Source organism: Polaribacter sp. NJDZ03 (assembly GCF_019263805.1).
Taxonomy (GTDB): Bacteria; Bacteroidota; Bacteroidia; order Flavobacteriales; family Flavobacteriaceae; genus Polaribacter.
The window spans coordinates 2,358,874-2,400,000 of record NZ_CP079195.1 but is presented as its reverse complement, the minus strand read 5'-3'; the positions used below and the strand labels follow the sequence as shown (position 1 = coordinate 2,400,000).

29 protein-coding genes and 1 tRNA gene (2 of these 30 cut by a window edge) are annotated in these 41,127 nt (G+C 30.9%); 23 read left to right on the top strand and 7 right to left on the bottom strand.

The window, feature by feature from the left end; all coding sequences use genetic code 11:
- A protein-coding gene (locus KV700_RS10130; protein ID WP_218597824.1) for a nitrilase family protein crosses the window boundary here: on the bottom strand, window positions 1–757 show its 5' portion. Its footprint begins 26 nt before the window's first position; the window shows 757 of its 783 coding nt (coding positions 1–757); its start codon is at window positions 755–757; its stop codon lies off the left edge, out of view.
- Between the two features lie 148 nt (window positions 758–905).
- Here KV700_RS10130 and KV700_RS10125 point away from each other — a divergent pair, with 148 nt between their 5' ends.
- From KV700_RS10125 to KV700_RS10110, 4 genes are all read left to right on the top strand, one after another.
- Complete coding sequence (locus KV700_RS10125) at window positions 906–3,644, top strand: PD-(D/E)XK nuclease family protein (protein WP_218597823.1); 2,739 nt, start codon at window positions 906–908, stop codon at window positions 3,642–3,644.
- 148 nt (window positions 3,645–3,792) lie between these two features.
- Window positions 3,793–5,127: an MATE family efflux transporter gene (locus KV700_RS10120; protein WP_218597822.1), complete on the top strand. Its 1,335-nt coding sequence runs from the start codon at window positions 3,793–3,795 to the stop codon at window positions 5,125–5,127.
- Between the two features lie 148 nt (window positions 5,128–5,275).
- The gene (locus KV700_RS10115; RefSeq protein WP_218597821.1) at window positions 5,276–6,043 is read left to right on the top strand and encodes an enoyl-CoA hydratase/isomerase family protein; all 768 of its coding nucleotides are present in this window, start codon (window positions 5,276–5,278) and stop codon (window positions 6,041–6,043) included.
- A gap of 44 nt (window positions 6,044–6,087) precedes the next feature.
- Window positions 6,088–6,648, top strand: a complete 561-nt coding sequence (locus KV700_RS10110) for an MOSC domain-containing protein (protein WP_218597820.1) — start codon at window positions 6,088–6,090, stop codon at window positions 6,646–6,648.
- 339 nt (window positions 6,649–6,987) lie between these two features.
- On the opposite strand, the gene KV700_RS10105 is transcribed toward KV700_RS10110, so the two are convergent.
- Window positions 6,988–8,130, bottom strand: coding sequence for a DNA polymerase III subunit delta' (locus tag KV700_RS10105; protein WP_218597819.1), 1,143 nt, complete (start codon window positions 8,128–8,130; stop codon window positions 6,988–6,990).
- 178 nt (window positions 8,131–8,308) lie between these two features.
- Here KV700_RS10105 and pgk point away from each other — a divergent pair, with 178 nt between their 5' ends.
- Window positions 8,309–9,496, top strand: a complete 1,188-nt coding sequence (pgk, locus tag KV700_RS10100) for a phosphoglycerate kinase (RefSeq protein ID WP_218597818.1) — start codon at window positions 8,309–8,311, stop codon at window positions 9,494–9,496.
- A 278-nt stretch (window positions 9,497–9,774) separates the two neighbouring features.
- Complete coding sequence (locus KV700_RS10095; protein WP_218597817.1) at window positions 9,775–10,815, top strand: aldo/keto reductase; 1,041 nt, start codon at window positions 9,775–9,777, stop codon at window positions 10,813–10,815.
- Window positions 10,816–11,023: 208 nt separating this feature from the next.
- Here KV700_RS10095 and KV700_RS10090 read toward each other — a convergent pair whose 3' ends face one another.
- The 4 genes from KV700_RS10090 to KV700_RS10075 all read right to left on the bottom strand — a co-directional run bounded on the left by KV700_RS10090 (window position 11,024) and on the right by KV700_RS10075 (window position 13,845).
- A complete protein-coding gene (locus KV700_RS10090) occupies window positions 11,024–11,290 on the bottom strand; it encodes a type II toxin-antitoxin system RelE/ParE family toxin (RefSeq protein WP_218597816.1) in 267 nt (88 codons plus the stop codon).
- 1 nt (window position 11,291) lies between these two features.
- Complete coding sequence (locus tag KV700_RS10085) at window positions 11,292–11,540, bottom strand: hypothetical protein (RefSeq protein ID WP_218597815.1); 249 nt, start codon at window positions 11,538–11,540, stop codon at window positions 11,292–11,294.
- Between the two features lie 180 nt (window positions 11,541–11,720).
- Window positions 11,721–12,023, bottom strand: a complete 303-nt coding sequence (locus KV700_RS10080; RefSeq protein WP_218597814.1) for a DUF6370 family protein — start codon at window positions 12,021–12,023, stop codon at window positions 11,721–11,723.
- A gap of 136 nt (window positions 12,024–12,159) precedes the next feature.
- Window positions 12,160–13,845: a glutamine--tRNA ligase/YqeY domain fusion protein gene (locus KV700_RS10075; RefSeq protein WP_218597813.1), complete on the bottom strand. Its 1,686-nt coding sequence runs from the start codon at window positions 13,843–13,845 to the stop codon at window positions 12,160–12,162.
- A gap of 218 nt (window positions 13,846–14,063) precedes the next feature.
- On the opposite strand from KV700_RS10075, the gene folB reads away from it, so the two are divergent.
- Window positions 14,064–14,420 carry a dihydroneopterin aldolase gene (folB, locus tag KV700_RS10070; RefSeq protein WP_218597812.1) on the top strand — a complete coding sequence of 119 codons (357 nt, stop codon included), beginning with the start codon at window positions 14,064–14,066 and terminating at the stop codon, window positions 14,418–14,420.
- 163 nt (window positions 14,421–14,583) lie between these two features.
- Window positions 14,584–14,657, top strand: a tRNA-Cys gene (locus KV700_RS10065).
- An 89-nt stretch (window positions 14,658–14,746) separates the two neighbouring features.
- Here KV700_RS10065 and KV700_RS10060 read toward each other — a convergent pair.
- Window positions 14,747–14,971 carry a helix-turn-helix transcriptional regulator gene (locus KV700_RS10060; RefSeq protein ID WP_218597811.1) on the bottom strand — a complete coding sequence of 75 codons (225 nt, stop codon included), beginning with the start codon at window positions 14,969–14,971 and terminating at the stop codon, window positions 14,747–14,749.
- Window positions 14,972–15,224: 253 nt separating this feature from the next.
- On the opposite strand from KV700_RS10060, the gene KV700_RS10055 reads away from it, so the two are divergent.
- The 15 genes from KV700_RS10055 to KV700_RS09985 all read left to right on the top strand — a co-directional run.
- Window positions 15,225–15,704 (top strand): TM2 domain-containing protein, encoded by a 480-nt coding sequence (locus tag KV700_RS10055; RefSeq protein ID WP_218597810.1) that lies wholly within the window; start codon window positions 15,225–15,227, stop codon window positions 15,702–15,704.
- Window positions 15,697–16,536, top strand: a complete 840-nt coding sequence (locus KV700_RS10050; RefSeq protein ID WP_218597809.1) for a tetratricopeptide repeat protein — start codon at window positions 15,697–15,699, stop codon at window positions 16,534–16,536. The genes KV700_RS10055 and KV700_RS10050 overlap by 8 nt, the downstream gene beginning before the upstream one ends.
- A 4-nt stretch (window positions 16,537–16,540) precedes the next feature.
- Window positions 16,541–16,876, top strand: a complete 336-nt coding sequence (locus KV700_RS10045) for a hypothetical protein (RefSeq protein WP_218597808.1) — start codon at window positions 16,541–16,543, stop codon at window positions 16,874–16,876.
- A gap of 226 nt (window positions 16,877–17,102) precedes the next feature.
- On the top strand, window positions 17,103–22,652 hold the full coding sequence (locus tag KV700_RS10040) for an alpha-2-macroglobulin (RefSeq protein ID WP_218597807.1): 5,550 nt from the start codon (window positions 17,103–17,105) through the stop codon (window positions 22,650–22,652).
- 172 nt (window positions 22,653–22,824) lie between these two features.
- A complete protein-coding gene (gene pbpC, locus KV700_RS10035) occupies window positions 22,825–25,173 on the top strand; it encodes a penicillin-binding protein 1C (RefSeq protein WP_218597806.1) in 2,349 nt (782 codons plus the stop codon).
- A gap of 117 nt (window positions 25,174–25,290) precedes the next feature.
- On the top strand, window positions 25,291–25,452 hold the full coding sequence (locus KV700_RS10030; RefSeq protein WP_166386782.1) for a hypothetical protein: 162 nt from the start codon (window positions 25,291–25,293) through the stop codon (window positions 25,450–25,452).
- A gap of 225 nt (window positions 25,453–25,677) precedes the next feature.
- Entirely contained in the window at window positions 25,678–26,523 is an 846-nt protein-coding gene (locus KV700_RS10025; RefSeq protein WP_218597805.1) for an MBL fold metallo-hydrolase, read from the top strand.
- 4 nt (window positions 26,524–26,527) lie between these two features.
- Entirely contained in the window at window positions 26,528–28,159 is a 1,632-nt protein-coding gene (locus KV700_RS10020) for a S8 family peptidase (RefSeq protein ID WP_166386779.1), read from the top strand.
- A 67-nt stretch (window positions 28,160–28,226) separates the two neighbouring features.
- On the top strand, window positions 28,227–30,053 hold the full coding sequence (locus tag KV700_RS10015) for a M1 family metallopeptidase (protein WP_218597804.1): 1,827 nt from the start codon (window positions 28,227–28,229) through the stop codon (window positions 30,051–30,053).
- Between the two features lie 304 nt (window positions 30,054–30,357).
- The gene (locus KV700_RS10010) at window positions 30,358–34,503 is read left to right on the top strand and encodes a T9SS type A sorting domain-containing protein (protein ID WP_218597803.1); all 4,146 of its coding nucleotides are present in this window, start codon (window positions 30,358–30,360) and stop codon (window positions 34,501–34,503) included.
- A 106-nt stretch (window positions 34,504–34,609) separates the two neighbouring features.
- Entirely contained in the window at window positions 34,610–35,632 is a 1,023-nt protein-coding gene (ruvB, locus tag KV700_RS10005) for a Holliday junction branch migration DNA helicase RuvB (RefSeq protein WP_166386773.1), read from the top strand.
- A 69-nt stretch (window positions 35,633–35,701) separates the two neighbouring features.
- Complete coding sequence (locus KV700_RS10000; RefSeq protein WP_166386771.1) at window positions 35,702–37,429, top strand: SulP family inorganic anion transporter; 1,728 nt, start codon at window positions 35,702–35,704, stop codon at window positions 37,427–37,429.
- Between the two features lie 109 nt (window positions 37,430–37,538).
- A complete protein-coding gene (locus KV700_RS09995) occupies window positions 37,539–38,945 on the top strand; it encodes a rhodanese-like domain-containing protein (protein ID WP_166386769.1) in 1,407 nt (468 codons plus the stop codon).
- A gap of 5 nt (window positions 38,946–38,950) precedes the next feature.
- The gene (locus KV700_RS09990) at window positions 38,951–39,316 is read left to right on the top strand and encodes a rhodanese-like domain-containing protein (RefSeq protein WP_240914624.1); all 366 of its coding nucleotides are present in this window, start codon (window positions 38,951–38,953) and stop codon (window positions 39,314–39,316) included.
- Between the two features lie 196 nt (window positions 39,317–39,512).
- Window positions 39,513–41,127, top strand: the 5' portion of a protein-coding gene (locus tag KV700_RS09985) for a DUF3857 domain-containing protein (protein WP_254712900.1). It continues 311 nt past the right edge of the window; only the first 1,615 of its 1,926 coding nucleotides appear in the window; it begins with the start codon at window positions 39,513–39,515; the stop codon falls past the right edge of the window.

Sequence of the window (41,127 nt, the reverse complement as noted above, 5' to 3'; positions counted from 1 at the left end):
TATCATTTAAAAAACCCATTTTTTTCCTATTGTAATCTTGATCTGTTTTAACTAAACTTGACTTTATAATTCCTACTTCATTATTTTTAAGCTTAGAAGTTTCTTCACCAAAAAAATTAACAATTAGTGAGTTTCCAGTATATTCATAATTATTAGCGTCTTTTCCGGTTCTATTTATTCCAATAACATAAGTCATGTTTTCTATTGCACGTGCTTTTAATAGCGTATACCATGCTTTTATTCTAATAGTAGGCCAATTTGCCACAAATATTAATAGATCGTAATTTTCTGTATTTCTAGCCCATATAGGGAAACGTAGATCATAACATATCAAAGGACAAATTTTCCATCCTTTGTAATTTACAATTAGTTTTTCTGTTCCTGAAGTGTATACTTTATCCTCTGCTGCTAAAGTAAAAGAATGTCGTTTATTATAGGTTTCTATTTTGCCTGATGGATGTATAAAGACCAAACGATTGTAGAAATTCCCTTGCTCAGAAATCACTAAACTTCCACAAATCGCAAAATTATTTTCTGTAGCCATTTTAAGCATCCAAGAAATGGATTTACCATCCATTTTCTCTGCTACTTTTTTTGGATTCATGGTAAAACCAGAAGTAAACATTTCTGGTAACACTACTAAATCTGTATTTTTAGACAGTGTATTTATTTTTTGTTCAAAAAAAGTAAGATTCTTGGCTGGATTTTCCCAAGCTAAATCTGACTGAATACCAACTATGTTTAATTCATTTTGCATTTTTTTATTCTTAAAATTAAAAATTTGATTACTCAAAAATAGGATAAAAATTGTAATTTGGTATTTCATATGAACCTCTCAATTTCGCTTTTTGTAGACAGTTTTTTCTAAATGTCTGTTTTAACGGAGTTGAGACCTACTTTAAACTATGCAATCTTTTATTTCTACTACAATAGAGACTATTTTAAAAACAACAAAATCTTTTGAAGATGTCATTTTTGTACTTCCTTCTCAAAGAGCAAAAGTGTTTGTAAAACAAACCTTTAAAGATAAAATTACCGTTGGTTTTTTACCGGAAATTATAAATGTAGAGCAGTTTATCAACAAAATTTCTGGAATTGAAAAGGCTGATAGCATTCAGTTATTATTTTATTTTTATACTATTTATAAGGGTATTGAGAAAGAACCTGTAACTTTTGATGTGTTTGCTTCTTGGGCTTTTACGGTTATTCAAGATTTTAACGAAATAGATCAGCACTTAATAGCAACTAAAGACATTTTTCATTATTTGAGAGATATTCAGCGTTTAAAGAAATGGTCTGTAGAAGGAGAGTTTAAAGAAACCGAATTAATGAAAGATCATTATTTGTTTCTTGAAAAACTAAATACTTATTACAATGCTTTTTATCAATTTTTAAAAGAAAATAATATTGGGTATCAAGGTTTAATTTATAGAGAGTCTTGTAAAAAAATAGATTCTTTTTTAGAAAAAAACAGCGATAAAAAATTCTTCTTCATTGGATTTAATGCCTTAAATGCAGCAGAAGAATTATTATTTCAAAAAGTTTTAGAAATTGGAAATTCAGAAATTTATTGGGATATTGATGAATCTTTTTTTAAATCTAATCATCAAGCAGGTAAATTTATAAGAAGATATAAAAAGGAGTGGAGATATTATGAGAAAAATGATATAAAAACCTTAGGTGACACATTTTCTGCACCTAAAAATATAGAGGTTATTGGAGCTTCTAAAAATACCACTCAAATTAAATATGCAGGTGAAATTTTAGAGAAAATTACAGATTTTAAAAATACGGCTTTGGTTTTAGCAGATGAAACATTGTTGCCAATTACGTTAAATTCTTTGCCCAAAAATATTAATGCGATTAACATTACTATGGGGTACCCATTAAAAGATGTACCTACAACCAACTTATTGTTTTCTATATTTCAATTGTTTATTTCTCAAGATAAATTGCAAAAATCAATTGTAAATGAGTTTTATTATAAAGACGTTATTCGGTTTTTAAAACATCAATCTATTTATAGATTGATTCCAGAAATAGATACATTTTCAGATAATATTGCAAAGCATAATCAGACCTTTATCAATCAGAATGATATTCATAAATTATTAGAAAATTCAGAAGTAGCATTAAAACAGGTGTTGGTTTCAATATTTAGCTCTTATGCTTCCGTAGATGAATTTATAGACAGAATTTTAAACTTAATAAACTATTTAAAAGAAGATGTTAGCGATTTAGAAAAAGAATATTTATTCAGATTTTACACCACATTTACGCAGTTAAAAACATTGCAAAATGAGTTTAAATATTTCCCTGATTTAAAAACATTAGCTCTTTTTTTTAGACAATTAATTTCTTCTGAAAGTTTATCCTTTCAAGGAGAACCATTAAGAGGTTTGCAATTAATGGGAATGTTAGAAACCCGTGTTTTAGATTTTGAAAATATTATTTTAGTTTCTACCAACGAAGGAGTTTTACCAGCTAGTAGTCAGCAAAATTCTTTTATTCCTTTTGATGTAAAAGTAGAATTTGGTTTGCCAACCTATAGAGAAAAAGATGCTATTTTTTCGTATCACTTTTTTAGATTAATGCAAAGAGCAAAAAACGTTTTTATCATTTATAATACAGAACACGACGTTTTAGGAAGTGGAGAGAAAAGTAGGTTTGTTACGCAATTAGAAATGATGCGAACAGATGTAATTCAGAAAACTGTTGCTCCTAAAGTTGTGAATCAAAAAGTTGAATTAAAAGAAATTAAGAAGGATGAAACCGTTTTAGAAAAATTGAAGGAATTGGCTGAAAAAGGAATTTCTCCTTCTGCATTAACCAATTATTTATACAATCCGATTTCGTTTTATAAGCAAAAAATAATCAAATTAAAAGAGTTTGAAGATGTAGAGGAAACCGTTGCTTATAATACTTTAGGTACAGTTGTTCATGAAGCTTTAGATGAATTATATGTGCCTTTTGTGGGGAAGTTTTTACAAACAGAAGACATCGATTTAATGCGTACAAAATCGAAAGATTTAGTAGTGAAACATTTTAAGAAAGCTTTTAAAAATGGAGATATTTCTACAGGAAGAAATCGCTTAATTTTTGAAGTTGCAAATAGATTCGTTAATAATTTTTTATCACAAGAGAAGGACTTGTTAAAAGACAAGAACAATCAATTAAAGATTATTGCTACAGAAGAAAATTTATCAACAGAAATAGAAATTGAAGGAATTGATTTTCCTATAAAAATTCACGGTCTGGTAGATAGAGTAGATCAGTTAAATGGTGTTTTGCGTATTATCGATTATAAAACTGGTATGGTAAGCGGTGCAGATTTACGTGTGGTAGAATTCGAAAGGTTAAGAGAAAAAGAGCAACATAAAGCCATTCAAGTACTATTATACGCTTATTTGTACACAAAAAGTAAAAAGTATGATTTTAAGAAACCTTTAGAAGGTGGTATTTATTCTTTTAAGAACTTAAATAATGGTTTTTTATCGATTAACTTTTCATCAAATTATAGAAAACCCGATGTAGAAATTACCGAAGAAAAATTAGAAGAATTTATTGTTGAGATAAAAACCTATATTAAAGAGATGTACACGCTAGAGGTTGATTTTATTGAACCGGCAGATTTAAGGTATTAAAACTTTTTTTTGCTGTTACCACCAGATACAGGTTTTCTTTTATAAGTTCTCGTTCATTACTCATAATGGAATTGGATTTTATCTTGAACGTATTATAAAGGCTACAATCTTTAACGCAAATGTAATTACCTTTGCAAAAAATAATTTTTTGAGCACAACTATTACTTTAAAGAATATTAATAAGTTAGCAATTCCTGCTTTAATTGCAGGTATTGCAGAACCATTATTATCTATTACAGACACAGCAATTATTGGTAACATTTCTGAAAACGCAACAGAAAGTTTGGCAGCTGTTGGCATTGTAGGCGCATTTATTTCTATGTTAATTTGGGTTTTCGGACAAATTAGAAGTGCTATTTCTTCTATTGTTTCTCAATATGTAGGCGCTAATAAATTAGAGGAAGTAAAAGGTTTACCAGCGCAGGCTATTGCCATTATAGTTTTTGGAAGTTTAGTAATATTGGCAATTTCGTATCCATTTTCAAAAGAAATTTTTCAATTTTATAATGCATCCGGAACCGTTTTAGAATATTGTGTTACCTATTTTAAAATACGAATATTTGGATTTCCATTTTCACTTTTCGTATTTGCTGTTTTTGGCATTTTTAGAGGTTTACAAAATACTTATTACCCAATGATTATTGCAATTATAGGGGCTTTGTTAAATGTTTTTTTAGACATTATTTTAGTATACGGAATTGAGGGCTATATACCAGCCATGAATATTGAAGGTGCTGCATATGCAAGTATTATTGCGCAAATTACAATGGCTATTATTGCTCTTGTTTTGTTGCTGAAAAAAACGGCTATTTCATTGAGGATTTCGTTTGAAGTTCATTCAGAAATTCCACGATTATTAGGGATGATTGGCAATCTTTTTGTAAGAACTATTGCCTTAAATACCGCTTTGTACCTTGCAACTTCTTATGCCACAGATTATGGTAAAGAATATATTGCCGCCTACACTATTGGTATTAATATTTGGTTGTTAGGTGCTTTTATGGTAGACGGATATGCTAGTGCAGGAAATATATTATCCGGAAAATTTTTAGGAGCAAAAGATTATACTTCTTTGGTAGAACTAAGTAATAAACTTTTAAAATATGGATTGGCAATAGGAGTACTTATTGGTATGGTTGGTTTTATTTTTTATAATTTCATCGGACAAATTTTTACAAAAGAGCCCGCTGTTTTAGAGCAGTTTTACAATGTTTTTTGGATTGTTTTATTAATGCAACCTATAAATGCCATCTCTTTTATTTTTGATGGAATGTTTAAAGGAATGGGAGAAATGAAATATTTAAGAAACCTCTTACTTCTTTCTACTGCATTGGTATTTATACCGACATTATTGATTTTTGATTATTTCGATTTAAAATTAATTGCAATTTGGATTGCCTTTACACTTTGGATGATTGCAAGAGGTTTACCGTTAATTATTAGATTTAGAAAGAAGTTTATACCTTTAGTAGTCAACGAATAATTTTTACGTGTCATTCCGAAATGAGCTTTTTAGCGATTGAGGAATCTTATTTTTTAATTTCTTTAATTGATTTTCTAAAGATTAAAAAGTCTCATTCAAAAAAGACATTCAAAATAAAATCCACTATTTTTACAAAAAGATACATTCTATGAGCACTACAAGACAAAACGGAAGTTTATATACGAGTATTCAAAATAATATTGCAACGATTGAATTTGGACATCCTGCAAGTAATTCTTTTCCGAGTGAATTATTAGGAAGATTGAGTAAAGAACTAATTTTAGTTGGGCGTAATGAAGACGTATCTGTTATTATTTTAAAGTCTGAAGGAGAAAAAGCATTTTGTGCAGGTGCTTCTTTTGATGAATTAGTGGCTATTTCTAATTTAGAAGAAGGAAAACAATTTTTTTCTGGCTTTGCAAACGTAATAAATGCGATGCGAACTTGTGGAAAATTAATTATTGGTAGCATTCAAGGAAAAACCGTTGGAGGTGGTGTTGGTTTAGCAGCAGCTTGCGATTACGTTTTGGCAACCGAAAACGCGGCGATAAAATTATCTGAATTTACCATAGGAATTGGACCTTTTGTAATTGAGCCAGCAGTAAGTAGAAAAATAGGTGTTTCTGGTACTGCAGAACTTACTTTAGATGCTACTAATTGGAAAAATGCATACTGGGCAAAAGAAAAGGGTTTGTATGCTAAGGTTTTTGAAACTCAAAAAGAATTAGAGGAAGAAGTAGAATTATTCTCAGAAAAATTAGCGTCTTATAATCCGGAAGCATTAACAGAAATGAAAAAAGTACTGTGGCAAGGCACAGAAAATTGGACTGATTTATTAGCAGAAAGAGCGGCTATTTCTGGTGAATTAGTTTTGTCTGATTTTACTAAAAAGGCACTAAAAAAGTTTGTAAAATAACAAACCTACAAGGTTCTTAAAATCTTTTAGGATACATAGGAATAATGAGAATTATATCAACAAATATTGGAGAACGAAAAGAAATAGACTACAAAGGAACGTTAGTAACTACAGGTATTTTTAAATATTCTGTTGATAAACCTATCTTTTTAGATGCAGAAGACGTTAAAGGAGATACTATTTGTGATAGAGAGAATCACGGAGGGGTTTTACAAGCGGTTTACGGATATTCTGTAAAACATTATGAGTATTGGAAAGCTGTTTATCCTAAGGTTAATTTTGAAACGGGAATCTTTGGGGAAAACTTAACCATTGATGACATAGACGAAACTAAAATTTATGCGGGTGATACTTTTAAAGTTGGCGAAACTATTTTAGAAGCGACGTTGCATAGAGAACCTTGTTATAAATTAGGAGTTCGTTTTAATAATATGACAATTGTAAAAAAGTTTTGGAAAACTACTTTTTGTGGCGTTTATTTTAAAGTTTTACAAACTGGTTTTGTGAAATCTGGAGATGAGTTTATACAAATAAAAAGTTGCCCAGAAAACCCAACAATTGCAGATTTATTTGTGGCTAAAAGAATTTTAAATGGAATTGGTTAAACTTTTTTGTTATAGCTTTTTATAGAAACTTACTAGCTTGGTAGCATAAAGTACCTGATTTTTTAAAAATTAACTACCTGGTAACATAGAAAGTATAGGTTTAAAGATTAACAGATAAAAAAGACCCTTCAGGTTTTTGAAACCTGAAGGGTCTGATTTTGTTATTTATCGATAGGGTTATAATTAACAAATTAATTAGTACAACGCTTGTGTTATTCTTTTAATTGGCAAACATGTTTAGCCCAGATTGAGCGGCTTGTTTGAGCTCTTTTTTATCTTTTTTTGGTAAAAAAAGCGAGTAGCGAAAGCTGGAAATAGCTTCTAAAAAAAATATTAAAGTTAAACGGTCTCTTCCTTTTTATGTAAAAAACGAGTTAGTTTCATGGAAAGATCTAACAAAATAATTTTCGGATTTCCGTTTCTTTCTATATGATACATGGCATCATTTAGTTCTTTTTCTATATCTAAAATATTACCAGAATGTACAAAAGGAGCAAATTTAGAAAGATTAAACCCTGTTTTAGATTCCATAAAAACCAAGTTTTCAGATTTATAATTCAGCAATAAAGCCTGTCTAAAAAATTGCAAACAATACTCTAAAAAACGCTTTTGAGTTTCGCGTCCGGTTTTGGCAATCGTGTCCGACCATTCTATTAATTGTTGTACAACAGCAGCGTTTCCTTTGGCTTTAAAAGCAGTTCTAATCCAAGCAATAAACCATTCTTCAAAAATAAGATCACTAGAATCGTTGTGAAATAAATGGAGTGCTTTATTAAAATTCCCTTCTGCCTGATGCGCAATTTTTGCAGCTTCATTATCTGAAACCTGATGATCTACCACTAAGGTATTAGAGATGTCTTGCTCACTTAACGCAGGGAAATGTAGTGCCTGACAACGAGATTTAATGGTGTTTATAATTTGTTCTTCGCTTTCGGTAATTAAGATGAAAACTGTTTTTTCTGGTGGTTCTTCAATTAATTTTAACAACTTATTAGCAGCAGCAATATTCATTTTTTCTGCCATCCAAATAATCATCACTTTAAAACCACCTTCGTAACTTTTAAGTCTTAGTTTTTTTACAACTTCTTCTGCTTCATCAACCCCAATAAGCCCTTGTTTATTTTCTACACCAATGTGTTGCAGCCAATTAAATAAACTTCCGTAAGGTTGTGTTGCAATAAAAGTTCTCCAATCTTCTAAAAATAAACTACTAACTGGGTGTTTTTTTACGTTATCATTGGAAGTTACAGGATATGCAAAGTGTAAATCTGGGTGTTGTAGTTTGTCGCATTTTAGGTTACAGACATCAACATTATCAGAAAAATTACACAATAAAAACTGAGCATAAGCAATTGCCATTGGCAAAGTACCGCTGCCTTCTTTACCTACAAATAATTGTGCATGCGGAATTCTGCCGTTTTCTGCAGAGACTTTTAAGTGTTTTTTTATGTGTTCTTGGCCTATAATTTGGTTGAAAAGCATAGGCAAATATAAAATTTGTTTGTCATTAATCCACCAAATTTAGAAAGCAATCTTTTTCATTTGTAAATTAGTTGCAAGAGCGGTATTTGTCTTCGCAAACGTTGTATTAAATTTTAGGATTTACACTTCTAAAAGAGTAAATAATTAGGTATTTTTGTTGAAAATAGATTAATAAAAGATGAAAACACTAAAAGATTTTAATTTCAAGAATAAGAAAGCGTTAATTCGTGTAGATTTTAATGTGCCTTTAAATGATAAATTTGAAGTAACAGATGCTACAAGAATTCAAGCTGCAAAATCTACAATTATAGATATTTTAGAGCAAGAAGGAAGCTGTATCTTAATGTCTCATTTAGGACGTCCAAAAGGATTTCAAGAGGAGTTTTCTTTAGGACATATTGTAGCCAAAGCCACTGAAATTTTAGGAGTTAAAGTAAAGTTTGTTTCAGATTGTATTGGAGCTAAAGTAGAAGAAGCTGTAGCAAATTTAAAGTCGGGAGAAATCTTATTATTAGAAAACTTACGTTTTTACGAAGAAGAGAAAAAAGGGGATGTTGCTTTTGCAGAAAAATTATCGAAATTTGGTGATGTTTATGTAAACGATGCTTTTGGTACTGCACACAGAGCGCACGCTTCTACTACAATTATTGCTCAGTTTTTTCCTGAAAACAAATGTTTTGGAAATTTATTAGCAAGAGAAATAGAAAGTATAGATAAAGTATTAAACAATTCTGAAAGACCAGTTTTAGCAATTTTGGGTGGTGCAAAAGTATCTTCTAAAATTACAGTGATTGAAAATATTTTAGATAAAGTAGATCACTTAATTATTGGTGGTGGAATGAGTTTTACTTTTATTAAAGCACAAGGTGGAAAAATTGGAAACTCTATTTGTGAAGATGATAAAATGGAATTAGCTTTAGATATCTTAAAGCAAGCAAAAGAAAAAGGAGTAGAAATTCATATACCAGTAGATGTTATTGCTGCAGATGATTTTTCTAACGATGCAAATACTCAAATTTTAGATATTAATGAAATTCCTGATGGTTGGGAAGGAGTTGATGCTGGACCAAAATCTAGAGAAATTTTTGATGTTGTTGTTAATAAATGTAAAACTATTTTATGGAACGGACCTTTAGGTGTTTTCGAAATGGAATCTTTTGCAGGAGGAACAATTGCATTAGGTAATTCTATAGACAAAGCAACCAAAAACGGAGCGTTTTCTTTAGTTGGTGGTGGAGATTCTGTTGCTGCTGTTAAACAATTTGGTTTTGCAGATAAAGTAAGTTATGTTTCTACTGGTGGTGGAGCAATGTTAGAAATGTTAGAAGGAAAAACATTACCAGGTATTGAAGCTATATTAAAATAAGATGAAAAGTGTTTCTTGAATTTTTATCTCAAGAATACTTATAAACTGTCTTTCCCGAGAAATCGGGAATCTAGTGTTTATTTGTTAAATCATGTATTTGTTTAACACGGTTTACAAATAACAAATTTTTATAAGTTTAAATATTATAAGTCAATTAAGCGTGTAATTTTAATAATTACACGCTTAATTTTTTGGTTAAAATATTAGTTTTTAAATTCGCAGTAAGTTTTTGTACAATTACACGATTAAACATTTACAAAATTATACTTCATTTATATATGAAATACACAAAATTACCAAATACAGATATTAAGGTTTCTAAGATTTGTTTAGGAACCATGACTTGGGGAAAACAAAACACACAAGAAGAAGGTTTTGAGCAAATGGATTATGCATTAGAACAAGGTGTTAACTTTTTTGATACTGCAGAATTATATGCAGTTCCTGCAACTCCAGAAACGTATGGAGCCACAGAAACTATTATTGGAAACTGGTTTAAAAAAACAGGGAATAGAGATAAGGTTGTTTTAGGTAGTAAAATTGCTGGTGTAGGGCCTTATACGGCTCACATTAGAGAAAATGGATTTGCCAAACAAGGAATTATTGATGCGGTAGAAGGAAGTCTTAAAAGACTGCAAACGGATTATATAGATTTATATCAGTTGCATTGGCCAGAAAGAGGTGTTAATTGTTTTGGTACAAGAGATTATCCTTATAAGACTTCAAATGAAGAAGCAGAGAACCATGTAGAGATTTTAGAAACTTTACAAAAGTTAATTAATGAAGGTAAAATTAGACAAATAGGTTTGTCTAACGAAACACCTTGGGGAACCATGCAGTATTTACAAGCAGCCAAAGAAATGAATTTACCAAGAATGGCAACGATTCAGAATTCTTATTCATTAATACATAGAAGTTATGAATACGGAATGTCTGAAGTGTCTTTGAGAGAAAATATAGGCTTATTAGCCTATTCTCCGTTGGCACAAGGGGTATTAACTGGTAAATATTTAAGAGGACAAAAACCTACAAATGCAAGAGGAATTTTGTTTCCTAATTATATTACTAGATACCAAGAGGGTGCATCGGAACAAGCTATTTTAAAGTATGAGGAGATTGCGTTAAAAAACAAAATGAGTTTAACGGAATTGTCTTTGGCTTATATTAATCAGCTACCATTTGTTACTAGTAATATTATTGGAGCGACTAAAATGAGTCAATTAAAAGAAAATATTGGTAGTATAAATATTGATTTATCAGAAGAAATTTTAAATGAAATTGAAGCAGTTCATAAATTAATACCGAATCCTGCACCTTAGGTTAGTATTCAGTTTTCAGTGTAAAAAAGTAGGGTTCTAAAAAGTATTAGGCCTTGTCATGCTGAACTTGTTTCAGCGTCTCAACTTACACAACTTCAACAATCATAAGCGTCTGAAATAAATTCAGATTAACAGTAAAAATCCGATGAAATAATTTTCATCGGATTTTTTATTTATTATTATTCCTGCAAAAGCAGCAATCTATTTTTTAAGGAAACAGTTTATAAATATCTTCACGTTTTACAAAACGAACAATAGTTATTGTTTCTTCGGAATAATGAATACCTAATCTATAATTACCAATTCTAATTCTATAAAAATCTTTATGACCAGACATTTTCATAACATTAGAAATCTGATTTAAAATCTCTTTTTCTTCGAGATTTATGAAAACTGTTTCTAATTGCTTAAGAAGTTTTTTGTCTTTAATTTTTTTTAAATCTTTTTCTAAGCTTTTTAGATAAATTACCTTCATTCTATTTTAACAATTTGAAGATATCGTCTCTACTCACTGTGTCGGTTCTATCTGCTTGTTGCATTAACAATAAAAGTCCTATATCCTCTTTTTGTTCATCTGTTAAACGATCTAATTGTTCTTTCTCTTTCGTCTTTACAAACAATTCAATAGCTTTTTCCATTAAGGCTTTTACGCTTAATCCTTCAAAAGCAGATAATACTTTCAGTTTAGTAAGAATAGTATCATCGATTTCTATTAATTTTTTCATTATAATGATAACTTTATTTTGTTTCAAAAATCTAATATAACAAATATAAAGTATATATCTTATATATGTTTCAATAAAAATCCGATGAAATAATTTTCATCGGATTTTTTATTTATTATTATTCCTGTAAAAGCAGCAATCTATTTGTCTTGGTTCTTGATTCTAAAAATCTTGGTTCTTTTACTCAACCAACTCAATAGAACTCGCTACAAAGCGTCCGTCTTTTACAAGACCAACAATTGTTGCTTTTCTAATTGCATTACAAAAGCCAATATTTTCATCATGTGCATCTCCAAAATCATCAATATTAAAACCATCAACAAAATACGCTTTATCATCAAAACGAACGGCTAAACTACAACCATCTTCAGAATCTAAATCTAGTTGACATTGGCCACAAGAAATTTCTGCAACATGTTTTATTTCTTTTTTGTTTCCGCAAGAAGCTAAAATTAATAAACTTAAAACAATTAATTTTTTCATACTTATAAATTTTAAAACACAACAGTGAGAACTGCTCACATTCACTTTTTAACACAACAGTGATAACTGAATACTGCTACTGCCACTGAATACTAATTAAACACAACAGTGATAACTGAAACTGCCTACTAAAATTTTATTGACCTCCCCAAGAATCACGTAATCCAACAATTTTATTGAACACTAAATTATCAGAAGTTGCATCATCATCAACATTAAAATAGCCCATTCGCTGAAACTGAAAACGCTCACCAATGGTAGCTGTTTGTAAACTAGGTTCTACAAAAGCAGTAATTATTTCTAAAGAATTTGGGTTTATAAACTCCATAAAATCTTTATCTTTATGAGAATCTGGTGCTTCATCTAAAAACAATCGGTCATAAGCTCTTACTTCTGCTTTTACTGCATGTTTTACAGAAACCCAGTGCAAAGTACCTTTTACTTTACGCTTGCTTTCTTCGGTATCCATTCCAGATTTTGTTAACGGATCATACGTACACTGTATTTCTGTAATATTTCCGTCAGCATCTTTAGTACAGCTAGTTGCTGTAATAAAATACGCATTTTTTAAACGCACTTCTTTTCCTAATTTTAAACGGAAGAATTTCTTATTCGCTTCCTCTCTAAAATCTTCACGTTCTATGTAAATTTCTCTAGAAAAAGGAACCTCTCTAGTTCCAAAACCATCTTCGTAATCATTGTATTCAGCGGTTAAGAACTCTTCTTTTCCTTCCGGATAATTTGTAATTACCACTTTAATAGGGTCTAAAACTCCCATCACTCTTTTGGCAGTCTTATTTAAATCCTCACGAATTTTAAACTCTAAAAGAGCTACATCAATTACGTTTTCACGTTTAGAAACACCAACAGTTTCAATAAAACTTTTTATAGACTCCGGAGTATAACCACGTCTTCTTAAACCAGAAATTGTAGGCATCCTTGGGTCGTCCCAACCAGCAACAATTCCTTGTTCAACCAAAGTTAACAACTTACGTTTACTCATAATGGTGTAACTCAAATTCAAACGAGAAAACTCACGTTGTTTTGGCGGATTTGGGTATTTCTCCTTGCTATACGTAACAACAGTATCTCTAAACCAATTGTACAATTCTCTGTGAGGTTTAAACTCAAGAGAACATAAAGAATGCGAAACTTGCTCAATATAATCACTCTCACCATGCGTCCAATCGTACATTGGGTAAATGCACCAAGCATCACCAGTTCTATGGTGATCTTTATACATAATTCTGTACATTAAAGGATCACGTAGTAACATATTTGGGTTTTCCATGTCAATTTTTGCACGCAAAGTATGTTCCCCTTCCTTAAATTTCCCGTCTTTCATTCCTTGGAATAATTCCAAGTTTTCTGCTACAGATCTGTTTCTAAAAGGACTATTTGTACCAACCTGAGTTGGCGTACCTTTTTGCGCTCTCATATCTTCCGAAGATTGAGAATCTACATATGCTTTTCCATCTTTTATCAACAAAACTGCCCAATCGAACAATTGCTGAAAATAGTCTGATGAATAACACTCATTTGCCCAAGAATAGCCCAACCAAGAAATATCTTTCTTAATTGCATCTACATATTCTTGCTCTTCTTTTGCAGGGTTTGTATCATCAAAACGCAAATTTACAGGTGCATTATAAGTCTCACCCAAACCGAAACTAATTCCGATTGCTTTGGTGTGACCAATATGCAAATACCCATTTGGTTCTGGCGGAAAACGAAAACGTAAATTTTCTTTTGGCATTCCGTTTGCTAAATCCTCTTCAATAATATGCTCTAAAAAATTGAGCGATTTTTTCTCTTCAGACATCTGTTTCGGTACAAAATTAAGCACCAAAATTACGTAAAATAACTCGTTTTTAAATGCTTTTTTTGGGTGTTTCCCTACGGGTCGTGCTTTCCACTGTAGTTTTTTATCGTTTTAGAAAAAAAACGATAAAAAAGCTGCCGTTTCAATCACTAACACAAGTAGTAGAAAGTCTATAAAAATCGGTTAATAACGCTATATTTGTTCTTTTAAATTACAAAATGGGAATAATACAAGTAAACAATATTAAACTCTATGCTTTTCATGGATGTTTAGACGAAGAAGGAAAAATAGGTTCAGAATACAGCGTTGATGTAGAAATTAAGGCAAATTTAAAAAAATCATCTAAAACAGATGAATTAGCAGACACGGTAGATTATGTACATTTAAACCGTATTGTAAAAGAAGAAATGGCCATTCGTTCTAAATTGTTAGAAGAAGTGGCTCAGAGAATCTTAGACAGAACGTTTAAAGAAATTCCTATGGTAAAAAAAGCCAAAGTTGCAGTGGCAAAAATTAACCCACCAATTGGCGGAAATGTAGAAGAAGTGGTCATTATTCTTACAAAAAAGAGATAGATATTACGTAACTAAAAGGTGGGTGAACACGTATAAAAGCAGAAAAACTATTTGTTTTTATTTTAAAATTAAAAAAAGACTTGCAATCCTTTAAAATTTGCTTAAATTTGCAATCCTTAAAAACAGATTTATAATTTATTGTAAATTTTCTTTAAGATAAAAAGGTGTCTTGGCCGAGTGGCTAGGCAATGGTTTGCAAAACCATGTACAGCGGTTCGAATCCGCTAGACACCTCCAAAAACCCCAATCATTCCGATTGGGGTTTTTTTGTTTTGGAATAAATATTTGCTTTATTTTGTGTTAGTTTTTTGCAGTTTTACAAAAGATTAATCAAAGTTGAAAAAATCTTTAACCTCAACACCAATCGCATCGGCTATTTTTTTTAAAGTTAATGTAGTAGGGTTTTGCCTGCCATTTTCAATACTAGATAGATTTGATTTCTCCATAGAAATTATTGCACAAATATCTAACTGACTAAAATTGTTTAATCGTCTCATTCTTGATATATTTTTACCTAAAGATTTTAAATATTTCTCCTCAACAGTAATCATTTTACAAAGAAGGTCAGTAAAACGACTAGTTGGGTTATGATATATAATACCTTTCTAGTATATTTGCGCGGAAATAGGAATAACTTTAGAAATTTTCCTAAAAAAAAACTTAATTACGGAAACCCGTAACTAAAATTAAAAAGATATATACATTTTTACAAAAAATTTAAAAGGATTCTTTTTAATTAAATATGGTAATCCGTCAGTAAAATAATTTTTATTTACAAGTGAACTTAAAAGAACATATAAAAACATGAAAAACAAAAAAATTGCTCAACTTCTACTTTTCTTCCCTTTAACTGGAATATTTGGAATTCATCAACTCTATTTAGGGAGTTTTAAGAAGTTTTTAATTCGTTTAATCGTTGCTATATTAACTTTATTGATTGGTGGTATTGTATTTTGGATATATGATATTATGAATTTCAACAAACAATTTGATAGTGTGAAAAATGATAATCAAGCTAAAATTGATGAAATAATACAATTATTAGATGAAGGTAAACTTGGAAGTGCTTTAAAGAAATTTATAAAAACAGGAAAAACAAAAATTTACGTTAAGGAAATAATTAAACAGGGTAAGGGTGAGGTTATCGTTAAACATTTTGCAAAATCTGAAAAAGACAAAAAAGACTTGGAAAGGTTGATTAGTAAGGGAGATACAGATAGTCTGGTAATTTACTTGTCGACTTATTATGCTAAAAGTAAAATTCAAAATATTTTAAATGTATAAAGGAACTACATTTTTAATTTTTTTCATAATCATTCTATCTTTTAACGAAGTATCTGCACAAAAGAAAGAAGAGGTTAGGCATTTAGAGTATTATTTGAAAAAATCTAAAGATCTTAATAAAGAATTTAAATTTAAGGAATCTATTTCTGTCTTAAATGAGGCAAAATTAATTTATAAAAATAACAAGGAGCTTTTTAATAAAATTGGGTTAATTAAAATGCATATAAAAGATTTTAAGGGCTCGATTGAAGATTTTTCAGATGCGATTAAATTAGACAAGGGCTATATGGAGGCATACTCCAATAGAGGGTCTGCAAGAGAGAAAATTAAGGATTTTAATTTAGCTTTGGAAGATTATGACGAAGCTTTAAAATTAGATTCTAAAAACGCAATAAATTTCGAAAATAGAGCTAGTATTAAAATTGATAATAAAGATTATGAAGGAGCTATTTTAGATTATGATAGGTCATTGTTATATGGAGATAAAAAAGAATTTTCTTATAGTAATAGAGGATATTGTAAAGTTAAAATTGGTAAATACGAATCTGCAATAATTGATTTTTCACAAGCAAATATTTTAAATCCTAACAATGCGGTTACATTATCTAATAGGTTAGAGGCATATTACCTAAATGGAGAGTATTCAAAAGCATTAATAGATGGTAATAATGCAATCTTAATTGATAAGAAAAATAAAAAAACTTGGTATTATGTTGGATTATCAATGATAAAATTAAATAAAAAAGAAGTAGGATGTGATTGCTTGTCAGTAGCAAAACAATTGAAATATGAAAAGGCAATTGAAGCAATAATAAATTTATGTAAAAATTAGAAATATGGTGATAGCATTAGTAGTAATTGGGATTATAGTTTATTTTGCTTTAGGTTACTTTTTATGGAGTTATACTAGTGATAATTATGGGTACAATATATTTAGCGTAGGTACAATCATTAGAGGTATAGGTGTTTTAATATGTATTGTTATTGCAGTTCAAGGAGAAGATACAACCTATCTTTATCTGGCAGGACTTTTATTGCTCTGGACTTTTATTGTAACATTAGTTAAATCTAATTTACTTATTGCAATTTTTTCTATATTTTATCAGATAGTGGCTTCAATTTTGGTGTTTGGGATATTAAATAGAATAAATAAAATATTTAATGATAATTAACAAAAGGTATTATTTAGTTTACCATTAATATTTTTTAATTTAAACTTTTTTTGGTATAAATGATCTTAAAGTGAACTACTAGACACTTACAAAAACCCCAATCTTTTAGATTGGGGTTTTTCTATGTTTTTAACGAATACTAAATAAACCATAGCGAATACTAAACAGTTATGTTCAGGTTAATCCTAATCCTTATTTTTGAGCTGTGTTTACAAATACAATTACTATGAAAAAGAAAAATTTACTTTTAACAATCTCAATTTTGCTGTTAATTTTCTCTTGTAAAAAAGAAGAAGTTAAAACAGATAACATTTTTAAGTTTAAAGAATACATAAGTTACACTACATCCGGAGTGGTTTCTGTTGCAAATAATATAGAAGTAAACCTTGCCAAAGAAGTAGAAGGTTGGGAAGCAAACCAAGAAATTTCAACTGAAATTATTTTTGTAAAACCACATGTAAATGGTACTATTAAAACGGTAAATAAACACGCTTTTATTTTTATTCCGGATGAGGTTTTAAGTGCAGATACAGAATATAGTGTTTCTGTAAAACTGGAAGAAATTTATAAAGACACGCCTCAAGGTTTTAAAGATTACACATTTCAATTTAAAACAATTACGCCTAATTTTAATGTTCAAACCAATAATTTACAATCGTATTCTAAAGAATTTCAATATTTAGAAGGAGTTGTAAAATCTGCAGATATTATTTTATTAGAAAATGCTAAAAAATTAATAAGTGCTTCTCAAAATGGAACATCAAAAAACATCGTTTGGAATGAATCCTACAAAAACGGAAAGGTTTTCGAATTTAAAATAGACAGCATCCAACGTTTTGTAGAAGATTCTCAATTAACCATTTCTTGGGATGGAAAAACTATAAATGCCGAGTCTAAAGGTGAAAATGAAGTTCTTATTCCTGGTAAGAATAATTTTAAAGTACTTAGTTTAAAGATAAACAATACTTCTGAGCAGTATATTACTATCAACTTTTCTGATCAACTTAAAAAACAGCAAAATTTTGATGGTTTGGTAACTATTAAAAATGAAAAAAAACCACGTTTTATTGTCAACGGAAACGAGTTAAAAGTATTTTCAGAAAATAAGTTTCAAGGTGCTGTTTTGGTATCTGTTTTTCAGGGAATCAAAAATTCTGACAATTATAGATTAAAAGATGCTTATAAAGAAACCATCACTTTCGATCAAAAGAAACCAGAAATAAGAGCGATAAGTAGCGGAACTATTTTACCAAATTCTAAAGATTTAAAGTTCAACTTCGAAGCCATAAACGTAAAAGAAGTAGACGTTAGAATTATTAAAATTTACGAAGACAATGTGTTGCAATTTTTGCAAGAAAATAGCATGAACAGTAATAATGAATATCAGATTAAACGAGTTGGTAGGCGTGTTGCTAAGAAAACAATTACATTAATTGATAACAAAGTAAATAACACGCAGAAATGGAAAGCCTATAGTGTAGATTTATCTAAAATGTTTGAGGCTGAACCTGGAGCAATTTATAGAGTAGAATTAAGTTATAATAAAAATCAGGTGTTTTATACCTGTTCAGAGAATGAAAATTCGAATACAAATTCAGATAAATTCGAAGATGAAAAGTATGACGATTTAAGTAAAATAGAAGACGAAGAAGCAAGAGAAGAGTTGTATTGGGATAACAAATTATACGATTATAAAGACCGTAATTATAATTGGCAAGAAAGAGACAATCCTTGTTCAGATTCTTATTATTACTATAAAGATGTAACTCAGAATTTATTAGCATCAAACTTAGGAATCATTGCAAAAAAAGGAACTAATAATTCTTATTTCTTTGCTGTAACAAATATTTTAAACACAAAACCGCAAGCAAGAGCAACCATAAAATTATTCAATTTTCAGCAACAAGAAATTTTGTCTACCAAAACAGATTCAGAAGGACTTGCTAATATTGAGACTCCTAAAGCTGTAGCTTTTGCAGTCGTTTCAAAAGGGAATAATAAAGGATACATTCGATTGTTCGACGGAAATTCTTTGTCTTTAAGCAAGTTTGATGTTGCTGGTAGCAAAACCGAAAAAGGCTTAAAAGGGTATATCTATGGAGAACGTGGAGTTTGGCGCCCAGGAGATGCTGTTCATTTAACTTTTATGCTAAATGATGCCGATAATAAGTTGCCAAAAAACCATCCTGTAAAATTAGAAGTTACAGACCCAAGCGGAAAATTGGTATATAAAAAAGTAACATCAGAAAACTTAAATAATTTTTACAAGTTTACTTTTTCAACTACTCAAGAGGCAAAAACAGGAAACTACAATGCTAAAATTTCTGTGGGTGGGGCAAAGTTTTATCAGAGTTTAAAAATAGAAACTGTAAAACCAAATCGTTTAAAAATTAAAGTAGATTTTGGTGATGAGGTTTTAGCAAGTAACAAACCAATTAACGGAACTTTAGACGTAAAATGGTTGCACGGAACACCTGCAAAAAATCTAAAAGCAGAAATTAAAGCAAAAGTTTCTACGGCAAATTATGGCTTTGAAAATTACAAAGAATATGTTTTTACAGATCCATCAAGAGAATTTTCATCCGAAGAAATAAATATTTTTGAAGGGAAATTAGATGCAAACGGAATAGCAAAAATTGATAGTAAATTAAGTATTGGTAAAAATGCTCCGGGTATGTTAAATGTGCAGTTTTTGGTAAGAGCATTTGAGAACGGAGGCGATTTTTCTATAGATGCTTTCACTAAAAAATATGCGCCTTTTACTTCTTTTGTAGGTTTAAAATCTCCAGAAGGAAATAGGTATGGTTCTTTCTTTACAGATGAAAATCAGACTTTTTCTGTAGTTTCGGTTGATGAAAAAGGAAGTCCAGTAAAAAGAGATGAAATAGAGGTTGAGGTTTATAAAATTGAGTGGCGCTGGTGGTGGAGTTCTTCTGATGATAACTTGTCTAGATATACTTCTAGTACGTATAACAAACCCTACAAAACTCTAAAAATTAGCACGAACTCTAAGGGAAATGGAAGTTTCAATTTGAATATTCCAGAAAGAGATAGAGGTCGTTTTTTAATAAGAGTGATCGACAAGAAAAGTGGTCACGCAACAGGTAGAACTGCTTATTTCTATAAAAATTGGTGGCAAAATTCTGGTTCTGATAATAAAGAAGCTGCAAAAATGTTAGTGTTTTCTGCGGATAAAGAAAAGTACAATGTTGGTGAAACTGCTAAAATTACATTTCCATCAGGGAGTGAAGGTCATGCGTTAATCAGTATAGAAAATGGTACAAAAGTTTTAGAAACTAAATGGGTGAAAACGACAAAAGGGAATACTTCTGTAGAAATTCCTATCAACAAAAATATGGCGCCAAATGTGTTTGTAAATATTTCATTATTACAACCACATCAAGTTTCTGAAAACGATTTACCAATAAGATTGTTTGGTGTAATTCCGCTTTTGGTAGAAGATGAAAGTACCAAATTAGAGCCTCAAATTTCGATGCCAGATGAATTACAGCCAGAAAAAGAATTTACGGTAAAAGTTTCTGAAAAAAACAACAAAGCCATGACCTACACTTTGGCTGTTGTAGAAGAAGGTTTGTTAGATTTAACACGTTTTAAAACTCCAAATGCGTTTGATGTTTTCTATGCAAGAGAAGGTTTGGGTGTAAAAACATGGGATATTTTTGATGATGTAATTGGTGCGTATTCGGGTAGTGTAGATCAGGTTTTTGCTATTGGTGGAGATGGAAGTGCTGCTGCTGCAAAAAATAGAAAAGCCAACAGATTTAAACCAGTTGTAAAATTTATTGGTCCGTTTTATCTTAAAAAAGGAAATACAGCTTCTCATAAAATTACATTACCAAATTATATTGGATCTGTGAGAACCATGGTAGTTGCGGGTGATGTTACTAATGAAGCTTTTGGGAATGCAGAAAAAGCAGTTCCTGTTAAAAAGCCTTTAATGGTGTTGGCTACATTGCCAAGAAAATTATCACCAAAAGAAAAAGTTACGTTGCCAATTACCATTTTTGCGATGGATAAAAAAGTGAAGAATGTAACTATTGAGGTAAAAACATCTAACGGAATTGCAGTGATTGGTCATAAAACTCAAAAACTTAATTTTGAGAAGCCAGATGAAAAAATGGTGTATTTTGAAATGGATGTTTTAAAAGCAAACGGCATCAATACGGTTGAAATTATTGCATCCGGAAATGGAGAAAAAGCAACTTATAAAGTGGAGTTAGATGTTGTAAATCCGAATCCAATTACATCTAAAATAGTAGATGCAACTGTAGAAGGAAATCAAAGTCAAACTATTAATTTTGATACATTTGGAGTTGAAGGATCAAATACCGCAATGTTAGAATTATCTACCATTCCTCAAATTAACTTTTCTGGAAGATTAGAGTATTTAATTCAGTATCCGCATGGTTGCGTAGAACAAACTACTTCAGGTGTTTTTCCACAATTATTTTTGAATGATATTTTCGACTTAACGTCGGATAAAAAACGTCAAATTCAAGAAAATATAGAAAACGGAATTAAAAGATTAGGAAACTTTCAGCAAGCAAATGGAGGTTTGAGTTATTGGATGGGAGAAAGTGAAACAGATGATTGGGGAACAACCTATGCTGGTCATTTTATGTTAGAAGCTGCTAAAAAAGGATTTGTTTTACCGTTAACTTTTAAAAGTGATTTTATTAGGTATCAGAAAAATGCAGCAAGAAATTGGAGACCAGATTACAGAAATAATTATACAGATTTAGCACAAGCTTATCGTTTATATACATTGGCTTTAGCTGGTAGTCCAGATTTGTCTGCAATGAACAGAATGCGCGAGTTTAAACAAATTTCTAACGATGCAAAATGGCGTTTGGCTGCAGCGTATGCTTTGGCAGGACAAAAAGAAGCGAGTTTAGAAATTATGAACACTGCAAATATTAATTTTACCACTTCTAAATACAATTATTATTCTTACGGATCTGTAGATAGAAACCGAGCAATGGCTTTAGAAACCATGTTAATAACTGATCATAAAGACATAAAAGAGGTAGCAAAATCTATTGCAAAAGAATTGTCTGGTAGTAAATGGATGAGCACACAGTCTACTGCATATAGTTTATTAGCAATTGGTAAAATGGTGGTTAAAAACGGAGGGAAAGCCATTAATTTAGAATATACTAATAACGGGAAAAAGGTTGCGGTAGACACACAAAGTTCTATGGTGCAAAGAACCGTTCAGGTTAAAAACGGAGCAAACTCTTTCACTATAAAAAATGAAGATAACAATGTTGTCTTTGCAAGAATTATCAATTCTGGTCAGTTGCCTTTGGGTGATGAAATTACAGAAAGTAGAGGCTTGAGTGCGTCTGTTCAATATGTGGATTTACAAGGAAAACCTATCAATATCAACGACTTAAAACAAGGTCAGGATTTTGTAGCAAAAATAATTGTGAGCAATCCTAAAAATGAAACTGTAAAAGACATTGCTTTAACGCAAGTTTTCCCATCAGGATGGGAAATTGTGAATACTCGTTTTACTGATTTTGGTACAACTACAAAAAGTGAAGCTCGTTATACAGATATTAGAGATGATAGAGTTAATTTTTATTTCGATTTGAATCAGCAGTCTAATAAAGCAGAAACAAAAACTTTTACGGTGTTGTTGAATGCAGCCTATTTAGGAAATTATTATTTACCAGGAATTCAGGTAGAAGCCATGTATGATCATGATTATTTGGTGAGAACAAAAGGACGTTGGATTGAAGTGATTAAGTAGTCACTGGCAATTACAAATGTCATTCCGAATGAAGTATGATTGTCATTCCGAATGACGCAGGAAGAGGAATCTCATAATCAATACCAAATTTGTGAGATTTCTCAATCACCTGAAAGAGGCTCATTTCGAAATGACACTCGAACACCTAAAATAAACTTGTAATACATCAAAATTGAAAATAACAAACTACATAAAACGTCATAAAAAGAAAACAATATTTGTTGTTGTTCTACTGATTTTTTATGCATTTTGTTTGCCAAGTCAGTTATTTACCAAGCCAACATCAACAGTAATTACAAGTAATACTAATGAGTTGTTGGGCGCATTAATAGCAGAAGATGGACAATGGCGTTTTCCGCATAAAGATTCCGTTCCAGAGAAGTTTAAAACCTGTTTAATTCAGTTTGAAGATGAACATTTTTATATGCATCCTGGTTTTAATCCGATTTCTATTTTAAAAGCCTTAAAACAAAATTTACAAGCGGGAGGAGTTAAAAGAGGTGGAAGTACCATTACCCAGCAAGTTATTCGATTGAGTAGAGATAATAAATCTAGAACCTATTTTGAGAAAGTAAAAGAATTAATTTTAGCAACCCGTTTAGAATTTAGAGCGTCTAAAGAAAAAATTATTTCTTATTGGAGTTCCAATGCGCCTTTCGGCGGAAATGTAGTGGGCTTAGATGCTGCTTCTTGGCGTTACTTTAATAGACAAGCATCTGAGTTATCTTGGGCAGAATCTGCAACTTTAGCCGTTTTACCCAATGCACCAAATTTAATTTATCCAGGTAAAAATCAGCATAAATTATTAGTGAAGAGAAATCGATTATTAACCAAGTTACTTGCTAAGAACATCATTGATTCTCTAACGTATGAATTATCGGTATTAGAAGAATTACCGCAAAAACCGTATGCATTACCTCAAATTACGCCACATTTATTACAAAAAATCAATAAAAAAAATAAAGGAGAATTTGTAAAAACAACCATAAATAAAAGGTTGCAAAATCAAGTAAATTTAATTGTAAATAATCATTATAATCAGTTAAAAAACAACGAGATATTTAATATTTCTGTTTTGGTTTTAGATGTAAAAAACAGAAGGGTTTTAACCTATGTTGGCAACTCTGAAACAACTAGAGAAAATCAAAAATATGTAGATGTTATAGACAAACCTAGAAGTACCGGAAGTATTTTAAAACCATTTTTATATACAGCTATGTTAGATAGTGGAGATTTGTTACCAAATATGTTGGTTGCAGATGTACCTACAAACTTTGGAAGTTATCATCCAGAAAATTTTGATAAAAAATATGCAGGAGCAGTTTCTGCAAAGTTAGCACTATCTAAATCTTTAAACGTACCAACAGTAAGAATGTTGCAACGTTTTGGCTTAGAGAAGTTTCATGATTATTTACAAAAATTAGAACTGAGAGATTTAAAGAAAGATCCTAATTATTATGGTTTAACATTGGCTTTAGGTGGTGCAGAAAGCAATTTATGGGATTTATGTAAAAGCTATGCTTCTATGGCATCTACAGTAAATCATTATTCAGAAAACTCTAGTAGGTATTTTAAAAATGAATTTTGTGAACCTACTTTTTATGCTGATAAAAAGGTTGACTTCGGAGAAAAATCATCAGAAAAAATAATTTTTGACGCCGCTTCTATTTATTTAACTTTTGAGAGCTTGAAGGATGTAAATAGACCAAATGCAGATCAGAATTGGGAGTTTTTTGATGCTTCTAAACAAATTGCTTGGAAAACGGGTACGAGTTTTGGTTTTAGAGATGCTTGGGCAATAGGAACTACTAAAGATTATGTGGTTGGTGTTTGGGTTGGAAATGCAGATGGAGAAGGAAGACCTGGTTTGGTTGGTGTGCAAGCTGCAGCACCTATTTTATTTGATGTTTTTGATAAATTGCCAAACTCAGAATGGTTTGAAAAACCTTTTGATGAAATGACTGAAATAGAAATTTGTACACAAAGTGGGTATAGAGCAACTCAAAATTGTGAAGATAAATCATTAGAATTTGTACAGAATGCAGGTTTAAAAACAGCACCTTGTCCATACCATGTTTTGGTAAATGTAGATGCTTCAGAAAATTATCAGGTAAATACTTCTTGTGAGCGTTTAGAAAATATTAAACAAAAATCTTGGTTTGTGTTGCCTCCTTTAATGGAATATTATTACAAGGATAAAAATCCGTTTTATAAACCGTTGCCAAAATTTAGAAATGATTGTTTAGGTGCGGCAAAAAACGCGATGAAATTTATTTATCCTACGGAAAAAAGCACCATTTTTTTACCAAAGAATTTCGATGGAAAGAAAAATGAACTTGTTTTAAAAGTAGCACATGCAAATAGTGAAGCTATTTTATATTGGTATGTAGATAGTAAATATTTAGGGAGTACAAAAGAACTGCATGAGTTTGGGGTGCACTTAAATAGTGGAAATTACCTTATTTCGGCTACGGATAATTTTGGGAATGAAATTCATCAGCAAATAACAGTAAAAGAATAATTTACTTAAAGTAGATTAAGTGCAGGTCAACGTAATAAAAGAGGTTTTTATCGAAGAGTAAGAGGTATACGCTCTAATTTTATAGATTTTTGGTATAACTAAACCTTACTATTTATTATGATATTACAAATTTCTACACCAATTAATGGGCAAACTCCCTCATCATTCTTAGACAATCAATTATTGTTTGTTATTTTAGGATTGGTTGCTTTGGTATTTGTGATTATTAGAGTAGCTAAGTTTTTAAGTGAAATGAATTCTAGTAGGGCTTCTAAATAGATCTAATTTTATTCATACTGTTTTCCTTTTCCTTTTTAAATTAAGAAAAAATAATTTATGTTCTAATCAATTATTTTAGACTAATCTTTAGACTTTTCTTAACAAAAAATTGTGTTATTTTCTTCATCTTTGCTTTCTGTATACTTTTAAGGAGTATTATGAATATATTGAATTCTAATTGATTATTTTTATAGTCAATTTTTTTATGATTTTAATCTATACAGAATGAAAATATACCCTATAGAAACTGGAAATTTTAAATTAGACGGAGGTGCAATGTTTGGTGTTGTGCCAAAAACTATTTGGCAAAAAACGAACCCTGCAGACGCTAATAATTTAATAGACATGAGCATGAGAAGCATGCTTATTGAAGATGGAGATCGTTTAATTTTGGTAGATACAGGTTTAGGCGCAAAACAATCAAATAAATTTTATAGTTATTATTACCTTTTTGGAGATTTTTCTGTAGATACATCTTTAGCAAAACATGGTTTTCATAGAGATGATATTACAGATGTTTTTTTAACACATTTACATTTTGATCATTGTGGAGGTGCTATAGAGTGGAATGCACAAAGAACTATTTTACAGCCAGCTTTTAAAAATGCCAAATTCTGGTCTAATGATAAACATTGGAAATGGGCAACAGAGCCTAATGCTAGAGAAAAAGCATCCTTTTTAAAGGAAAATATTAATCCTATTAAAGAAAGCGGACAATTAAATTTTATTCATAGTAATTACAAAGATCAAATAGGTTTCGACATTCTTTTTATGGATGGTCATACAGAAAAACAAATGCTACCAATGTTGTCTTATCAAGGTAAAACAATTGTTTTTATGGCAGATTTGTTACCTACAATTGGGCACATTCCTTTGCCTTATGTTATGGGGTATGATACAAGACCTTTATTAACAATTAAAGAAAAAGCAGCATTCTTAAACTTGGCTGCAGACAAAGAGTATTATCTTTTTTTAGAACACGATGCTTATAATGAACTTTGTACCGTTCAGCATACAGAAAAAGGAGTTAGATTAAAGAACACACACAAATTTATAGATATATTTAATTAACATTATGAGAGTTTTAAAACCAATTTTATATACAGCTTTTGCTGGACTTGTTTTTACAGGTTGTAAATCAATTTCTAACATTCAAGTTCCTCAAGGTTCTGATGTAGCAATAGTAGCAGCAGCTAAAAAAATGCCATTAACACAAGAACAAAAAAACACTTGGGGACATTTAGATTTAGTAAAAGATTCTATTCCTGGAATGTCTGTAGACAAAGCGTATGATTTTTTACAAGGTAAAAAGAGTGTAACGGTTATAGTAGGTGTTGTAGATTCTGGAACAGATTTGGGTCATGAAGATTTAAAAGATGTTGCTTGGGTGAATGCAAAAGAAGTTGCGGGTAACGGAATTGATGATGATAAAAATGGTTATATAGACGACATTAATGGTTGGAACTTTCTAGGTAATGCTTATAAAGAAAACTTAGAGGCAGATAGAATTTTACACAATCCTTCTTTAGAAAGTCCAGAGATTGTTGCTGAGATACAAGCAGCACATGATATTAAAGTAGGTAATGCAGAAAAGACAAAAACTCGTTTTGAGCAAATGTTAAGTGGCGTTAAAGGAGCAGATGAAAATTTAGCAAGACACTTTGGTAAAGAAGACTATAGTGCAATAGAAGTTGCGGCAATTACAACCGAAGATCCTTCTTTATTACAAAGCATTGCAATTGCAAAACAAATGTTTGGTTTTGGTTTACCTTCTTTAGGGCAAGCACAAGAAGAAATTAAAAAGGAGTTAGATAAATCTATTGCTTTATTAAACAATGAATATACTGATTATAGAATAGGAGATAACCCAGAAGATCTTAATGACTCTCCGGGTTATGGAAATGGAAATACAGGAGTTTCTATTAAAAGTGAAGCACATGGTACACATGTTTCTGGTATTATTGCAGCATCTAGAAATAATGGAAAAGGAGTGAATGGTGTGGCAGATAATGTAAAAATTATGGCTGTACGTTCTGTACCAGATGGAGATGAGTATGATAAAGATGTTGCTTTAGGTTTACGTTATGCAGTAGATAATGGCGCAAAAGTAATTAACACTAGTTTTGGTAAAGGATATTCTCCTCATAAAGAATGGGTGTATGATGCTATTAAATATGCAGCAGCGCATGATGTATTAATTATTAATGCAGCAGGTAATGACGGTAAGGATATTGATGTAGAAAGAACATACCCTAATGATTCTAAAGATTTATTAACAGAAGTTTCAGATAATGTGTTAACAATTGGAGCTATGAGTTCTAATTATAATGAAACATTACCAGCTAATTTTTCTAACTACGGAAAAAAGAATGTAGATGTTTTTGCGCCAGGAGTTCAAATTTATTCTACAACACCAGAAAACGAGTACAAACACTTTAGCGGAACCTCTATGGCTGCACCTTCTACAGTAGGAGTAGCTGCTTTGGTACGTTCTTATTATCCTAAGTTAACAGCAAGCCAAGTAAAACATATTTTAATGAATTCTGGTACTAAAATTAATTTAGAGGTAATTAAACCAGGGTCTCAATCTAGAGAAAATCCAGAAGGAGAATTAGTTCCTTTTTCAGATTTATCTGTTTCTGGTAGAGTTGTAAATGCTTACAATGCTTTACAAATGGCAGACAGAATGGTAAACGGAAAAAAATAATTTATTAAACTTAAAAAGCAGCATTTTTAAAATGCTGCTTTTTTTTTGAACATTAATTAATACAAATATGAGAAAAATTTATTTTTTAGGATTGTCGCTAATCATGTTAACCTCTTGTAAGGTTATAAAAGATACAACTCATGTAGCTACAGAAACTTATTGGCAGCAACATGTAGACTATACAATGGATGTAGATGTAGACGCAAAAAACTACCAATACAAAGGAAAACAGACGTTAGTTTATACAAACAATTCTCCAGATGATCTAGATAAAGTGTTTTATCACTTGTATTTTAATGCGTTTCAACCAGGTTCTCAAATGGATATGAGATCTTTAAATATTAAAGATCCAGACAGAAGAGTAGGCGACAGAATTAGCAAATTACAACCAAATGAAATTGGGTATATTAAAGTAAACTCTTTAAAACAAGACGGTGTTGCAGTTTCTCATGAAACGGTTGGTACTATTTTAGAGGTGCAATTAAATGAATCTATAAAATCAGGAGAATCAGTTACTTTAGAAATGAATTTTGATGCTCAGGTTCCTGTTCAAATTCGTCGTTCTGGAAGAAATAGTGCAGAGGGAGTTGCGTTGTCTATGTCGCAATGGTATCCTAAATTAGCAGAATACGATTTTCAAGGTTGGCACACGCCTCCATATATTGCAAGAGAATTTCAAGGTGTTTGGGGAGATTTTGATGTAACCATTCATATAGATAAAGATTATACAGTTGGTGGTACAGGATATTTACAAAACCCACAAGAAATTGGTCATGGTTACCAAGACGATTCAAAAGAATTAAACTTGCCTAAAGGCGATAAATTGGTATGGCACTTTAAAGCACCAAATGTGCACGATTTTATGTGGGCAGCAGATCCAGAATACATTCACGATGTTTTAAAAATGGAAAACGGAATCGATTTACATTTTTTATATAAAGAAACTTTAGCCGCAGAATACTTAAAAAACTGGAAAGATTTACAGCTAAAAACGGCAGAATTAATGACCTATTATAGTGAAAATGTTGGTCAATATCCATATAAACAATACTCTGTTATACAAGGTGGAGATGGTGGTATGGAGTATGCAATGTCTACTTTAATTACAGGACAACGTAAATTTGGAAGTCTTTTTGGAGTTACTGCACATGAAATGGCACATACTTGGTTTCAGTTTTTGTTAGCATCAAATGAAAGTTTACATCCTTGGATGGATGAAGGTTTTACTTCTTATATTTCTAACAAAGCAGAAAATGTAATTTTAAAAGAAGGGAAAGAAAATCCACATGCGGGTTCTTATAAAGGGTATAGATCTATTGTTTCAAAAGGGTATGAAGAATCTTTGTCTACACATGCAGATAGATATCATACAAATTGGGCATATAGTACAGCAAGTTATTCTAAAGGAAATATTTTCTTAAGTCAATTAGAGTACGTTGTTGGTAAAGAAAATGTAGCAAACGGATTAAAGAAATACTTTAACGACTTTAGCTTTAAACATCCAACACCAAACGATATTAAACGTTCTATGGAAAAAACTGCAGAATTAGATTTAGGATGGTATTTAAATGAGTGGACAGAAACTACACATACCATAGATTATGGTGTAAAATCTGTAGATAACAAAACAATTACTTTAGAAAGAATTGGTCAAATGCCAATGCCAATGGATGTTGAAGTAACTTATACTGATGGAACTTCAGAAAGTTTTAATATTCCTTTAGAAATGATGAGGGGTAGTAAGCCAACAACTTCTACACTTTTAAAAGATTGGGGTTGGGCAATGCCAACATATTCTTTTACTGTTTCTAAATCTGTAAAATCTGTTTCTATTGATAAAAGTGGATTAATGGCAGACATTAATTTAGATAATAATGTACTAGAAGTAAAGTAATAGTATAAAAGTTATAATAAAAACCTTTCCAATTTGGAAGGGTTTTTATGTTTTTTTATATTCGATGTATCAGTGTGTTAAAAATTTTAGTTCCCCCCCACTAAACTTATAAATTATCTTATTAAAGGGAATATTTCATAACAATATGGAAATATTTTCTGTAAGATTTTTAATAAGTAAAATTTATCATATTTAATTTATAAAATAAGTAATTAATATAATAAAAGTGAAAAATACTACCCCTACAACTACAAGATTTTATAGTTTTTTAATTTTAATATTTACGCTACATAGTTCAATTTTTTTGAGTGCACAAGAGCCTGTAACTACTGTTTATGGTGATTTTGGAGGTTTCTATACTTCAAGTACAACATCACGAGTAGATTATGACGATTCTAATAATTTGATAGGATTTACTGTAAATGGAGTTACTTATTCTACAGGTGTTAATGATGCGCTTCTAACATCAAAGAATATAACCTATACACCAGAAGAGTTTAAAGCCTTTCCAATTCCTGCCGATATTGTTTATAAATCGACTGACCTAGTTGGTATTGGAAGTAATTGGGGGGGTGTTACGCAAGATAACAGTGCAACAGATTATATTAAAACTTTTGACCCTATTGTACCATCTAGTTTTGTTAGAGATGGTATTAATGGACTGGAATTAGCTACTAATTTCTTTAACATTCAAAGTCAAGTAATTATTTATGATGCACTAATAATAAATCAATCTTCTACTATTACTGATGAAGCTCCAGATATTATTGTTACTCAAACAGGGGCTCCAGGTAGCACAGATAAGTTTAAGTTTATTGATACCAATGGTAATACAGTAGGTTCAGAATTAAGTGTCAGATTTAATAATGTACCTATTGTTGGAGGAACATTTTGGACCATATATCAAATTAATACCACTACAGGTACAGTTTCAGGTACTTTTGCAAAAAACTCTCATAGAGATTTAAGAGTGCTATCTATTAAATTAAGTGATTTTGGTATTACTACTAGTAATTTTACGCAAGTAAATAATTTTGTACACAATACGTCTGGTGATACAGATATTGCTTTTACAGCATTTAATACAGATGCTTTAGAAATAAACTTACCTGCAACCGATTTAGAAGTTTCTAATTCAAACATTATAGCGGATAATTTTTGTGCACCTACTACAGCAACTTTTACAACAACTATTACTAATAACTCTAAAGAGTTAACAAAAGACTTTGATGTTGATTTAGATTTTTCTGGAGTAACTGTAACTAGTAGTTCTTCTAATTTTACGACTAGCGGTACCTCTATTTTTTCTGCAAGTTTTAATAGTTCCAGTAATAAATGGATAATTAGTGAACTAGAAGCAGGAGCAAGTGTAACTTTAAGTGTGGAAACTTCAGTAGATGCTTTTTCTTACCCAATAAGTTTTACGGCAACAGCAATTCCACTTTTTCAACCAGATAGTAATTCAACAAATAATACCTTATCAATTTCTGAAAATGGTGATGATAATGATTGTGATGGTGTTAATGATGCTGATGATTTAGATGATGATAATGACGGTATTTTAGATTCCGTTGAAGGAACAGGCGATCTTGATGGAGACGGAATCCCTAATTACTTAGATTTAGATAGTGATGGAGATGGTTGTCCGGATGCTTTAGAAGGAGCAGGTACTGTTAATATAACTCAATTAGGTCCTAATTTTGTAATTATAGGAGCTGTAAACTCTGATGGAGTGCCAACTTTAGTAGAAGCAGGTTCTGGATTAGGACAAGCAATTGGAGATAGTCAAAATAGTAGTGTTCAAAATTGTGATACTACTGATACTGATTTAGATGGCGTAATTGATCTTGTAGATTTAGATGATGATAATGATGGAATTTTAGATTCAGTAGAAGGAACAGGAGATGATGATGGAGATGGTGTTATAAATAGCTTAGATACAGATAGTGATGGAGATGGTTGTCCAGATGCTCTAGAAGGTAGTGCTAATTTTACTTTAGCAGATGTTGATGTAAATAATAGATTAACAGGAAATGTTGATGAAGACGGAATTCCGCTTTTAGCAACTTCAACAGGTCAAACGGTAGGAGATAGTCAAAATGATTCCGTACAAGATGAAAAATGTAGTTTATTACCAGTAATTATTAGTCAAGTTTATCAAACATCAGCAGGTACTGCAATAGAATTAACAAATATTGGTACAAGTACTGTTACCAATATAAGATTAGCGATGTTTAAAGATACCGCATCTCCAAGTGATGTTTTACCTACGTCAAGTATTGTAATTCCAACATTAACAGCAGGAAGTTCTGTTGTTATAAAATCTGTAGATACGTTGCCTGGTGTTACCTTAATAAATTCACCAACAGAAATAACAGATGCTAATATAACAGATTTAGCAAATGGCAATGATATTATAATTCTTTCTACAACAGTAGATGCATCTACATGGGCAAATAGGTATGATGTAGTTAGTAATGTTAGTGATGTAACATCATTAGTGCGTATAGATGAAATAACAAAGGCAAACACAGCTTTTACATCTTCAGAATGGATAAATTTTATAGATGATACAATTTCTGTTTTAGGAGATACAAATCCAATTGCTGCAATTGTAAGACATGCCAATGCACCGCTAATATCAGAAGTGAAAAATCCCCACTCAAATGCAAATGATGGTTTAGGGTTACACAGAATAAACCCAACAGTAAAAACAGCTTCTGGGTGGAGTAATGGTTTTCCAGATAAATCTAGAAGTGTAATTATTCAAGATTCTTACGAGCATTCTAGTGGTAATTTATTAGCAAGGAAATTAAATGTTCAAGGTAGTAGCGTGTTAAGTATTAGTAACAATGCATTGGTTGTTTTAAATAATATACATATTAATGTAAATGCACAGATTAGAATTTTAGGATCTGGTCAATTTATACAAGTACACGATGGTGATCGTAATGTTACAGGTAATGGAAAACTACTAATAGACCAAAAAAGTGAGACGCCTAATGTATACAGGTACAATTACTGGTCATCACCAGTGGTAGAGTTTGAAGGAGGTAATAATTATAGGGTTTCAAAAATAATGAAAGATGCTAGAGGTGAACTTTTAGCGAGTTCAACGCTATCAGATATTAATTTTATTAGTGGTTACGATGGTGCTGCTACTAATCCTATACAAATAGCGAGTCATTGGATTTGGACGTATAGTGGAACGTCTAATAATAATTGGGTACAAGTAAAAGAAACAGGTGCAATAAATAAAGGTTTTGGGTATATAATGAAAAGTACAGGTGTTAATCCACAATATTTTACATTTTCTGGAAGTCCATTAGATGGAGATATCTCATTTAATATCTCAGGAAATACAAATAGCCTTATTGGAAATCCGTATGCAGGTACTTTAGATGGTCATGCATTTATTCTAAATAATGAAAATACAATTGATGGTACACTTTATTTTTGGGAACACTCTGGTGAAGCAACAGATAGTGGGCATGTAAAAGGTGGATATGAAGGTGGTTATGCACAATTAACTTATGGAATGGGAGTCGCTGCAACTAGCGTTGTAGGAATAAATGGATTAACAGATTCTTACTCTTATACTACACCAACAAGATACATTGCTGTAGGGCAAGGATTTTTTATCTACTCAGATGCAGATGGAGGAACGGTGAATTTTAATAATAAGCAGAGAAGTTATCAAGCAACAGCGCCTCATTTTTTTAAAGGACAACAGAAGAAAATTGCTAATAGTACGCTACCAATTTTAAAATTAGGAATGGATTTTACCAATAAAGACTATTTAAAAATTCATAGACAAATAGGTGTTTCATTTAATGAAAACCATTCTTATGCTTTTGATTATGGATATGAAAGTGTAATGATAGATGTTCAGGCATCAGATATATTTTGGAATTTTGAAGAAATGAACCATAAGAAATTGGTTATTGCAGGTGTTGAGGATATTAGTGATGCTTTAAAAGTGCCACTTACAATTCTTGTTGATTCTGATGAACCACTTTTTTTAAGAATAGATGAATTAGAAAATATTGATAGAAAAATTTATTTATTTGATGCTGTAGAGAATACTACCAGAGAATTAAAAACGGATGAGGTGGTTGAATTAACATTATCAAAAGGAACTTATGACGATCGTTTTTTTATTACCTTTAATGAAGCAAAAGTGTTATCTGTTTCTAATGAGGTGTTAGATTTTAGTTTAAGAGTTTATATGGATAACAATTCGAATGCAATATCAATACGTAACAATACCAATCTTTTTATAGAAAATGTAGCAATATTTAATGTGTTAGGTCAGCAAATTAAAGCATGGAACCCAAATGTTGTAGATGAAAAAATTGACTTAGAAGTTGGTAACTTATCAACCTCTATTTATATTGTTAAAGTAAAAACAAACAAAGGTACATTTACAAGTAAGATTTTAAAAAAATAAAAAAGTACATACTGTATTCTAAAAAACCTTTCCTAATAAGAAAGGTTTTTTTGTTATGTAACAAATCTTACAAAACTGTACTTTAAAATCAATTATCTTTGTGGTTATGAATGAAAACTTAAATCCTGAAAACGACCATTTATCAAATGAAGATTTAGATGTAGAAAAAAAATTACGTCCGCTTTCTTTTGATGATTTTACAGGGCAAGATCAAGCAATAGACAACTTAAAAATATTTGTTGAAGCAGCAAATCAAAGAGGAGAAGCTTTAGATCATACATTGTTTCACGGACCTCCAGGTTTAGGAAAAACAACTTTGGCACATATTTTAGCAAACGAACTAGAAGTAGGTATAAAAGTTACTTCTGGTCCTGTTTTAGACAAACCCGGAGATTTGGCAGGTTTGTTAACAAACCTAGATGAACGTGATGTGCTGTTTATTGATGAAATTCATAGATTAAGTCCTATTGTAGAAGAATATTTATACTCTGCAATGGAAGATTATAAGATCGATATTATGATAGAATCTGGCCCAAATGCCAGAACCGTTCAAATTAATTTAGAACCTTTTACTTTAATTGGTGCCACAACCCGTTCTGGTTTGTTAACCGCACCAATGAGAGCTCGTTTTGGAATAAGTAGTCGTTTACATTATTACAAAACAGAATTGTTAACCACAATTATTCAAAGAAGTTCACATATTTTGGGGGTTCCTATTTCTATGGAATCTGCTATAGAAATTGCCGGTAGAAGTAGAGGAACACCAAGAATTGCAAATGCTTTACTAAGAAGAGTTAGAGATTTTGCACAAATAAAAGGAGACGGAAGTATTACCATAGAAATTGCAAAATATGCTTTAAAGGCATTAAATGTAGATGCGCATGGTTTAGATGAAATGGATAATAAAATTCTAATGACTATTATCGATAAATTTAAAGGAGGCCCTGTTGGTTTAAGTACCATTGCAACAGCCGTTTCTGAAAACACAGAAACCATTGAAGAAGTGTACGAGCCTTTTTTAATTCAGCAAGGTTTTATTATGAGAACTCCAAGAGGAAGAGAAGTAACCGAATTAGCATACACACATTTAGGAAGAGTAAAAGGAAAAAGTCAAGGAGAATTGTTTTAGAATGGCTATTAGCTTTTAGCATTTAGCTATTGGCTAAATGCAAAGAGCCAAAAGCAAAAGGCTAAAAAAATGAATATAAAAAAAATAATACCAATTTTAGAATGGTTACCAAACTACAATAAAGCCTTTTTTAAAGGAGATTTGCTAGCTGGTATCACTGTTGGTATTATTTTAATTCCGCAAGGAATTGCCTATGCTTTAATTGCAGGTTTACCACCAATTTATGGTTTGTATTGTGCGTTAATGCCACAAGTTATGTACGCCATTTTTGGATCATCAAGACAAGTGGCAATTGGTCCTGTAGCCATGGATTCTTTAATTGTAGCAACAGGGGTTTCCACATTAGCTTTGGCAGGTTCCGATAGTTATATTTCCATTGCTATTTTATTGGCATTAATGGTTGGGGCTATTCAATTTATAATGGGAGTTTTTAGTTTGGGGTTTATTGTAAACTTTCTATCAAAACCCGTAATAACCGGCTTTACATCCGCGGTAGCGTTAATTATTGGGTTCAATCAATTTCGGAATTTATTTGGAGTAGATTTTGTACAAAGTGATCAATTACAGTATGTTGTAGTAGATGTTTTTGGTAGGATTATCGACTTTAATCACCCAACAACTATTATCGGATTAATTTCTGTGGTAATCATTATCATCCTCAGAAAAATCAATAAAAAAATACCAAGTGCACTAATTGTAGTTATTTTAGGTATTCTAATTTTAAAGTTTTTTGGAAGCTCTATAAGTGATGTTTCCATTGTAAAAGACATTCCTTCTGGGTTGCCAATTTTCGGAATTCCAGAATATGATATCGATCTAATAAGAGAGTTATTACCAATTGCATTTACGTTGGTAATGGTTGGGTATTTAGAAACCATTTCTATAGGGAAATCTTTAGAAGCAAAACAAGATGAATATAGAATAAGACCCAATCAAGAATTAATAGCTTTAGGAATCAGTAATATGGTGGGGTCATTATTTAAAGCATACCCAACAACGTCTAGTTTTTCTCGTTCTGCAATTAACCAAGAAAGTGGAGCAAGAACAGGTATGGCTGCATTAATTTCTGTGGTTATGGTGGTTATTACACTATTATTTTTAACACCATTATTTTACCACTTACCCAAAACAGTATTGGCGGCAATTATTATTGTGGCCGTTTTTAATTTGGTAAATATTAAAGAAGCCATTTTTTTGTGGAAAGCAAATCATTTAGATTTCTGGTTAATGTTAGCTACATTTATAGGAACATTATTTTTAGGAATTGAATTTGGTATTATGGTTGGCGTAGGCTTGTCTTTAATTGTATTAATTTATAGAACATCTAGACCTTATGTTGCAGAATTAGGAAAGGTACCAGGCTCTAATTTTTATAGAAATAAAAGTCGTTTTGAAGAGGTAGTTATAGAAGACGATGTTTTAATTTTTAGGTTCGATGCACAAATATTTTATGCAAATTCTAGCTACTTTAGAGATAAGTTAGATGAAATGGCAGATAGAAAAGGAGCCGCTTTAAAGTTGATCGTTTTAGATGCAGAAAGCATTAATAGAGTAGATAGTACGGGAGTAGAAATGTTAAAAGAACGGATTAAGTTCTATAAAAAGAAAAATATTACTTTTTTATTAGCAGGTGTAAAAGGCCCCGTTAGAGACGATTTTTTTAGAAGCGGAATTTTAGAAATTATAGACATCAATCACTTTTTTATGAGACCAAACGATGCTGTTAGGTTTTATAAGACAGGAGATAGAAAGCATCAAGAAAAATATGCGAAATATATTCATCAAGCATATCATTAAAAGGAATTAGTTTATATCCTGTAAGGTTTTTAAAACCTTGTAGGTATAATGGACAAGACCTACAAGGTTCTAAAAAAGACCTTGCAGGATAAATCAAAAAATAACATACATGATTATAGAACAAATTTATACAGGGTGTTTAGCGCAAGGAGCTTATTATATAGAAAGTAATGGCGAAGTTGCTATTATAGATCCATTAAGAGAAGTGCAAGACTATATAGATAGCGCAGCTAAAAATAATGCAAAAATCAAATATATTTTCGAAACGCATTTTCATGCAGATTTTGTGAGCGGACACGTTACGTTGGCAGAAAAAACAGGTGCAGAAATTGTATTTGGACCAACAGCAACAACAAATTTTGATGCAATTATAGCAGAAGATAATCAGGTTTTTAAAGTAGGTGATATTACTATTACGGTGTTACATACTCCTGGTCATACAATGGAAAGCTCTTGTTATTTATTAAAGGATGAAAACGGAAAAGACCACGCACTTTTTAGTGGAGATACCTTGTTTTTAGGAGATGTTGGTCGCCCAGATTTAGCTCAAAAAAGTGATGTTACAGAAAAAGATTTAGCTGGTTTTTTGTTTGATAGTTTACGTACTAAAGTAATGACTTTAGCCGATGAGGTTATTGTATATCCAGCACACGGAGCAGGTTCTGCTTGTGGTAAAAATTTAAGTAAAGAAACGGTAGGTACCATTGGTAATCAAAAAGAAACCAATTATGCGTTAAGAGCAAACATGACCAAAGCGGAGTTTATTAAAGAAGTAACCGATGGGTTATTGCCTCCGCCAGCCTATTTTCCTTTAAATGTAAAGTTGAATAAAGAAGGCTATAAAGACATAGATGAGGTGCTAGAAAATAGTGCAAAACCATTGTCTGTAGAAGCCTTTGAAATTCATGCAAATGAAACCGGTGCAGTTATTTTAGATGTTCGTCATCAATCAGAATTTATAAAAGGTTTTATACCACAATCTATTTTTATTGGTTTAGGTGGTACTTTTGCACCTTGGGTTGGCGCATTGGTAAAAGATATTAAGCAACCTATTTTATTGGTAACTCCAGCCGGAGAAGAAGAGGCTACAATTATACGTTTATCTAGAGTTGGTTTCGATAATGTTTTAGGGTATTTAGAAGGTAGTTTTGGTACTTGGGAAAAAGCAGGTAAAGAAATAGATACCTTAATTTCTGTTTCTGCAGATGATTTAGAGGAGAAAATTAAAGAAAATGTAGTTGTTTTTGATGTTAGAAAACAAAGTGAATATAATAATGAACATATTGAAGAAGTAGTAAATACGCCTTTAGATTCTTTAAATGATCATATTTCTAAGTTCCCTAAAGGAGAAGATTTTTACCTGCATTGTGGTGGAGGTTACCGTTCTGTAATTGCTGCTTCTATCTTAAAAGCAAGAGGAATTCACAATGTAATTGATGTTGCAGGTGGTTATGCTGCTATTAGAAATACAACGATTAAGAGAACAGCAGCAGTTTGTCCATCAACTTTAAAATAAAAATTATGAAAAATATTTTATGTATTTTCTTTATGAGTTTCTTTTTTATCAATTGTAACTCACAAGAAGATGTTAAGTCGGTTTCTACACAAGAATTAAAAGAATTGCTTTCTAAAGAAAAAATTCAATTAATGGATGTAAGAACACCAGCAGAAACAAAAGAAGGTGCTATAGAAACAGCCACTTTTGCAAATTATTTTGATGCTGATTTTAGTAAAAAAGCTTCTAATAAATTAGACAAATCTAAACCAGTATATTTATATTGTAGAAGCGGGAAAAGAAGTCTAAAAGCCTCTAAAATTCTTAAAGAGAATGGTTATGAAGTCTACAATGTTTTAGGCGGATATAATAAATGGAAACAAGAAAATTAAATTTGACGATATTAGGATATCTAGGGTAAGCGATAAAAATTGGGTATTAGATAAACCGAAATATTTTGTAGGTAGTCCTTTTTGAAGATTTAATTTTTAACGTTAAAAAACACATAAAAAAGAGAGAACAAGAACCTTAAATTGGGTTTTTGTTCTCTCTTTTTTGTATTTTAGTTTTATAAAAAAATAGAGAAGTTTGAGTATTTATAAATCCGTTTTTGTTACATTTTTTTTATTAATTGTAACCAGCTTAAATGCTCAGTATTCTGCTGAATTTTTAAAGTATTATAAGTTGCATCCAGAAGATGCAAGAGTGCGTTTGCTGCAAGAAACTATTATTACAATATATATTATAGATGATAGTTTGCAAATACATCAAGAGTTTATAGAAGAAGATTTGTATTTAAACGATGCCGCAACCTATAATTCTAAAAACACGTTAAATTTCTCTGCATTTTTTGAATTAAAGAAAATTGAAGCAGCTTCTTTTTCTTATGAAAATAATGAATATGTAGAAAATAAAGTAGATAAATTTACAGAGTCAGATGAATTGAATCAGTCTTTTCACGATGATTCTAAATTGTTAAACTTTGTATATTCTAACTTAAAAAAAGGATCAAAATCTAGGTTAAAATATAGCCAAGAAATTAAAAATCCTCGTTTTTTAACACCCTTTTATTTTGGTGATTATTTTCCTGTGGAACAAAATAAAGTAACCATTATTGCTGATGAAGATATCTCTTTAGAGTTTAAAGAATTTAATATTTCTGATGCTGAAATTACATTCCATAAAGAAAAAAAAGGAAAGAATAATATTTATACTTGGACGTTAAATAACCAACCAAAATATGAATATGAGTCTAATACACCAAGTTATAAAACCATTTTACCACACATCGTTCCTATTATTACTTCTTATAAAATTAAGAATGAAAACAAGAAATTATTAGGTGAAGTTGCAGATTTGTATAATTGGTATTATTCTATGGTAGAGAATGTAAATACAGAAGCTCCAAGTACAGAACTGGTGGCTTTGGTATCTAAAATTACGGCAGATAAAAAAAACGATTTAGAAAAGGTAAAGGCTATTTATTATTGGACACAACAAAATATAAAATACATAGCTTTTGAGTATGCTTTAGGCGGATTTATTCCGAGAGAATCTAATGACGTTTTTAGAAAAAAATATGGCGATTGTAAAGACAATTCGAGCATTTTATACAGCATGTTAGCAATTGCAGGCATAAAAGGAAATTTAACATGGATTGGTACCAGAAGCATTCCTTATACTTACAATGAAATTCCAACGCCAGTTGTAGACAATCACATGATTCTTTCTTATGGAAACAATGATAAAACCTATTATTTAGATGCCACTGGTCGGTATATAAAATTCGGAATGCCAACTTCTTTTATTCAAGGAAAAGAAGCATTGGTGGGCTATGGAAAAGATTTTAAGATTAAAAAGGTACCAATTATCGCCGCTAAAGAAAATGCAATTATAGATGTAACTAATATTAAAATTGAAAACGGCAAGGTTATTGGATCCTCTAAAACTACTATTTCTGGGTATCCAAAAATTGATATTTTTCATACGTTAGAAACTGGAGACTCAGAAACGAAGTTGAAAAAATTCTATAAAAATGTGTTTGGAAAAGGGAATAATACCTTTCAGATTAATAATTTTAAAGAAACCAATAAATATCATTACGACAATGATTTTATAGTAGATTACGATTTTGAAATTAAGAATTATGCCAAAAATTTAGGAGATGAAATTTACATCAACCTAAATTTTAATAAAGAGATTT

Excerpts from the sequence above, each read along its gene's own strand:
- KV700_RS10045 (WP_218597808.1), top strand. The coding sequence starts at position 16,541 with ATGGTGATAGCATTAGTAGTAATTGGGATTATAGTTTATTTTGCTTTA.
- KV700_RS10090 (WP_218597816.1), bottom strand. The coding sequence starts at position 11,290 with ATGAAGGTAATTTATCTAAAAAGCTTAGAAAAAGATTTAAAAAAAATT.
- KV700_RS10025 (WP_218597805.1), top strand. The coding sequence starts at position 25,678 with ATGAAAATATACCCTATAGAAACTGGAAATTTTAAATTAGACGGAGGT.
- KV700_RS09990 (WP_240914624.1), top strand. The coding sequence starts at position 38,951 with ATGAAAAATATTTTATGTATTTTCTTTATGAGTTTCTTTTTTATCAAT.
- KV700_RS10095 (WP_218597817.1), top strand. The coding sequence starts at position 9,775 with ATGAAATACACAAAATTACCAAATACAGATATTAAGGTTTCTAAGATT.
- KV700_RS10125 (WP_218597823.1), top strand. The coding sequence starts at position 906 with ATGCAATCTTTTATTTCTACTACAATAGAGACTATTTTAAAAACAACA.
- KV700_RS10080 (WP_218597814.1), bottom strand. The coding sequence starts at position 12,023 with ATGAAAAAATTAATTGTTTTAAGTTTATTAATTTTAGCTTCTTGCGGA.
- ruvB (WP_166386773.1), top strand. The coding sequence starts at position 34,610 with ATGAATGAAAACTTAAATCCTGAAAACGACCATTTATCAAATGAAGAT.
- KV700_RS10075 (WP_218597813.1), bottom strand. The coding sequence starts at position 13,845 with ATGTCTGAAGAGAAAAAATCGCTCAATTTTTTAGAGCATATTATTGAA.
- KV700_RS10040 (WP_218597807.1), top strand. The coding sequence starts at position 17,103 with ATGAAAAAGAAAAATTTACTTTTAACAATCTCAATTTTGCTGTTAATT.
- KV700_RS09995 (WP_166386769.1), top strand. The coding sequence starts at position 37,539 with ATGATTATAGAACAAATTTATACAGGGTGTTTAGCGCAAGGAGCTTAT.
- KV700_RS10110 (WP_218597820.1), top strand. The coding sequence starts at position 6,088 with ATGAGAATTATATCAACAAATATTGGAGAACGAAAAGAAATAGACTAC.
- pgk (WP_218597818.1), top strand. The coding sequence starts at position 8,309 with ATGAAAACACTAAAAGATTTTAATTTCAAGAATAAGAAAGCGTTAATT.
- KV700_RS10060 (WP_218597811.1), bottom strand. The coding sequence starts at position 14,971 with ATGATTACTGTTGAGGAGAAATATTTAAAATCTTTAGGTAAAAATATA.
- KV700_RS10115 (WP_218597821.1), top strand. The coding sequence starts at position 5,276 with ATGAGCACTACAAGACAAAACGGAAGTTTATATACGAGTATTCAAAAT.
- KV700_RS10020 (WP_166386779.1), top strand. The coding sequence starts at position 26,528 with ATGAGAGTTTTAAAACCAATTTTATATACAGCTTTTGCTGGACTTGTT.
- KV700_RS10050 (WP_218597809.1), top strand. The coding sequence starts at position 15,697 with ATGTATAAAGGAACTACATTTTTAATTTTTTTCATAATCATTCTATCT.
- KV700_RS10015 (WP_218597804.1), top strand. The coding sequence starts at position 28,227 with ATGAGAAAAATTTATTTTTTAGGATTGTCGCTAATCATGTTAACCTCT.
- KV700_RS10000 (WP_166386771.1), top strand. The coding sequence starts at position 35,702 with ATGAATATAAAAAAAATAATACCAATTTTAGAATGGTTACCAAACTAC.
- KV700_RS10085 (WP_218597815.1), bottom strand. The coding sequence starts at position 11,540 with ATGAAAAAATTAATAGAAATCGATGATACTATTCTTACTAAACTGAAA.
- KV700_RS10055 (WP_218597810.1), top strand. The coding sequence starts at position 15,225 with ATGAAAAACAAAAAAATTGCTCAACTTCTACTTTTCTTCCCTTTAACT.
- folB (WP_218597812.1), top strand. The coding sequence starts at position 14,064 with ATGGGAATAATACAAGTAAACAATATTAAACTCTATGCTTTTCATGGA.
- KV700_RS10030 (WP_166386782.1), top strand. The coding sequence starts at position 25,291 with ATGATATTACAAATTTCTACACCAATTAATGGGCAAACTCCCTCATCA.
- KV700_RS10105 (WP_218597819.1), bottom strand. The coding sequence starts at position 8,130 with ATGCTTTTCAACCAAATTATAGGCCAAGAACACATAAAAAAACACTTA.